Annotated in this window: 35 protein-coding genes; 16 read left to right on the top strand and 19 right to left on the bottom strand. The window is 37.0% G+C overall.

The annotated features are described in order from the left end of the window. Positions 1–607: 607 nt before the first annotated feature. From AC13DP_RS02325 to AC13DP_RS02280, 10 genes are all read right to left on the bottom strand, one after another. Positions 608–2,035: a TolC family protein gene (locus AC13DP_RS02325; RefSeq protein WP_228249075.1), complete on the bottom strand. Its 1,428-nt coding sequence runs from the start codon at positions 2,033–2,035 to the stop codon at positions 608–610. Between the two features lie 3 nt (positions 2,036–2,038). Further along, the gene (locus AC13DP_RS02320; protein WP_347407753.1) at positions 2,039–2,710 is read right to left on the bottom strand and encodes an ABC transporter ATP-binding protein; all 672 of its coding nucleotides are present in this window, start codon (positions 2,708–2,710) and stop codon (positions 2,039–2,041) included. Between the two features lie 33 nt (positions 2,711–2,743). Then, positions 2,744–5,158, bottom strand: a complete 2,415-nt coding sequence (locus tag AC13DP_RS02315) for an ABC transporter permease (RefSeq protein WP_483067232.1) — start codon at positions 5,156–5,158, stop codon at positions 2,744–2,746. Between the two features lie 38 nt (positions 5,159–5,196). Then, complete coding sequence (locus tag AC13DP_RS02310; RefSeq protein WP_483067231.1) at positions 5,197–7,611, bottom strand: ABC transporter permease; 2,415 nt, start codon at positions 7,609–7,611, stop codon at positions 5,197–5,199. 39 nt (positions 7,612–7,650) lie between these two features. Beyond that, positions 7,651–10,077, bottom strand: coding sequence for an ABC transporter permease (locus AC13DP_RS02305; protein ID WP_483067230.1), 2,427 nt, complete (start codon positions 10,075–10,077; stop codon positions 7,651–7,653). A gap of 2 nt (positions 10,078–10,079) precedes the next feature. Beyond that, a complete protein-coding gene (locus AC13DP_RS02300) occupies positions 10,080–12,524 on the bottom strand; it encodes an ABC transporter permease (protein WP_347407758.1) in 2,445 nt (814 codons plus the stop codon). Between the two features lie 2 nt (positions 12,525–12,526). Continuing rightward, positions 12,527–14,899: an ABC transporter permease gene (locus tag AC13DP_RS02295; protein ID WP_347407759.1), complete on the bottom strand. Its 2,373-nt coding sequence runs from the start codon at positions 14,897–14,899 to the stop codon at positions 12,527–12,529. Positions 14,900–14,901: 2 nt separating this feature from the next. Beyond that, positions 14,902–17,274 carry an ABC transporter permease gene (locus AC13DP_RS02290; RefSeq protein WP_483067229.1) on the bottom strand — a complete coding sequence of 791 codons (2,373 nt, stop codon included), beginning with the start codon at positions 17,272–17,274 and terminating at the stop codon, positions 14,902–14,904. Between the two features lie 148 nt (positions 17,275–17,422). Beyond that, positions 17,423–18,112 carry an ABC transporter ATP-binding protein gene (locus AC13DP_RS02285; RefSeq protein ID WP_483067228.1) on the bottom strand — a complete coding sequence of 230 codons (690 nt, stop codon included), beginning with the start codon at positions 18,110–18,112 and terminating at the stop codon, positions 17,423–17,425. Between the two features lie 46 nt (positions 18,113–18,158). Then, complete coding sequence (locus tag AC13DP_RS02280; RefSeq protein WP_013073990.1) at positions 18,159–19,412, bottom strand: efflux RND transporter periplasmic adaptor subunit; 1,254 nt, start codon at positions 19,410–19,412, stop codon at positions 18,159–18,161. Positions 19,413–19,671: 259 nt separating this feature from the next. Here AC13DP_RS02280 and AC13DP_RS02275 point away from each other — a divergent pair, with 259 nt between their 5' ends. Then, positions 19,672–21,018, top strand: a complete 1,347-nt coding sequence (locus AC13DP_RS02275) for a sigma-54-dependent transcriptional regulator (protein ID WP_347407762.1) — start codon at positions 19,672–19,674, stop codon at positions 21,016–21,018. Next, complete coding sequence (locus AC13DP_RS02270) at positions 21,008–22,351, top strand: sensor histidine kinase (RefSeq protein WP_347407763.1); 1,344 nt, start codon at positions 21,008–21,010, stop codon at positions 22,349–22,351. Before AC13DP_RS02275 ends, AC13DP_RS02270 begins: the two co-directional genes overlap by 11 nt. 474 nt (positions 22,352–22,825) lie before the next feature. On the opposite strand, the gene AC13DP_RS02265 is transcribed toward AC13DP_RS02270, so the two are convergent. Beyond that, positions 22,826–23,413: a riboflavin synthase gene (locus AC13DP_RS02265; RefSeq protein ID WP_347407765.1), complete on the bottom strand. Its 588-nt coding sequence runs from the start codon at positions 23,411–23,413 to the stop codon at positions 22,826–22,828. A 59-nt stretch (positions 23,414–23,472) separates the two neighbouring features. Here AC13DP_RS02265 and pdxA point away from each other — a divergent pair, with 59 nt between their 5' ends. From pdxA to AC13DP_RS02215, 10 genes are all read left to right on the top strand, one after another. Further along, positions 23,473–24,519, top strand: a complete 1,047-nt coding sequence (pdxA, locus tag AC13DP_RS02260; protein WP_347407766.1) for a 4-hydroxythreonine-4-phosphate dehydrogenase PdxA — start codon at positions 23,473–23,475, stop codon at positions 24,517–24,519. A 95-nt stretch (positions 24,520–24,614) separates the two neighbouring features. Beyond that, positions 24,615–25,148, top strand: coding sequence for a YceD family protein (locus tag AC13DP_RS02255; RefSeq protein WP_347407767.1), 534 nt, complete (start codon positions 24,615–24,617; stop codon positions 25,146–25,148). 13 nt (positions 25,149–25,161) lie between these two features. After that, complete coding sequence (rpmF, locus tag AC13DP_RS02250) at positions 25,162–25,359, top strand: 50S ribosomal protein L32 (RefSeq protein ID WP_013073983.1); 198 nt, start codon at positions 25,162–25,164, stop codon at positions 25,357–25,359. 179 nt (positions 25,360–25,538) lie between these two features. Continuing rightward, positions 25,539–26,534 carry a beta-ketoacyl-ACP synthase III gene (locus AC13DP_RS02245; RefSeq protein ID WP_013073982.1) on the top strand — a complete coding sequence of 332 codons (996 nt, stop codon included), beginning with the start codon at positions 25,539–25,541 and terminating at the stop codon, positions 26,532–26,534. 17 nt (positions 26,535–26,551) lie between these two features. Further along, the gene (accB, locus tag AC13DP_RS02240) at positions 26,552–27,046 is read left to right on the top strand and encodes an acetyl-CoA carboxylase biotin carboxyl carrier protein (RefSeq protein WP_347407768.1); all 495 of its coding nucleotides are present in this window, start codon (positions 26,552–26,554) and stop codon (positions 27,044–27,046) included. Between the two features lie 53 nt (positions 27,047–27,099). Next, a complete protein-coding gene (accC, locus tag AC13DP_RS02235) occupies positions 27,100–28,449 on the top strand; it encodes an acetyl-CoA carboxylase biotin carboxylase subunit (protein WP_013073980.1) in 1,350 nt (449 codons plus the stop codon). 159 nt (positions 28,450–28,608) lie between these two features. Continuing rightward, complete coding sequence (locus AC13DP_RS02230) at positions 28,609–29,724, top strand: NAD(P)/FAD-dependent oxidoreductase (RefSeq protein WP_347407769.1); 1,116 nt, start codon at positions 28,609–28,611, stop codon at positions 29,722–29,724. Beyond that, positions 29,721–30,413 (top strand): monofunctional biosynthetic peptidoglycan transglycosylase, encoded by a 693-nt coding sequence (gene mtgA, locus AC13DP_RS02225; RefSeq protein ID WP_347407770.1) that lies wholly within the window; start codon positions 29,721–29,723, stop codon positions 30,411–30,413. Before AC13DP_RS02230 ends, mtgA begins: the two co-directional genes overlap by 4 nt. Before the next feature lie 10 nt (positions 30,414–30,423). Then, a complete protein-coding gene (locus AC13DP_RS02220) occupies positions 30,424–30,873 on the top strand; it encodes a transcription elongation factor (RefSeq protein WP_228249093.1) in 450 nt (149 codons plus the stop codon). 53 nt (positions 30,874–30,926) lie between these two features. Then, on the top strand, positions 30,927–31,475 hold the full coding sequence (locus tag AC13DP_RS02215; RefSeq protein WP_347407771.1) for an outer membrane beta-barrel protein: 549 nt from the start codon (positions 30,927–30,929) through the stop codon (positions 31,473–31,475). On the opposite strand, the gene AC13DP_RS02210 is transcribed toward AC13DP_RS02215, so the two are convergent. The 6 genes from AC13DP_RS02210 to AC13DP_RS02185 form a co-directional block, all read right to left on the bottom strand. Next, the gene (locus tag AC13DP_RS02210) at positions 31,476–32,447 is read right to left on the bottom strand and encodes an ABC transporter ATP-binding protein (protein WP_347407772.1); all 972 of its coding nucleotides are present in this window, start codon (positions 32,445–32,447) and stop codon (positions 31,476–31,478) included. It abuts the gene before it with no gap. Positions 32,448–32,667: 220 nt separating this feature from the next. Further along, complete coding sequence (locus tag AC13DP_RS02205; protein WP_347407773.1) at positions 32,668–34,836, bottom strand: prolyl oligopeptidase family serine peptidase; 2,169 nt, start codon at positions 34,834–34,836, stop codon at positions 32,668–32,670. Between the two features lie 96 nt (positions 34,837–34,932). Beyond that, the gene (locus AC13DP_RS02200; RefSeq protein WP_013073973.1) at positions 34,933–35,922 is read right to left on the bottom strand and encodes an aspartate-semialdehyde dehydrogenase; all 990 of its coding nucleotides are present in this window, start codon (positions 35,920–35,922) and stop codon (positions 34,933–34,935) included. A 247-nt stretch (positions 35,923–36,169) separates the two neighbouring features. After that, entirely contained in the window at positions 36,170–36,610 is a 441-nt protein-coding gene (mscL, locus tag AC13DP_RS02195) for a large conductance mechanosensitive channel protein MscL (protein WP_041579369.1), read from the bottom strand. Between the two features lie 55 nt (positions 36,611–36,665). Continuing rightward, complete coding sequence (gene alr / locus AC13DP_RS02190; protein ID WP_347407774.1) at positions 36,666–37,772, bottom strand: alanine racemase; 1,107 nt, start codon at positions 37,770–37,772, stop codon at positions 36,666–36,668. Further along, the gene (locus AC13DP_RS02185) at positions 37,765–38,412 is read right to left on the bottom strand and encodes a thymidine kinase (RefSeq protein ID WP_013073970.1); all 648 of its coding nucleotides are present in this window, start codon (positions 38,410–38,412) and stop codon (positions 37,765–37,767) included. The genes alr and AC13DP_RS02185 overlap by 8 nt, the downstream gene beginning before the upstream one ends. A 101-nt stretch (positions 38,413–38,513) precedes the next feature. Between AC13DP_RS02185 and AC13DP_RS02180 the strand changes: the two genes are divergently transcribed. From AC13DP_RS02180 to AC13DP_RS02170, 3 genes are read left to right on the top strand one after another with little or no spacing between them, the layout of a single operon-like run. Further along, positions 38,514–39,545, top strand: coding sequence for a hypothetical protein (locus tag AC13DP_RS02180; protein WP_483067227.1), 1,032 nt, complete (start codon positions 38,514–38,516; stop codon positions 39,543–39,545). A gap of 4 nt (positions 39,546–39,549) precedes the next feature. Further along, a complete protein-coding gene (rsmI, locus tag AC13DP_RS02175; protein WP_228249099.1) occupies positions 39,550–40,221 on the top strand; it encodes a 16S rRNA (cytidine(1402)-2'-O)-methyltransferase in 672 nt (223 codons plus the stop codon). Beyond that, entirely contained in the window at positions 40,221–40,793 is a 573-nt protein-coding gene (locus AC13DP_RS02170) for a uracil-DNA glycosylase family protein (protein ID WP_483067233.1), read from the top strand. The genes rsmI and AC13DP_RS02170 overlap by 1 nt, the downstream gene beginning before the upstream one ends. Positions 40,794–40,842: 49 nt before the next feature. Here AC13DP_RS02170 and AC13DP_RS02165 read toward each other — a convergent pair whose 3' ends face one another. Together AC13DP_RS02165 and ade are read right to left on the bottom strand one after the other, a co-directional pair. Then, the gene (locus AC13DP_RS02165) at positions 40,843–41,247 is read right to left on the bottom strand and encodes an ankyrin repeat domain-containing protein (RefSeq protein ID WP_272959661.1); all 405 of its coding nucleotides are present in this window, start codon (positions 41,245–41,247) and stop codon (positions 40,843–40,845) included. Positions 41,248–41,550: 303 nt separating this feature from the next. After that, on the bottom strand, positions 41,551–43,173 hold the full coding sequence (gene ade, locus AC13DP_RS02160) for an adenine deaminase (RefSeq protein WP_483067226.1): 1,623 nt from the start codon (positions 43,171–43,173) through the stop codon (positions 41,551–41,553). Positions 43,174–43,290: 117 nt separating this feature from the next. On the opposite strand from ade, the gene AC13DP_RS02155 reads away from it, so the two are divergent. Then, a complete protein-coding gene (locus AC13DP_RS02155; RefSeq protein WP_483067225.1) occupies positions 43,291–44,082 on the top strand; it encodes a tryptophan-rich sensory protein in 792 nt (263 codons plus the stop codon). Positions 44,083–44,658: the final 576 nt, after the last annotated feature.

Below are 44,658 nucleotides of genomic sequence, written 5' to 3'. Positions count from 1 at the left end.
GTTACGCTCGAAATGACAGAGAGTTTTGTCATCTCGACCGAAGCGGAGGGATCTCTTTTGGAATTTTTATTTAGTTTGAGAATTCTCGACTTCATTTCGTTACGCTCGAAATGACAGAGAGTTTTGTCATCTCGACCGAAGTGGAGGGATCTCTTTTTGAATGTTTAGTTTGAGAATTCTCGACTTCATTTCGTTACGCTCGAAATGACAGAGAGTTTTTGTCATCTCGACCGAAGTGGAGAGATCTTTTTTGGAATTTTTATTTAGTTTGGGATTTCTCGGCTTCACTTCGTTACGCTCGAAATGACAGAGAGTTTTGTCATCTCAACCGTAGTGGAGAGATCTCTTTTGGAATGTTGAGTTTGAGAATTCTCGAGTTCATTTCGTTACGCTCGAAATGACAGAGAGTTTTGTCATCTCGACCGAAGCGGAGAGATCTTTTTTGAATTGTTTAGTTTGAGAATTCTCGACTTCACTACGATACGCTCGAAATGATAGAGAGTTTTGTCATCTCGACCGAAGCGGAGAGATCTCTTTTTGAATGTTGAGTTTGAGAATTCTGCTTCAGTCGTAATGACATTACCTTATAAATATTGCTCACTAAAAGCTACGATCCAGTTTCCATATTTCCGCGGTAATATTCCATTACTTTTACTCGGAGTAAATATTGAAATTTAGCATTAGCCAGGTTAATTCTGGATTGGTCTAAACTGTTTTTACTTACGATATACTCTACAATGGTAGAAGCACCAGCGTTATATCGAATCTCATTAACCCTAAAACTTTCCTGATAGGCATCCACCTGTTCTTCTAAATTTTGCCATTTTTGGTAAGCTGTTTCCATATCAGCGTGAACCTGGATGATACGTTGTCTAAACTGATTTTTGGTACTTTCGAGTTCAATTTCGGATTGTTTTAGATTGATTTTTTGCAATTCGACATTGTTTTTAGCTCGGAATCCATTGAAGATAGGAATGCTTATAGAAACCCCTACACCTGAATTGAGGTTATTAGAAAACTGATCTAAAAATGAAATATCGGCCGTTGCATACTGAATCTGGCTCGCCAGTACTGGTAACGATTGCCCATTATACTGAATATAACCTCCGGTTTCAACGATTTCACTTCCATTTTCTGTAAAGGTACGTGCTGTGCTGGAATAATTCGTGTTTAATTGCGCAAATAATCCAACTTGTGGATAGTAATTGGAACGGGCAATTTTCACCTGTTTTTCTGCAGCTTTAATTCGGAGTTCCCGGGCTTTAAAGGTAGCCAGGTTTTTCACCGCTTCTTTAAAAACATGATCAGCACTTAAATTGTACTTTTCATAAACTTCAAGCGAATGATAAGCTTCCGGGAAAACTTTGTAATCAATATTTAGTAAAAGTGCTAGCTGAGAAACCGATTGTTTCAGATTGTTTTCAGCATCAATAACACTGTTTTCGTCAGCCGAATATTGACCTTTGATATTGTTGAATTCTGCCGGATTTGCATTTCCTTCTTCATTTAATTTCTGTAATCTATCCAGCTGTCTTTGGGTATTTAAGCGCCTGATTTCTGCAAGTTCTAATAAATCTTCAGCGTTTAAAATACCCAGATAAGCCATGGTGACATCTAAAATAAGATTTTGACGTGCTTCCTGCACTTCAGCTTCAGCAGCTTTAATATTCAGCTTATCCCTTTTTAACTGGTTTAGCAATCTAAATCCGTCAAAAACGATAGCGTTAAGATTTAGTCCGGCGTTCGAGTAATTCAGTTGTTGTTCGATCACATCATTAGAATAGGGGTCGATACTTCGCCCGTTCGTAATTCCGCCAGATATGCTTCCGTTTAAACTGGGTAAAAATTCATTGCGACTTTGTTTAAAATTCACAGTGGCCGATTCTGAATTTAATTTTCGGGATTTTAGATCAGGATTATTTTTTAAAGCTAAAGTGATACAGTGCTCCAGATTGAGTACGACCGAATCTTGTTGCGATCTACATAAAAATGGGCAAATAATGATGAGTATGATGATTGATGATTTTAAGTCCATATATTAAGATTTCGCGATACTACCGTCTAAAAGATTGATGATTTTAGAGGCATAAGCTGCATTACTTTCTGAGTGTGTGGCCTGGATGATGGTCACCCCATCTTCTTCGTTTAATTGTTTGAAAAGCTGCATAATTTCGTCGCTTTGTTTGGAGTTGAGGTTTCCGGTAGGCTCATCGGCAAGGATTAATTTGGGTTTAGAAATTAATGCTCTCGCAATTCCTACCAATTGTTGTTGGCCACCGCTAAGTTGATTTGGGAAAAGGTCTTTTTTTCCTACAATATTAAAGCGATCCAGCATATCACCAACCAGTGCTTTACGTTCATTCGATTTTACACTTTTGTATAAAAGCGGCGTCTCGATGTTTTCGTAGACGGTAAGCTCGTCGATAAGATGATATTGCTGGAATACAAAGCCAATGTATTCTTTGTATAATTTAGAGCGATGTTTTTCCTTCATATTATGAATGGTTTCTTCCAGAAATTTATATTCACCTTCCTGAAAACCATCTAACATACCGATAACATTTAGTAAGGTAGATTTACCGGAACCTGACGGCCCCATAATTGAAATGAATTCCCCTTCTTCAACTTTAAGACTTAAATCGTTTAGCAGAAATGTTCTTCTTCCGCCGGTAGTTACCCATTTGTAAATGTGGTCTAATTCTAATAACATGTTTTTATTTTTTATCTAAAAGTTTAACTTCACTTACTCTGTTCGTAATGATTTTACCGGATTTTGTAACGCGGCTTTTACAGTTCTAAAACTTATGGTGGCAACAGCAATTAAAAGTGATAATACACCTGCCGCGATAAAAAACCATAGGCTTAATTCAATTCTAAATACATAATTTTGTAGCCATTCGTTGGTAAAATACCAGGCAATTGGTGTGGCGATCACAAAAGCAATTCCCACCAGGATTAAAAAATCTTTGGTTAATAACAAGGTGATATTGGTGACTCCTGCGCCAACAATTTTTCGAACACCAATTTCTTTCGTACGTTGGGTTACTACTAAGATGGACATGGCAAAAAGCCCAATACAACTTAAAATAATAGCGATTATCGATCCGCTTGTAATCATGCGAGTTAATCGTTTTTCATTTCTAAAGGTGCGATCGATATTTTCATCAAGAAAAGAAGCAGCAAATTCGGCATTAGGTTCAATATTAGCCCAGGCATCTTTTATCACATCATAAGTTTGTGAAGCGGTATTTGGAGCTACTTTTATATAAGCATAATAAAGATCCCAGTTTGGATCTACAGAGATGGTAAGTGGAGCGATTTCTCTATTTAAATCCTGAAAGTTATAATCTCTAAGTACCCCGATAATTTTATAATTCCTGTGGTCATCAATTGGGATCATTTTATTTAAAGGCTCTTCTTCCTGAAGCAGTTTTGCCATTGATTCGTTAATAATCAGGCTAAGACTATCTGTGGCAAAATTTCGGTTAAAATCACGTCCTTCTTTCAGTTTCAGGTCTAAGGTTTTTATATAATCATAATCTACAGCTAGTACATTAGTATTAATATTTCTACCCTGATATTCAAATCCCATCTGACTTTCAAAACGGGAACCCGTAGCATCGATTCCCAAAATATTATCGGCACCACTAATGTTTAGGATATTTGGATTGTCCTGAAGTTCATTCCGTAGTAATTTTAAAGATTCTCTGGCCGATTTTTTACCGTTAAGCGGAAATGCGATCACTTGTTCTTTATTGAAACCTAAATTTTTATTCTGCATATAATGTAATTGCTGCCACAACACCAAAGTTCCTGTAACCAAAAGAATGGCAATACTAAACTGAAAGACCATCAGCACGTTTCGCAATCTATTTTTACCACTCATATCCAGTTTTCCTTTTAGTGACTGAATAGTTTTTAATTTTGAAAGTAATAATGCAGGATACCCACCGGCGATTAAAGTGATTATCGCCAGAATAAGTAAAAAGCCCAGAATCATCGATGGATTTATGATACTACTGAACTCAGCTGGAACTCTAAATAAAGACTGAAAAGGATCGGCGACCAAAAGACTTATCAGTAAACCAATAATTGCTGAAGTAAGAAAAATAAACACGCTTTCTGCCCAAAATTGAATAAATAGCTGAGCTTTTGCAGCGCCTAGTGTTTTACGCATGCCAATTTCTTTTAGTCGTTTTGTGCTTCGGGCAATGCTCATATTAATGAAATTTACGCTGGCAATTAGAATAATAAGCATTCCTATTCCAAAGATCAGGTAAGGGTAATTTCTGGAAACTTCAAAAAGATGATTTTTAATTTTTACAAAATGCCAATCGGTAATCGGCATTAACTTTAGTTTTTTAAAATTTCCTTCCGCATTAGGTTGTGCACCATCACGTTGTGCATCTTCGATATCTCCTTTAAAGTGAAGGTTAGTGAATTTTTGAGCATTTTTTTCAAAATTGGTTACGGCAACACCATTTTCTAATTGTACGTATACATGATGATTTCTATTTCCCCATTCGCTTAAATTTTCCTGATAATCCGGCATGTTTTCGATAGAAACAGCAATATTAAACTTATCATTAGTGTTTTTAGGCAGGTCTTTTAGTACAGCACTAACTACAAATGGTTTTAATTGACCGCCCATCTGAATATCTAATGTCTTGCCGATAACACTTATTTCTCCAAAGATTTTCTTAGCACTTTCAGCAGTGACTACCACCGAGTTTTGATGTTCGAGCAGATTATTTTTTGTTCCGTAGCGAATGGGAAAAGAAAACATCTTAAAATAATCGTTGTCCAAAAAAGCCACATCTAATAGCAATTCTTTCTCTCCCTTTTTTACCAGATTATAAGCTTCACGGTATCGGCTAGTATATTTAATCCCAGGAACTTCTTCTTTAAGTGTAGGTGCCATGGCGAGCGGCTGCGTTATATTAGCTTTTGCGCCCTCTGGGTTTTGTGAAATAAAATAAGAGATAAATAAACGATCCTTATTCTCATGAAAATTATCAAAAGAAAGTTCGTAAACTGAAGCGATACTAAGTAGTATGGCAGCAGCAAAGGCGATGGATAAGCCAAAAATGTTTAGGCCCGTAAAGGTTTTATCTTTGATGAGGTTTCGCCAGGCGATTTTGATATAGTTTTTAAACATGATTAATTATTTTGTCCCGATAGTTATCGGGAGATGATTTATTCAGTTCTTAGGGATTTTACCGGGTTTTGTAATGCAGCTTTGATACTTTTAAAGCTGATGGTAATTAGAGCAATAGCTAGTGTGATGATAGCAGCCAGTATAAACTGCCAAACACTTAAATTAATACGATAGGCAAAATCCTGCAACCATTTTTGCATAGCATAATAACCCAAAGGAAAAGCAATTAAAAAAGCAACAAAGATCAATTTGATAAAATCTGCGGCAAGCATTCCCACTATTTCACCGACATTGGCTCCTAGCACTTTACGAATCCCGATTTCTTTAAAGCGTTGTTCTGTTGCGAATGTGATTAGCCCGAATAAACCTAAACACGCGACAAAAATGGTGAGCATCGTAAAAGCGCTTAAGATGATGCCCATCCTTTTTTCATTGCGATACGTCTCTTCAAAAGACTCGTCTAAAAAAGAATAGGTAAAGGCTTGTTGCGGGTTGAATTTTGACCATTTTTCTTCAGCAAAATCGAGAATCTTACTTACCTCAGCATTTTTGGTTTTTATAATTAATCCGCCATAGGGATTGTATGCCAGTACCAAAGGATCGATCTCGTTATGTAAGGATTTAAAATGGAAATTTTTTATAACACCAATCACCGTAAATTCTTCATTTTCCGGATCTGCGGCTCTTTTAAATGTTTTTCCGACAGGGTTATCTCCTAAGTCTAAAATTTTAGCGGCTTCTTCATTAATAATCGCTTTATTAGATTCATTTTTTAATTCCGCAGAAAAGTTCCGCCCCTTAATGAGCTCTAATCCCAACGTAGGTAAGTATTGCTCATCTACATCGTAAAAAAAGAATTTCCTCAGATACTCATTATTCTTAAAAATACCTTGCACGTGATTGTCTGTTTCTCCCGCAGGAACAAAAGCAGACCTGCTTACACTGGCTATACCCGGATTTCTAAGCAGTTCATCCTTATAGGAATTCACCTTTTCTGAACCCATTTTATAAGCATCTCTCAACACGATTACCTGATCTTTATTATAGCCTAATTTTTTATGCTGAATGAACTGCATTTGCTTGTAGACAACAAGGGTTGCCAGAATTAGCCCGGCCGAAATCACAAACTGAAAAACCACCATTCCACTTCTTAAGCTGTTTTTTCTTCCGCTACTTGCAAACTTACTTTTAAGGGCCATTAAGGGTTTAAAGGAAGAAAGTACAAATGCGGGATAGGCTCCTGCCAGCAAACTAATAGCAATCACAAAAGCCAACAATAAAAGAACAGTTGGAACATTTAAAAAGCTAAAAAACTGTAGTTCTTTACCCGCCAGGTCATTAAATGTTGGTAAAAGAAGCGCTATAATACCTGCTGCCAGAAAGGTTGCAAAAGAAGTTGTGAGTAAAGATTCGGTTAAAAACTGTGTTACCAATTGTTTTTTATCAGATCCCAGTACTTTTCTAATTCCTACTTCCCGACTGCGTTTTGTAGCGGTTGCAGTAGCCAGATTCATAAAATTTATGCAGGCGATAAGCAACATAAATAGTGCTATAGCACTAAAAATATACATGTATTTGATATCTCCGGAAGGGGAAAGCTCGGTATTCGGTGCAAAATCTGAGTACAGATGAATATCCGTAAGCGGTTGTAAAAACAACCCCAACTTATTGTTCTTTTGAAACTCCTCGTATGATATACCTATGGCTTGCTGTACCTGGTCGCTTATATACTTCTTCATCCAAGAAGGGACCTGGGCTTCTAACTGCGCAAGGTCCGTACCGGGCTTTAGGGCTAAGTAGGTCGCAAAACCGGAATTCACCCAGGAGTTTGAAGTACTACTTTTTTTATTCTGCATCGGGATGAACACATCAAACTGCAAGTGGGTATTATGCGGGGTATTTGTGAGCACTGCTGTTACTTCAAGATCTTGTTCTATATCCTGAAATTTTATACGTTTTCCTATTGGGTTTTCAGTACCAAAATACTTTTTAGCTTCAGAAGAAGTGAGCATTACGCTATTGGGGTTTTTAAGTGCTGTTTTGGCGTTACCTTTTATAAACTTGAAGCTGAAGACTTCAAAGAAGTTAGGATCTACATAAGCCGCCCGTAGATTTTCAAAAGTCGTATTGTTATACAGAATTTGCGGATTGTACACCGTACTCAAGCGCGTAGCATTCTTCACTTGTGGAAAGTCTTCCTTAAAGGTTTTGGCTACAGGAGCTGCCACCATAGCTTCGTTAAGCTCTTCCCCGTTTACATTACCCCGCAACACAACCCTGGCGATATTCTCGGCATTATCATAATAACGATCATAGCTAAGTTCGTCCCAAACGTAAAGAGTTATCAATAAACAACTGGCAATACCTATTGCCAGTCCAAATATATTTAGTGCGCTATACCCCTTATTTTTCCAAAGGTTTCTAATGGCGATTTTTAAATAGTTTCTAAACATAACTGATGAGGTTTGTCCCGATGATTATGGGGTGATGAATTATTCCGTTTTTAAGCTTTTTGCGGGATTGATGAATGCTTTTTTTGCAGATTGGATTCCCACAGTTAACATAGCGATACCTATTACTACTAAAGCTGCAAGGCCAAAAACCCACCATTTTATTTCTATGCGATGTGCATAATCCTGAAGCCATTCCTGCATTGCATACCATCCAATTGGAATTGCTATAATAATGGCTACAGCAATGGTTTTTAAAAAGTCTTTAGAGAATAGCATCACGATAGATTGTACCGATGCGCCAAGTACTTTACGAATCCCTATTTCTTTTACGCGCTGCTCTGTCACCTGAACGATCAAACCAAAAACACCCAGGGCCGCCAGAAATAAACTAAGCGCACTAAAGAAGCTGAAAAACTGTAAAAGTTTGGTTTCGGCTTCGTATTGTTTTTGCAATAGGTCTGAAACATTATCGATTTCCAGAAGCTTGTAAGGATAAAATTCTTGCCATAATTGGTTGATTTTAGCTATAACTTTTTCCTCAGATCCAGGTTTTATACGCATGAGTAGGCTTCCGCGATCTGGATTTTTATCAGCCTGAATCACGATTGGTTTTGCGCTGGTTCTAAGATTTTCATTATTAAAATTGCTCACAATACCAACAGGCGTTGCTTCCAAAGCTTTATTAGCGACATTTAATTGATTAATTTTTAAAAGTTTTGCAGCCTGAGCGGTAATAAGAGATGGTCTTTTTTTAAGCTCAGCTTTTTTGACCGAATCCATTTCATTATAAAAACTTTGTGGCAGGGCATCACCGCCAAAATCATTGCTCAAAAATCTTCCTTTTTCAATTTCCAGGCCTAAAGTTTCAGCTAGATCGGTATCTGCAAACATATACCAGATCTCCACTTCATCACGAGAATTATCCGGACTTTCAACTCTTCGATTCATACTTCCGCCTGCATAAGAGGGTAGCCAGGAAGAAATGCTCGCTTTTTCTACAAATGGGCTTTTAAGTAATTCGTTTTTAAAACTCTCACCTTTATTCTGCCAGGTATTATACTTAATGCTTAAAAGATTGGAAGCATCGAACCCAATATCTTTAGATTTTAAAAGTGTTACTTGTTGGTTTACCACGATCATGGCGATGAGTACAACCAGTGAAATTGAAAATTGAAAGATCACAAGTCCTTTTCTTACAAACTGAGTTTGGCCCGTGCCGCTAGATCTAAATTTCTTGCGCAATGAAGCCAAAGGATTTATTCTTGAGATCAATAGCGCAGGATATAAGCCCGTAAGGATGCTTAAGGCGAAAATCGATGAAATGGAACATAAAAATAATAATGCAGAATTGCTGAAAGTGAGCGCCAAAGGATGATCGATATAATTTACGATACCGGGTAAACTTAGCTGATAGATCACAAAAGCAAGAATACCAGAAATAAGAAAAAACAATCCAGATTCTGCTAAATATTGTGAGATAAGTTGAAAACGATCTGCTCCTAAAATCTTCCTAACACCAGTTTCCTGCATTTTGTGAGAAGCTCTGGCTGTAGTTAGATTGATATAATTGATGCAGGCGATAACCAACAATAAAATCGCTATCGCACCCAAAATATAAAGTTTCTGGGCACTTCCTTTATAGGTCTGGTGAAGACCAAAATCAGATTTTAAATAAATATCCTGTAAAGGCTGTAACTCAAATTTATCTGGATGTTCAGCTTCGGTATAATTTGAATACCAATTATTATATTTTGTCTCAAACTTTGTTTTATCCATATCCTTTTTTAGGCTTAGATAATAGCTTTGAAAAAATCCAAACTGCTGCTTACTAAGCACCTCTGTTCTGGGTTTATACAGATAAATCACTTGCCCTTTAAGATGTGTATTTTCAGGAATATCCTTGAAAATCCCCGTGATAAGATACTCGTTAGGCTCATTGCTGTAAGAAGGAAGATCTTTGATCGTTTCTCCAACCGGATTTCTACCATTAAAATATCTTTTTACTAATGATTCTGAAATTACAATAGTTGGAGTTCTTTCAACTAAATTCTTTGGACTTCCTGAAATGATTTCAACATCAAACATCTCCAGAAATGAAGGAGTGGTTTGGATCACTTTGGTTTTTGTGCCTTCACCCTGAATATTTCTAAAATTAAAATAGATATCAAATTGCTGGACGGTGGTAATAGCTTCCACTTCCGGGAAATCTTTTAGCGCCATATTAGTTCCCGATAGTGCATAATCTCCTTTTTCTAAAAGTTCTCCGTCTCGGGTATTAATAGTATTTACTCTAAAAATCTGGTCCTTTTTTGTCCAAAATCGGTCATAAGAAGATTCATCGATCACTACGGTGGTCACGGCAAGACAGGCAGCTAAACCAATGGTTAAGCCAATAATATTGATTAGAGAATAGGTGCTGTTTTTAAGCAGGTTCCTCCAGGCGATTTTGATATGATTTCTGATCATGACTATTCGTTTCTTAAAGAGTTTACAGGGTTTTGAATTGCAGTCCTAATCGTTTTAAAACTAATAATCACAAGGGCTAAAGCGATCATTCCCAGTCCGCTTAAGGCAAAAACCCACCAACTTAAAGTGGTTTTATAGGCAAAGTCTTCTAACCAAACGGAGGTCCTCCAATAAGCAATAGGTGTAGCAATAACAAAAGCCAGGGCTACAAGCTTTAAGAAGTCCCTACACAACAAGACCTGTAGTTGAAGTAACGAGGCACCCAGTATTTTACGAATCCCTATCTCTTTTATGCGCCGCTCTGTATTATAAATCACAAGGGCAAGCAGACCTAACACGCTAATCAAAATAGCCAGGCCTGTAGCCCAGTTTAGGAGTTTCTGGGTGCGCTGTTGCGACTTATAAAAATTAGCTATGGTCTCGTCCATAAACTGAATTTCAAAATCAGAATCAGGATAAACCGATTTATACATGTCTTGTACTTTGGCAATGGTAGCAGACAGATCTGATGTTTTAGGTTGAATTTTAAAATGAATCATCCTAAATTGGGAAAACCAGTTTCGACTGATGTCCCCTACAAAGACTACCGGCTGTATCTGGGAGGTTAAAGGTTTGTGGTTAAAATCACGCATGACGCCCACAATAGGATAGCCATTCTCTCCCTGCATCAAGCGTTGCCCTATTGCTTCTGCAGGTTCTTTAAAGCCCAACTTGTGTAGCATGGTCTCGTTGATCACATATTCTTTAATGGTATCATTAAGGGGTTTTCGACCCGCCAGCAGTTCTAACCCATACAGATCAAAATAGGACGCATCCCCAAAACGCTGTTCCTGTATGACTTCAATAGTTTCGCCATCCTTAATAAAATCCACAACTGTTGAATTGATATAAAAAGATGCAGGTGGAGGTCCTGCCAAACTAATCGTGGAAAGTTCGGCAATAGTGGCCAGCCGGTTTTTTAAAAGCTCCTTTTTGCTTAAAGCGGGATCGTTCCAGGGAAGCGGAATGCAGGCAATATCGTTTACGGCGATCCCGATATCCTTATGCATCAGGTAATTGATCTGCTTGCCCACGAGAAGTGTCCCTATGATGAAAACCTGAGCAACTACAAACTGAAAAACGGTAAGGCCTTTTCTAAAACCCCCATTAGATGTCTGGGAAGCAAACTGATTTTTCAACACGGAAACCGGTTTAAAACCAGAGAGCACAAAAGCCGGGTACATACCAGACAACAGCGTAACCACGAGTATCAACACAAACATGGCAGCAATGATCCACGGGTTTGCAAAAAGCTCAAAATTTAATCCAGGTGGAATAAATGCTGAAAAAACACGCAACAACCAAAAAGCTAAAATCACAGATACCAATGCCGCTAATAGCGTAAGGAGGAAGGTCTCGCCTAGAAATTGAAAAACCAGTTGTTTTTTTGAACTTCCTAAAGTCTTACGAATACCTATTTCACGGGCTCGTTGTGTAGCCCGTGCCGTCATTAAATTAATGAAGTTAATACATCCCAAAAGCAAGAGAAACAGCGCTACCATCGCTAAATTGGACAAGACCTTTTTACTCGCCTGGGGAACGCCATAGTCAAACGTGCTGTAGCGGGTATCAAAATGAAGCTCATCTAAAGGTTGTGGGTAAAAACGCGTCCATTTCCCGGCATCAAGATCTTCTTGATCAGTATGCGACTTACTCATTTCGTCCAACTGCTTTTGAATCGTTGCAATTGCAACTCCCGGAAGGCTCTTAAACACAACTTGTGCACTGGAATTGTAACTGCCCCAGTTGGTATTGGTCACCGTTGATTTGATATCTGACTGTAATGCCGTAGGAAGGGAGATAAATTCCTGAAAAACAAAATCACTGCGTTGCTCAAAATTGGCAACAACACCAGTTATTTTAGCAGGTATAGAGTCGTTATAGATGAGTGTTTTGCCAATGAGGCTTTCTACGGGTGTGTTTGGGAAATAGTTTTTGGCCCGTTCCTGGGTAAGTACCACTGCGTTAGGTTCATGCAGACTCCCTGATTTATCGCCAGCAAGCCAGTTGTAATTAATCACGTTAAAATAACCACTATCGGCAAAAATCACATGCCTAGGCTTTTTGAACAGCCTTTCTCCACTTTGTGCCTCCACTTTTAAAGGCTCATAGGTGTAAAAAAAGCTCACGTCTTCCAGACCACTCACATTTTGTTTTAAAGCATCGGCCAGCATGGCATTTACACCACTAAAATGATCGGTGCCGTCAGGACTTATAAATTGTGTGGTGATGCGATACGTACGCTCCCCATCCTTATGGAATTTATCAAAGGTAAAATCATAATAAACCATCAAGCCTATCACAAACGAGGCGCTGAACCCTATCGCAAGACTAATGATATTAATTACTGAAAAAAGCTTGTTTTTCCAGATATTCCGCCAGGCGATTTTGATATAGTTTTTTAGCATGACTATTCAGTTTTGATGTTTTTTACAGGGTTTGCCAGTGCCGCTTTAATGGCTTGGGAGCTTACGGTTAGTAAAGTGATAAAGATGATTACTATTCCTACAAGAGCAAAAACCCACCACTCTACCCCTATATTATAGGTGTAGTTGTTTAGCCATCTGTTCATTGCGTACCATGCGATTGGAGAGGCAATAAAAAATGAAATAAGTACCAATTGTAAAAAATTAGAAGATAAAAGAGTTACAAGCTGGGCGACATTGGCACCTAATACTTTTCGTATTCCAATTTCCTGGATTCTACTATGTACCATATAGGTTGCTAAACCAAATAACCCAAGACAGGATATAAATATGGTTAGGCCTGCAAAAAGAGCTGATAAAGAGGCGGTACGTTTTTCGGATTCAAATTTATTAGCATATTTTTCATCGACAAAATGATATTCAAAAGGATAATCTTGATTAAATTTTTTAAATATTTTTTCAGCGATCGCAAGGTTTTCACTTATACTGTTTTTAGGATTCAATTTCATATGCATCACCCCAAACCAACGAGAAGGCCCACAGATCATCATGGGTTGGATAGGCTCGTAAGGAGATTGAATTATAAAATCCTGTATAACCCCAACAACTTTCCATTTTGTGTTGCTATCACTAACAATAGCTCCTATTGGGTTTTTCAATCTCATTTTTTCAACAGCCGTTTCATTTAATAAAATAGCCGTACTGTCTGAAGGATAAGTATTAATATCGATATCTCTGCCAGCAATAATTTTGGTTCCTGTCGATTTTGTAAAATCGGTATCGGCGCTCATAATAGTAAAGCCTGTATCATGATCGGCTTCGGTGCTTCCGTTCCAACTAAACCCCCAACTATCACTATATTGCTCTGTAATTGGACTAAGGGTTTTGGTTACTGCGACTACAGCATTACTTTGTAGTAACTCATTTTTAATCGATAGGTAATTGCTCCTAATATTATCATCTAAAATGGTATAAATTAAATTTTCCTTTACATAACCTGTATCTCGTTGTTGCGCATAGTTAATTTGGCGGTTGATAATGATAGTACATGTTATAAGCAGAATAGCAAAAGTAAATTGAGAAACAACAAGTATTTTACGTGGCGTGATGATATCTTTTATGCTACTAATTTTTCCTTTTAAAACTTTAGCAGGCTGAAAGGAAGACAGGTAAAATGCAGGATAACAGCCTGCTAAGAGTCCTGTAAATAAAATGAACCCGATAATTAGTAGCCAAAATTTGAAATTGGTATAATCAATATGTAGTGACTTATTTACTAATTGATTAAAGGGATTAAGAAAACTAAATACAAGAAGTAAAGCTAAAATACCTGCAAAAAAAGTAATTAAAATACTTTCTCCCGTAAACTGCAAAATAAGATTTCTTTTTTGTGCTCCTACAACTTTACGGATCCCTACTTCTTTGGCTCTTTTTTCACTACGAGCGGTACTTAAATTCATAAAATTGATGCAGGCAATAAGTAGGATAAAAATGGCAATAACACTAAACAATCTAACGGTAATTATTTTACCTGCCACTAATTTTCCATTTTCACTTTTTGAATAAAGCCATAACTTTTCTAGCGGCCAGCTAAACACTTGGGTACTGGATGGATGGGCACTCTCTTTGGTATGATTTATAGTGATTTCTTTTATATGCTTGTCAAAATCAACTTGTGAGACGTGCGGTTTTAATTGCACAAAAGTTTGTACAGAATTATTTCCCCAGTAACTATCGTCCCAACCGTTAACTTTCATATAATTCCACGGTAAGATAAAATCGAAGTTAAAACGAGTGTTGTTTGGTAAATCTTCCAAAATACCAGTTACTTTATATATATGAGATTGCTCTACCTGAATGGTTTCTCCCATGGCATCATTATCATCAAATAATTTCTTTGCTAATTTCTGAGTAATAACAATTCCTGAAGGATCTTTTAATATGGAAGATTCATCACCGTCATATAACGGAAATGAAAACATTTGTAAAAAATCTACATCGGTTATAATTCCTGTAGTTTTAAACTTTTTATTACCTACTTTTAGCCAAAGATCCTCATTAGTATCAACTCTGGCTACATGGGATACTTCAGGATAATCTTCCTTTATTGTTTTTCCCAGAATTTTAGGTGTGTTACCCCAAGCCCAGTTTTCACCATCAAAGGTATCTCGATTATAAAGTTTATAAATATTTTTACCATTTTCATGAAAGCGATCATAACTTAATTCATTTTCAATCCAAATCAATATGAGAATTGCACTTGCCATACCTACAGCGAGTCCACCAATATTAATTGCTGAAAAAATCTTATTTTTCCAGATATTCCGCCAGGCGATTTTGATATAGTTTTTTAGCATAACTATTCAGTTTTGATGTTTTTTACAGGGTTTGCCAGTGCCGCTTTAATGGCTTGGGAGCTAATTGTTAGTAGTGCAATGAATAAGGTTAGCATCCCGGCACCGGCAAAAATCCACCAATCTAGCGATGTTTTATAAGCAAAGTTTTGTAGCCAGAATTGCATTAAATACCAGCCAATTGGAATAGCGATAATGCATGAAAGGCTTATAAGTTTTAAAAAGTCTTTGGAGAGTAACGAGGTAATTTGCTCCACCGATGCTCCTAAAACTTTTCGAATGCCTATTTCACGTTTTTTTAATTGAGCGGTATACGTGCTTAGTCCAAAAAGCCCTAAACAAGAAACAAAAATGGCTAAAATTGAAAATATTTTAAAAAGCTTACCTGTTCTAATATCATTGCGATACATGGTTTCGTATTGCTTATCTAAAAAGGAGTAATTAAAAGGAAAATCAGGGTTATAGGTATTCCAGATTTCTTCAATAGCCGCCATGCTTCCAGAAATATCACCATCTTTGGTTTTTATGTACATACGATAAGGGTCAGGGTCATAATACATCACCGCAGGTTCAATTTCATTTTTCATCGAAGTAAAATTGAAATCTTTTACCACTCCAGCAATGATGCCTTTGGTTTCCCAAAGTTCAAAGCTTTTACCGACAGGATCTTTTATCCCGGCTTGCTTAACGGCAGTTTCATTCAGTATAAAATGTAAAGAATCTTCTGTGCGACCTTTAAAATTTTCACCTTCTAAAAGCTGCATTTTCATCATAGGGATAAAATCTTCATCAATACCAATGGGATTAACAATAAAATCGCTTTGTGGATCTTTGCCATCCCAATTGGTATCTCCGGTAGTCATTCCATTATTTACGATGTTACTGTTGCTAAAGGAAACCGAAGCAATATTGGGTAAATTCTTAACCTGATTTATAATAGCTTCTTTATGGGAGCGCATTTCCTGAGGCATGGCAAAATGAAACACTTGTGAGCGATCGTAACCAGGGTTTTTACTGGTGATAAAATCCAATTGCTTCCCGATAATAATGGTGCTGATGATTAGAATTACGGAGAATGAAAACTGAAGGCAAACCAATACCTTTCTAAATGTTCCTGCGCCAACACCAGTGATCACATTTCCTTTAATAGCTTCCAGCGGTTTAAATGAAGATAATAAGACTGCCGGGTAAATGGAAGAGGCGACTAAGGTGGAAACAAACACCATCCCGATCATTCCCCATAATTCGGGCTCAAGAAAATTGAAATCAATATCTTTTCCTGCAATCGAGTTAAAATAAGGGGCTAATAAATAGATTAACCCCATTGCTAACACAATCGCTAATAAAAAGAAAATACACGATTCAATAATAAATTGTGTAAAAAGTTGCTTCCTCTCGGCTCCAATGAGTTTTCGTAGACTCACTTCTTTGGCTCTTTGGATCGATCTGGCCGTATTTAGATTGACATAATTAATACAGGCAATACACAGTATAAGTATCAGAACGATCCCAAAGATACGTACTGTCTTAATCTGGGTTGGTTCTCCGCCGTAACTATAAAGGTTCATTTGCTGGATAGGTTGCAAATAGTAGGCATCTTTGGTTTCAGACTGGATTGCATTCCTGTCTTTTGCTTTCTGAATTTTGGTTAGTTTCTGAACTACTTTTTCTGGAGAAGCATTTTCTTTGAGTTTAAGAAACGTGAGAAAGTTGAAATTTCCCCAATCACTATCCATCGACTCCCAATACCTGTTGCCATCGTACTGTTCAGAAAAAATCGATAAAGGAAAAAACAGCTCGTAATCTAAACTTGAATTTTTTGGGATATTTTCAATGATTCCGGTTACGGTAAAATTATCTTTATAATCGGCAGCGATGATTTTGCCCATAGCTTCTGTAGTTCCAAAATATTTTAGGGCGGCTTTTTTTGTAATGATAACCGAATTATTTCCTGAAAAAGGAGCGGATGAATTTCCTTCAATAAATTTTAGATCAAAAAAAGAAAAGAATTCGGGATCTGTAAGAGCACCAGCTTTGGCTTCAAACTTATTAGAAGAACTACTAAAAATGCGATAGCCATAAAAATCCCGAATTCTAACGGCATCTTCGACTTCTGGCACTTCTTTTTTGGCATAGTAGGCTATAGGTCCTACAGATATGCCCCATGTTTGCGAATTTTCGCCACTGCTTAAGATACTGGAAACTCTATAAATATGTGATGAATCACCAATTTTGTTATAACTTAATTCGGCTTTAATCCATACGGCGATAAAGATGGCCACACAAAGCCCCAATGATAAGCCCAGCAAACTTAGTCCATTATAAAACTTGGATTTCCAAAGGTTTCTCCAGGCCGATTTTAGATGAATTTTAAACATAATTTTTGTTTTGAATAACGATTGATGTATACCCTTAGAATATTTCAAAAATGTTGATCCCAGCTTAAAATATTCTCTTTTGATGATAAGAGATTAGATGATTTTGATCCCGATTAGTATCGGATTGATGAATGACCCCGTAAAACGTCTAATTTTGATATTCAGCCAGGATGTTTTCAGTTACTTTTTGGCCGTCTAACATTCTGATGATTCGATGACTGTACTTTGCGTCGTGTTCGCTGTGGGTAACCATGATGATGGTGGTTCCGGCAGCGTTAAGCTCGGTAAGTAAATCCATAACCTCGTTACCGTTAGTGCTATCCAGATTTCCGGTAGGCTCATCGGCAAGAATCAGCTTGGGGTTATTTACAACGGCACGGGCAACGGCAACACGTTGTTGCTGTCCACCCGATAGTTGTTGTGGGAAATGCTTACGGCGGTGCATAATTTGCATTTTCTCTAAAACTTCGTGCACCCGTTCTTTACGCTCCGCAGGTTTTACGCCCGTATAAATTAATGGAAGTTCTACATTTTCGAAAACGCTAAGCTCATCAATCAGGTTAAAGCTTTGGAAAACAAAACCTATATTGTGTTTTCTAAGATTAGCTCTTTTGCGCTCGTTAAATCCGGCGACTTCGATCCCATTAAAAATATAGCTACCACCATCAGGATCGTCTAAAAGCCCTAAAATATTAAGCAATGTTGATTTTCCGCAACCGGATGGCCCCATAACCGAGACGAATTCTCCTTGTTTTACCTCAAAAGAAAGCTTATTAATAGCAATGGTCTGTACTTCGTCTGTACGGTAAAACTTTTCGAGATCTGTTATTTTTATCATGATGAATGTATTAGTCCTGAATAATTATGTTTTAAAATTAGAGAATTTAGTCTTTTAGCACCAGTTCCTGAATATCTTCATAATTGCTGTAGCTTGAAGTTATTACCTGATCACCTGGTTCTAAACCTGAAAGTACTTCGTAATATTCTGTGTTTTGACTACCCAATTGGATATCGGTTTTATAAGCAATACTACCATCTTCACTTACCTTAAAGATCCAGTTCCCCCCGGTTTCCTGAAAAAATCCTCCTTTAGGAATAAGAACAGCTTCTTTTTCCTGGCTTAAGGCTACTCTAATTTGCAAGGTTTGTCCTCTTCTTATTTTCTCTGGAGCCTCTTCTAAAAAGGTCATATCTACCTGGAATCTTCCGTTGGCTACCTGCGTATAGACTTTTTTGATTTCCAGCGTATAGTTTTTTCCGTCGAAATTAAAGCTTCCCTGTTGCCCGGCGTAAATTCGGGAAATATAATGTTCATCTACATCTACACGAACTTTGTATCCGCTAATCACATCGATTTGTCCCAGGCGTTCGCCCTTCGATTTAGACTGACCTATTTCAGCGTCTAAAGAAGTCAGCTGGCCATCTACCGGAGCTCTTACGATAAGGTCTTCTACTTTTTTGCGCATTAATTCTAAGGCTTTTCTTGTCTTTTCATATGATTCTCTTGCCTGTACATTTTCTTGTTTAGAAGAAATTGAATCTTGCTGTAACACCCTTTCAGTTAATGCTAAACGGTCTTTTTGATAGTTGTAATTATTACGAGTTTCTAAATATTCCTGTTCAGCAACCGCTCCTTTTTCAAAAAGTTTTTTATTCAGTTTATATCTTCTCTCGGCTTCTCTTAGGCTGCTTTTTACTTCGGTAAGTTGGTTAAGCTTGCCAATCGTATTCTCCCGAGATGCATTTTGTGTGCGTTGCATTTGAGTAAGGAGATTGTAAACCTGTGTTTCCTGATTTACCAGACTTAATTCTAAGTCGGTGTTTGATAATCGAAGAATAGGTTCTCCTTTTTTCATCATTGCACCGTCCTCCACAAATTTTTCCTCTACGCGACCACCTTCTAAGGCATCCAAATAAATAGTGGTAATAGGCATCACTACGCCGTTAACCGGAATATTTTCCTGAAAGATGCCTTTTTTAACAGTGTTAATACTAATGCGTTCTTTTTCAACATTAAGTCGGGTGCTACCACTTGATGAGAGTAATACAAAAACGATAAGTCCTACTAAAAGTGTCACGCCTGTTATCATGGCTATTTTTTGAGGGGTAAATCGTTTCTTTTTTATAGGTATATCCATTTTGATTGATGTTGTCTATTGATATTAGTTATTATTTGTGTGGTTTTTATTATTGGGAAATTTCACATTCTCTTAAGAATAGGGTAAAATGATGCCAAAAATATATATTGTTGATTTACAGTGTTTTAATTATTTTTTAAAAAAAGAGAGTGTTCGGTTTTAATACACTATCTGTACGATAACAAAACAGATTCGAATCCTATTAAATTTCTGAAGTCATTTTTATTTATAGGAAAGAGAAAGTCGTAATATTGTAGGTATGCAATTGAAGAATGCGAACATACTGGTTATAGACGATGATCCTGATGTGTTAACGGCGTTGCGGATTATGCTGAAATCTTTGGTGAGCAATGTTGTTACCGAAAAGAACCCGAACAACATCACCGCGCTTTTAGAGCAGGAAAAATTTGATGTAATCATCCTGGATATGAATTTTAACGGAGTGGTAAATACTGGTAATGAAGGAATTTTTTGGCTAAATAAGATTAAGCAGATCGATAAAAGAGTAGATGTGATTTTAATTACCGCTTATGCCGATATCGATCTGGCTATACGTTCGTTAAAAAAAGGAGCTTCAGATTTTTTGGTAAAGCCATGGAAAAACCAAAAAATGATCGAAGCCTTAAAATCATTGGTAGAAAAAAAGTCGGTAAAACCTCAATTATCGAGACCTACTGCTGCCGGAAATAAAATTATTGGTGAAAGCGAAGAAATGCAGTCAGTGTTCGAAAAGCTTAGAAAAGTAGCTCCTACAGATGCCAATATATTGATTTTAGGAGAAAATGGTACGGGTAAAGACTTAGTTGCGAGAGCAATCCACGATCAATCCCTTCGGAAAAATAAGCCGTTTGTAAAAGTAGATGTTGGTGCGCTGACGGAGAGTTTGTTTGAAAGTGAACTTTTTGGATATAAAAAAGGCGCCTTTACCGATGCGCGGGAGGATCGTAAAGGACGTTTTGAAGCCGCTAATGGTGGGACACTTTTTTTGGATGAAATAGGAAATATTAGTTTGCGCCAACAGGCAAGATTGCTTACCGTGTTACAAAACCGAATGATAACTCCGCTTGGATCCAATGAGACTATTCCTATTGATATACGGTTAATCTGCGCTACAAATTTAGAGCTGAGTGATCTTGCTGATGAAAATACGTTTCGGAAAGATTTAATTTACCGTATTAATACAGTAGATCTTATGGTGCCACCACTTCGAAATCGAGGTACCGATATCACATTACTTAGCAGATATTTTACCGATATGTATGCCGAGAAATATTTTAAAGGTCCATTTTCTTTTGATAAGGACTTTTTTAGTAAGTTAAAATCGCATTCTTTTCCCGGAAATGTTCGGGAGCTTCAGTATGTTTTAGAAAGAGCCGTGATAATGGCTGATAGTGATACCCTGGCTGCGAAAGATTTAGTGTTTTCAGGATTAGAAAAATCGATAACAACTTCAAACGGAATTCAGGAGACCAACCTCGAATCTGTTGAAAAACAAACTATTTTGAAGGTGATCGACAAGAATAAAGGGAACATTTCCAAATCGGCTAAAGAGTTAGGAATTACCAGGGCCGCTTTGTATCGCAGACTTAATAAATATGACTTATAAAAAATACACTTTAGGTCTTTTATTGCGATTGGTGCTTTTAACGCTGGGTTTAGCAGCTATCGCTTTTGGGGTTAGCAGGCATCAAATGGTATTGCTTATTGGAGGGGTAATACTTTCGTTAGTGATTTTTTATAAGCTGTATAAATTTATAACCCGTCGTTTTGTGGCGATGGACGATTTTTTTGAATCGGTTAAATACAACGATTTTTCAAGACGATTTGTAAGCAAAGGTGCCCCCGAAGATTTAGCTCGACTTCATGAAGGCTTTAACCTGATTAATGATAAGATTCGGGAGATCAACTCCAATAAGGAGGCGCAATATCTCTACCTACAAAAAATATTAGAGATGGTTGATGTCGGGATTATTTCTTATCATCAAAAAACCGGCGAAGTACTTTGGGCGAATGAAGCGATAAAGCGCACGCTGAGTATTCCTTCTTTCAAAAATATTAAGTTTTTAAAAAGCAGAAAACCGCAATTATTTGAGACCATTTTTGAAATGAGTCATCTTACCGGTAGTTCCATAAGTATTAAAGTAAATGGCGAAAAGCTAAAAGTTTTGGTTTCTGAAACGGTTTTTTATGAAAACGAACATTCCTTTAAGATCATTTTACTACAGAATATCGATGAAACCCTTAATCAAAATGAATCTGAAGCCTGGAAAAAGTTATTGAGTGTCATGACGCATGAGATTATGAATTCTATCGCCCCCATTTCTTCATTGGCCGATACGTTGCAGTATCAGGTAAGGGAGAACCTAAAAAATCCAGAAGAAAATGCTTTGGATATTTCAGATTTAAACGAAGCGATAGGGAGTATTAAAAAACGAAGCGAGGGTTTAATGAAATTCGCCAAAACTTATCGTAGTCTTAATAAGGTTACCCATATTAATCGTAGTAATGTATATGTAGAAAATCTTTTTGCGTCTATAGAACGATTAATGAAGCCCTCTTTAGCTTCTAAGCATATTGCATTGAATTTTGATCTTTCTAATCCACAATTGCAGGTGAAAATTGATAGTTATCTTATCGAACAGGTGTTGATTAATTTGATTGTGAATGCACGGGATGCTATACAGGATATTGAAAATCCGGAAATCTATGTCACTGCAAAATCTACTACAGATGGGTATACGGTGATAAAAGTAATAGACAATGGGAATGGTATTCCGCTAGAAATTCAGGAAACCATATTTGTACCTTTCTTCACTACCAAAAAGAATGGTAGTGGTATTGGCTTAAGTTTATGTAAGCAAATTATGATGTTACATAAAGGCAAAATCCAAATTCATAGTGAAGAGCACAAAGGGACGGCGATAAGTTTGTTGTTTTAAATGAAAAGCATTCCTTTAGATAGATTCATCTTGTAGTAACACAAGTTTCTTTTTTCAAATACCTGTAATAATTTCTTGTTTTCATCATTACATAGGCTTGCGAAACTGAAATAGTTTGTTTTAAGCGATAATTATTGATCTTCAACGAAAAAATCTGGTTGAATCATTGATTATAGATAATTTAGCAAAGAAATTAAAACCTTTACTTTGCGTTTTACGTTAATTTATTGAAAAGAAGTTTTAGATTTTTTTAAAAAAAAATTAAATTGTGCTGTAGGAAAAGTTATATGAAAAAGAGATTTTTAATATTTACCATACTTCTTTTTAGCATTAAAGCCAATCCCGTTTTTGCTCAGGATACCCCTCCAGAACCGTGTACTCTTTGTCCGCCAGTTGGACTTCCTTTGGATGATCATTTGTATATTTTGGTTATTGCAGGAGTGTTAGTAGGGGGCTATTTAAAATTCAAAAGAACTAAGATAGTTCAGTAATTCTTTTTACATATTTTCCTATAACATCAAACTCAAGGTTTACAATACTTCCTTTTTCAATTTGCTTAAACGTCGTATTTTCAAAAGTATAAGGGATGATTGCAACCGAGAATGAATTTCTGCCGGAATTAACAACAGTTAGACTTACTCCGTTTATGGTGATAGAACCTTTTTCTATTGTAATATTATTTAAGGAAGGATCGTAGTCAAAAGTAAATTGCCAGCTACCGTCAATATCTTGAACATCGGTACACTTTGCAGTTTGATCTACATGTCCCTGCACTATGTGTCCGTCAAGTCGGTCTCCAAGTTTCATTCCTCGTTCAAGATTCACAGAATCACCTTCTACTAGACCATTCAGGTTGGTTTTGTTTAAAGTTTCCTGAATTGCAGTAACGGTATACTGATGATCTTTAATAGAAACTACTGTGAGGCACACCCCATTATGAGAAACACTCTGGTCAATTTTTAACTCAGGTGTCATTTTGGCTTCTACCTCTATATGAAGATTAGTACTTTCTTTAACTAATTTCCTGATTTTTCCTACTTCTTCTACAATACCGGTAAACATGGATTCTATAATATTGGTTACATTTGTATGTAAAAGTAAAATATATATTCGAAGGAAGTATGAAACATCCTAAAAAGATAAAAGTAGGAATTAGTATAGGTGATTTGAACGGAATTGGAAGTGAAATTGTACTGAAGACTTTTGATGATTCCAGAATGCTGGACTTTTGTACTCCTGTAATTTTTGCTTCAACCAAAATTATCACTTTTTTAAAGAAAAAATATAAACTGGCAATTAATTTTCAGGGAATTGACAGTGCAGAACATGCCATAGACGGCAAGGTAAATATTGTAAATGTTTGGAAAGAAAGTGTAACCATTAATTTCGGAGAAGAGGATCCAAAAGTTGGTGAGTATGCTTTTAAATCATTAGAAGCCGCTACTGAAGCTTTAAAGAAAGATGAAATTGATGCTTTGGTCACAGCACCTATTAATAAACATACCATCCAGTCTGATAAATTTAATTTCCCAGGACATACCGATTATCTGGCAAAAGAACTACAGGGGGAAAGCCTTATGTTTATGATTACCGATACCCTTAAAGTGGGATTATTAACGGATCATGTGGCCTTAAAAGATATCGCCAATGTGATTACTCCAGAATTAATAAAAAAGAAGATTGCTATTATCCAGCATACGCTTAGGCAGGATTTTAGGATCCAAAAACCTAAAATCGCTGTGTTAGGTATTAATCCTCATAGTGGTGATAATGGTGTAATAGGGAAAGAGGATGAGGAGATATTAAAACCGACTTTAAATGAAATTCGTGAAAATGGGGAATTGGTTTTTGGGCCATTTTCTGCGGATAGTTTTTTCGGGTCAAAGAATTATAAGAATTTTGATGCCGTGATTGCCTCGTATCACGATCAGGGTTTAATCCCATTTAAAACATTGTCCTTTGGCCAGGGAGTTAATTTTACAGCGGGATTAAGCAAGGTGAGAACTTCTCCCGATCATGGTACTGCATTTGAGATTGCAGGTACCAATTCTGCTAATATTCATTCCTTTAAAGAAGCTGTTTTTAAGGCAATTGATATTTATAAATGCAGAAAAGAATATAAAAAACTCACGAAAAACCCACTAAAAAAGCAGAGTAAAAAGATATAAACAAAAATTTGTTTATAAAAAGCTTTTAGTTGATTTTATTTTTTATCTTTGCAGCCGCCTTTGTAAAAGGGCGAAAACTCAAAACTGAGGACGAAATGAGGAAAATGAAAGCCTATACGATCCCTTTTGTGGGGTTAAAGCTTGGGAAACACCAGTTTGAGTACGAGATTGACAATGAGTTCTTTGAGCATTTTGAGTACGATGAGTTTAACAGCGCCGATGTAAAAATTGAGCTGTTATTCGATAAAAAGACGACCATGATGGAGCTTACTTTTAAAGCTTCCGGAACGGTAAATGTAAATTGTGATATCACAAATGAGCCTTATGATCAGCCAATAGAAAGCAGGTTGTTTTTGGTGATCAAATTTGGGGAGGAGTTTAATGATGATAACGAAGATTTACTTATAATTCCGCATGGAGAGTTTGAGATCAACGTACAACAATATATTTACGAACTTATTGTTCTTGCGGTACCAGCAAAAAAGATTCATCCCGGGGTTGAAGATGGGACTTTAAAATCTGATGTGCTGGATAAACTGGAGGAATTAAGCTTAGGTAATAAAGAAAAAAAAGATGGGGACGATATAGATCCCCGATGGGATAAATTAAAAAATTTACTAAACGATTAAATAATAGTAAGCCATGGCACATCCAAAGAGAAAGATATCTAAAACCAGAAGGGATAAAAGGAGAACTCATTATAAAGCAACTGCACCACAAATAGGTATAGATCCTACTACTGGTGAGGCGCACTTATATCACAGAGCTCACTGGCATGAAGGTAAATTATATTACCGTGGTCAGGTGTTAATTGATAACACTGAGGAAGTAGAAGCTTAATTTTGATTAGGGCTTCAAAGAAATATACAGAAACTCTCACAACGTGGGAGTTTTTTGTTTTTAGTTGATTAAGTCCCAAAAAGACCTTAATTTGCACCACTGTTTACAGAAATTTTAGTACATTTCTCAAATTGTTTGTACACTAACGAGCTGCAAACAAGGTGTATAAATTCAATTCTATGAATAAAATCACAGCAGCCATAACAGCTGTAGGTGGCTATGTGCCAGAAGATGTGTTAACCAACAAGATGTTGGAAGAAATGGTAGAAACCAATGACGAATGGATTACTACCCGAACTGGAATTAAGGAAAGAAGAATTTTAAAAGACCCTAATAAAGGAACTTCATATTTAGGGATTCAGGCAGCTAAAGATCTTATCAATAAAACAGGTTTAGATCCTAAGGAAATCGACATGGTCATTCTTGCTACAGCAACTCCGGATATGCCGGTGGCAGCAACAGGAGTTCATGTAGCTTCAGAAATAGGAGCAATAAATGCCTTTTCTTATGATCTGCAGGCGGCCTGTTCAGGCTTTTTGTATGCTATGTCTACCGGTGCTGCTTATATAGAGTCGGGTAGATATAAAAAAGTATTAGTCATAGGGGCAGATAAAATGTCTTCGATCATAGATTATACAGATCGTACGACCTGTATAATTTTTGGTGATGGTGCCGGCGCAGTATTAATGGAACCAAACGAAGAAGGTTATGGCCTACAGGATGAAATTTTGCGTAGTGACTCTATTGGCAGGGATTCTTTAAGAATCGAAGCTGGAGGATCACTTTTGCCTCCTTCTGAAGAAACCATAGCTAAAAAATTACATTACGTAAAGCAAGATGGTAAAACAGTATTTAAATATGCTGTATCTAATATGTCTGGAGTTAGCGCTCAGATTATGGAACGTAATCATCTAACAAATCAAGATGTAGACTGGTTAATTGCGCACCAGGCGAATAAAAGAATTATTGGGGCCACTGCCAACAGAATGGGCGTAGAAGACGAAAAAGTATTAATGAATATAGAAAGGTACGGTAATACAACTTCCGCAACCTTACCTTTATTACTTAGCGATTATGAGAAAAAATTTAAAAAAGGAGATAATCTAATATTTGCTTCATTTGGAGGTGGTTTCACTTGGGGAGCTACGTATCTTAAATGGGCTTATAATTCTTAAATAACACCCTTATTATTATGGATTTAAAAGAAATTCAGAATTTAATAAAGTTTGTTGCCAAGTCTGGTGCCAGTGAGGTAAAACTGGAAACCGGTGATGTGAAAATCACTATTAGAACGGGCTCAGACGAAAAAGAAACCACAGTTGTGCAACAAGTGCCAATGGGTGGACAGGTACAACCGCAAATGCCTGTACAACAGGCACCTGCTCCTGCACCGCAGGAAACAGCTGCACCTAAAGAAGAAGCTAAACCAACCGAAGATACTTCTAAATATGTTACTGTAAAATCTCCGATTATCGGAACTTTTTACCGTAAACCTTCACCAGATAAACCTGTTTTTGCAGAAGTTGGAGATACTATCAAGGAAGGAGATGTGCTTTGTGTGATAGAGGCTATGAAACTTTTCAACGAGATTGAAAGTGAAGTTTCTGGTAAGATCGTAAAAGTACTGGTAGACGATTCGTCTCCCGTAGAGTTCGATCAGCCCTTATTTTTAGTAGATCCTTCTTAATTCTTGCCAATTTTTGCACAGGAATATTTTTCCTGTAAATAAAAACCACAGGTATGTTTAAAAAAATATTAATTGCCAATAGGGGAGAGATCGCAATGCGTATTATCCGTACTTGTAAAGAGATGGGGATAAAAACGGTAGCGGTTTATTCTACTGCAGATGCAGAAAGTCTTCACGTAAGATTCGCAGATGAGGCAGTATGTATAGGTCCTCCTCAAAGTAATTTATCGTATTTAAAGATTGCGAATATTATTTCAGCAGCAGAAATAACTAATGCTGATGCCATCCATCCAGGATATGGTTTCCTTTCAGAAAATGCGAAGTTTTCTAAAATTTGTGAAGAGCATGATATTAAATTTATCGGTGCTTCAGCAGAGATGATTAGCAAAATGGGGGACAAAGCTACTGCTAAAGCTACGATGAAAGCTGCAGGAGTACCTTGTGTACCCGGTTCAGAGGGTATTTTAAAAGATTATGACGAATGCCTTAAACTGGCGAAAGAAATAGGATTTCCTGTAATGCTTAAAGCTACTGCCGGTGGCGGTGGTAAAGGAATGCGGGCTGTTTGGAAAGAAGAAAACTTGCAGTCTGCCTGGGATTCTGCGAGACAGGAGGCCGGAGCTGCTTTTGGTAATGATGGCATGTATATGGAGAAACTTATCGAAGAGCCTCGCCATATCGAAATTCAGATTATTGGGGATCAAACAGGTAAAGCCTGTCACCTTTCTGAGAGAGATTGTTCGGTACAACGTCGTCATCAAAAATTAACCGAAGAAACTCCTTCTCCATTTATGACGCCTAAGCTGCGTAAACAAATGGGAGAAGCAGCTGTAAAAGCTGCAGAGTATATTAAATATGAAGGAGCGGGAACTGTAGAATTCCTGGTGGATAAACATCGTAAATTCTACTTTATGGAGATGAATACCCGTATTCAGGTAGAGCATCCAATTACCGAGCAGGTGATTGATTACGATTTAATTCGTGAGCAAATTTTAGTAGCGGCAGGTGTTCCAATTTCAGGAAAGAATTACGAGCCGCAATTACATTCTATAGAGTGTAGAATAAATGCTGAAGATCCTTATAATGGTTTTAGACCATCACCGGGAAAAATTGAAACTCTGCATACCCCGGGAGGGCATGGGATTCGTGTGGATACCCATGTATATAGCGGGTACATTATTCCGCCATATTACGATTCTATGATCGCTAAATTAATCACTACGGCACAAACCCGTGAAGAAGCGATTAATAAAATGAAACGTGCATTAGATGAATTTGTGATTGAGGGCATCAAAACCACCATTCCTTTTCACCGACAGTTAATGGACGACCCAAGATATGTGGCAGGGAATTATACCACCGCATTTATGGAAGGGTTTAAAATGAACCCTATAGAAGAATAATTTGTATTGATATTATATAAAAAAGCCTCGTTTTGCGAGGCTTTTTTTATTGCCTAATTTTATCTTTTTATCGGTATTATTAGAAATTAATGAATGGTTTTCTTTAATTCTTACTTAAATTATAAAAGTTTATGTAATTTCAGATTATAAATGTTTAGTATGAATTTTTCGTATTGGGAGCAAAAAAGCTGGCTGTCTGATGTAGATTTTGTAATTGTAGGTAGCGGCATTACCGGGTTAAACTGTGCGCTTCAATTGCATAAAGACTACCCTGGGGCTAGTATTTTAATTCTTGAAAAAGGACTTTTACCTGAAGGCGCCAGTACTAAAAATGCCGGTTTTGCCTGTTTTGGTAGCCTTTCTGAAATTTTAGAGGATCTTAAAAGATTACCGGAAGAAGAAGTTGTTTCGCTAATTCAAAAACGGGTAAATGGTTTAAAATTGCTGAGGAAGAATTTAGGTGATGATGAAATCGGTTTTAAAAATCACGGCGGGTATGAGGTTTTTCTGGAAAAAGACAAAAGCCTCTTTGAAGAATGCGTGGCTGAAATAGCTAATATTAATCGATTACTCCATGAAGTTTTTGAGAGCAATTGTTTTTCGCTTTCTGATAATAAATTCGGATTTAAAAATACAGCTGAAAAGCTCATTTTTAGTCCGTTTGAGTCGCAGATCGATACCGGAAAAATGATGAGCGAATTATTACGAAAAGTTTATAAAAAAGGTATTCGAATTTTGAATAATATTGCCGTCCGAAATTTCGAAGATCTAGGGAATAAAGTGGTGGTGAAAACGGATGCTTTCGAGGTGGAGTGTAGAAAGTTTTTTATCGCTACAAACGGTTTTGCTTCTAAATTTGGGATTACAGATGTAAAACCTGCAAGAGCTCAGGTTTTAGTAACAAAACCTATCGCGAACCTCCAGATTAGAGGTACATTTCATTTAGATAAAGGGTTTTATTATTTTAGGAATATTAATAACAGGTTGCTTTTTGGTGGTGGTAGGAATTTGGATATAAAAGAAGAGGAAACTATACAATTTGGGCAGACACAAATTGTTCAGCAGCAGTTAGAAGCACTGTTAAAGACGACTATTTTGCCGAATCAGGAATTTGAGGTCGACCAGCGATGGAGCGGAATTATGGGAATGGGGGCCGATAAAAAACCTGAAATAGGACAATTATCGACTAATGTTTTTTACGGGGTAAAATTAGGAGGAATGGGAATAGCCATAGGAAGTTTAGTAGGAAAAGAACTGGCAAAAAGTAGCGAATGATAAAAAAAATATTTCGGTTTATAGCAAAAGTTATAGGATGGTTTTTTCTAATCACTTTTTTGCTCGTTCTCCTATTTAAATGGATTCCGTTGCCTTTTACACCCCTGATGGCTATTCGCTATTTTGAACATTCAGATGAAGAAATTAAACATGAATGGGTGCCTATTGAAGCGATTTCAAAAAACCTGCAACTGGCAGTGATCTGTAGCGAAGATCAAAATTTCGAAAATCATAGTGGTTTTGATTTTGAAGCGATTCAAAAAGCTATCGAAAACAATAAAAAAGGAAAGCGCGTTCGCGGTGCGAGTACTATATCGCAGCAAACCGCTAAAAATGCTTTTCTATGGCCTGGTAGGAATTATATCCGTAAAGGGCTAGAGGCTTATTTTACCTTTTTGATAGAGTTTTTATGGAGTAAAGAACGTATTCTGGAAGTCTATTTAAATAGTATTGAAATGGGAAAAGGGGTTTATGGTGCACAAGCAGCTGCACAAAGCTGGTTTGGTAAGGATGCATTAAATTTAAGTCCGTCTGAAGCTGCCGCAATTGCAGCAATCTTACCAAATCCCAGGACATACCGCGCAAATCCGCCCAGTAATTATATTAGCCAAAGAAAAAGTTGGATCACCCAGCAAATGAAGTTTTATGGCGAATTTGATTTAAATAAACCAAAAAAAGTAAAAAAATAACATCTATATTTTGACGACAAAAGACCATTTGTACACCATGTGTGAAGAATATGTAGAATCTCGCATTCAGCGTATTTTAAGATCACTTAAAGATCTTGAAGAAGATATGGAGAGCGAAGGAAAAAACAGTGCCGGGGATAAATATGAGACCGGCCGGGAAATGATGAGTGAAGAATGGAATAAATTATCCAGTCAGCTTAAAGAATTCAAACAACAAAAGGATACGCTAAAGTTGGCCAAAGGCAGGGAGGCTTCTAAACGTATTCAGTTAGGATGTTTAGTAAAAACTTCGGCTTCTAATTATTTTATAAGTATTCCGGCGGGAAAAATGGAACTGAAGAACGAAACTTTTTATGCGGTAGGAGGGAATTCTCCGGTGGCCAGATTATTAATGGGGAAAACTGAGGGAGAAGAGTTTGAATTTAACGGAATTAAGAATAATATTTTAAGTGTGGATTGAAAAAAGATTACATTAGTACGTTAGTTATCAATCAATTATCATGAAAAATCAATGTGTCTAATCCTTTTTTTGATGTGCTGTCTTTCTGGTTTTCACAAGTTTCCTTTGGTGTAAAAGCTGGTGTCAATTTTACTAAAATCACTTTGGAAGATCATCCAAATGACTTTCGGTTTAGTGACGACGACGGGACGGCTTTTCATTTTGGAGCTTTTGTTGGTCTTGATTTGAATTCGTCTTTTGGATTGCAAACCGAAGCTTTGTACTCCAGGGAAGGAATAAAAGATCAATACGCAGATTATATAAATATTCCTGTGTTTTTTAAATGGTATCCTGTAGCTCCGGTTCATCTTGGTGTTGGTCCTCAAATAGGTTTTCTTGCAAATACTGAATTAATTAAAGGTCAATATGAAAATGTTGCCTTTGGGGCCTTAATTAATTTAGGTGCAGATATTGCTGATTTTACAGTGAGCGCAAGATATGTTATAGGCCTTTCTAATGTTTTGGATCGAGAATATCAGTTGGGTACTCCGCCCAATATAAATCCGTTTACAATTGAAGGTAAAGAAAATAATTTTCAGCTAAGCTTAGGGTATACGTTTTAATTATATTTTTCGCTTTTCGATTAGCGGTTTAGAAATTACAAAATACACGTGAGCACCGCTGGGAATAGCCGAGCGGTGTTCAGCAAAAATAGTTTTTCCGTTAAGATCGGCTTCAATTAAATACGTACTTCCCTTAAAATAAGAGGCAATAACAGTAGCTTTAATTGGTGATTTTCGGCTCACTTTTAGTTCTTCAGGATAAAGAATGATCTTTTTAGTTGAAGTCTCATTTTGAACAATATCTTTTAACATCACTTCATTCACATCGCCAAACAAGGAGGCAACATATTTGTTTGGCGGATTGTTATATAAATCTTCCGGAGTCGCTTTTGCATAAATATTATGATCTTTCAAAACCATCGTAGTGTCGGCAAAAGCCAGGGCATCGGTAATATCGTGAGTGGCAATAATACAGGTAATATTTTGGTCTTTTAGATATTTAAAAACTTTACGCCGAAGATTATTTTTTCTAAAATGATCGATATGGCTAAAAGGTTCATCCAGTAAAACCATTTCGGGTTCTTTGGCAAGGGCCCTTGCAAGAGCAACTCGTTGTTGCTGGCCACCACTTAAGAGTTTCGTTTTCTTATTGGCCATATCTTCCATTTCTACGACTTCCAATAGTTCCTGAATACGCTTTTTCTTTTTTACAGGATACATATTGCTTAAATATTTCCCCACATTATCGGCAACACTTAGTGGTAGCATTAAATCAAAATCCTGCGCCAGGTATTTGATAAAATCTTCCCCGGGGACAAGATTAAAATTAGGACCCAATAATTCTTGTTCTCCCCAAAATACCTTACCGTCTGTATGCAGAAGTCCGTAAATAATCTGAAGTAGTGTACTTTTACCGCAGCCACTTTCTCCGATGATCGAGATGTTCTCTCCTCGCTTAGCCGTAAAACTAATGTTTTCTAAAACCTGTTCTCCATTCTCATAAGCAAAGGATACGTCTTCTAACTTCAGCATAATAAGGTGTTATTTTAGGAAGTTTGAAGATACCCAAATTTGTAATTTCGGGAAACAAAAAAACCACCTGATTTTAAAATTCAATAAAATCAGGTGGGTTCTTTTTTTATATTTGTAATAGTTTGATTATCCGTAATTTGGAATAATCTTTTTTTTTAGATCCCTGTCCTTCAGTATTTAGGTAGGAGCAGGATAATGAGCCTAATCGGGATTCAAAAATTTAATCTTTCAACTCTGTATTTTCACTTGGGAGCTGCTCAAATCCCATGTTGTATAGGGTGAAACCAAAAATATCAGCATATTCATCAATGATCATGCTTGTAGGTTTACCGGCTCCGTGGCCTGCTTTGGTTTCTATGCGAATAAGCACTGGAGCATCTCCTGCTTGTTTTTCCTGTAGTTCTGCTGCAAACTTAAAAGAATGCGCAGGCACCACACGGTCATCATGGTCTCCCGTAGTGATCAAAGTTGCGGGATATTTAGTGCCTTCTTTTACATTGTGAACCGGCGAATAATTATAAAGATAATCGAACATTTCTTTACTGTCTTCAGAAGTTCCGTAGTCATACGCCCAGCCGGCTCCGGCAGTGAACGTATGATAGCGTAACATATCCATTACCCCCACAGCGGGTAAAGCCACCTTCATAAGATCTGGACGCTGCGTCATTGTTGCACCCACCAGTAAACCACCGTTAGATCCACCTCTAATAGCCAGGTAATCCTTAGAAGTGTAATTGTTTTCAATTAAATATTCTGCTGCGGCTATAAAATCGTCAAATACATTTTGCTTTTGCATTTTGGTACCTGCATCGTGCCATTCACGCCCGTATTCTCCACCGCCTCGAAGGTTTGGTACAGCGTAAACACCACCTTGTTCCAACCAAACGGCATTTGCGGTGCTGAAAGACGGAGTTAAGCTGATGTTGAAACCGCCATATCCGTATAGTATTGTAGGATTTTTACCGTTAAGTTCAATACCTTTTTTAGCGGTGATGATCATCGGAATTTTAGTGCCGTCTTTAGATTTGTAAAATACCTGACGACTTTCGTAATTATCAGGATTGAAGTTGATATTGGGTTTATTATACACCTCGGAAGTTCCTTCTTTAATATCGTACTTATAGATGGTACCGGGGGTTACATAATTTGTAAATGAATAGTATAGGGTATCTGCATCTTTTTTAGCGCCAAAACCGCCAGCCGAACCTAATCCCGGTAATTCGATCTCACGTACAAGATTCCCTTCGTAATCGTACTGTTTTACCTGGGAAACAGCATCTACCATATATTCTGTGAAGAAATAACCGCCACCAGTTGAGGGGCTAAGTACATTTTTGGTTTCAGGGATAAAATCTTCCCAGTTTTCTGGAGATGGATTTGCAGCATCTACGGTTACTATTCGTTGATTTGGTGCATCAAGATTGGTAACGATATAAAGTTTGCTACCGTCATTTTCGATCACGTAAGTATCAGTATCTTCATTGTCGATAATAGTATTTAATTCAGGATTCTTTTTCGTAAGATCCATCATAAAAAGCTTCCCACCAGACGTTGAATTTCGAGCTGAAATAAATAAATATTTATTGTCTTCGCTTACGCTACCACCTACATAACGATGTTTTTGCTCTGGAGTACCTCCAAAAATCATTTTGTCTTCAGATTGCGGTGTACCAATTTTGTGATAAAATAAACGGTGCTGGTCTGTTTTGGCTGAAAGTTCACTACCTTCAGGTTTTTCGTAACTTGAATAAAAGAAACCTTCGTTGCCTTTCCATGAAATGCCGCTAAATTTAATGTCTTTTAAGGTATCTTCAGCAACTTCTTTGGTTTCAGTATCCAAAACAATCACTTTTCTCCAGTCGCTTCCTCCTTCAGAAATACTATAGGCCGCCATTTTTCCATTATCCGAAAAACTTAACCCACTTAAAGAAGTTGTACCATCTTCACTAAATTTATTAGGATCAAGAAAAACTTCTGGTTTATCATTTTCATTTTTACGACGGTAAATCACATATTGGTTTTGTAAACCGTCATTTTTAGAAAAATAGGTATAATCCCCTTCTTTAAAAGGGGCACCGATTTTTTCATAATTCCATATTTCAGAGAGGCGTTTTTTTAAGTCATCTTTAAACGGAATCTTATCTAAATATCCAAAGGTAACTTTGTTTTCAGCTTTAACCCATTCTTCGGTTTCTTCGCTGCGATCATCTTCTAACCAGCGGTAAGGATCGTTTACTTTGGTGCCAAAGTAATCGGTTATAGTATCTACTTTTTTGGTTTTGGGATAGTTTAAATTCAAAGCCGTATCTTTTTCTGAGTTTTTTTCTTCAGAATCTTTACAGGATGCCAGTGCAGCCAATGTGAAAACTCCAATGATTATTTTTTTCATAATGTGAGATTTTTGTGGAGATGCTAAATTTATAAATAAAAAACGAGGTTGCTGAAAACAACAACCTCGTAAATTATAGTACCGGTAAAAATTAACTTAAACCAGTTTATTTTCAATAAGATATTCTGCGATTTGAACGGCGTTAGTTGCAGCTCCTTTTCTTAAATTATCTGCAACAACCCATAGGTTAAGTGAATTTGGTTGCGAATAATCACGACGAATTCTACCAACAAAAACATCATTTTTACCTTCAGCATAAATTGGCATTGGATAAGTGTTGGTATCTGGATTATCCTGAACGGTAACACCTGGGAAATCATTTAAAATTTTACGAACCTCACTTTCTTCAAAATCATTTTCAAACTCAAGGTTTACAGATTCACTATGCCCCCCAACAACAGGAATGCGGATTGCAGTAGCCGTTACCGAAACAGAATCATCTCCTAAGATTTTTTTAGTTTCATTGGTAAGTTTCATCTCTTCTTTAGTGTATCCATTATCCTGGAAAACGTCACAATGTGGTAAAGCATTACGATGAATTGGATAAGGATAAGCCATTTCACCTTCTTTATCTTCGTATTCGTTTTCCAATTGCTGAACCGCTTTTACTCCGGTCCCGGTGATCGATTGGTAAGTAGAAACTACGGCGCGTTTAATAGTGTATTTATCGTGAAGAGGTTTTAAAGCCATTAATAACTGAATTGTAGAACAGTTAGGGTTGGCGATAATCTTATCTTCTTTTGTTAATTCAGAAGCGTTAATTTCAGGAATAACGAGTTTTTTGGTAGGATCCATTCTCCATGCTGAAGAGTTATCTACTACGGTAGTTCCATTTTCGGCAAATTTTGGTGCCCATTCTAATGATGTTCCTCCACCGGCAGAAAAAATAGCGATTTCTGGTTTAGCAGCAACAGCATCAGCAAGGCTAATAATAGTGTACTCTTTATCCTTATAGGTTACTTTCTTTCCAACAGATTTTTCTGATGCAACCGGTAATAATTCGGTTATAGGAAAATCTCTTTCGGCTAGTACTTTTAACATAACCTGCCCTACCATTCCGGTAGCGCCAACAACTGCTACTTTCATTTTTAATTAATTTTATCTGCTTTGGCAGATGGTTTTAGAATTTTGAATTGAATTATGATACAAATGTATTATACCTGTTAGGATCTATCGATCTAATAATCCTTTTTTTTGAGATAAAATGATCTTTTTAAACGTATTTATGATATTTGTTAAAAAGAAGACCCCTCTTTTTTAAGAGGGGTTTAATGAACATATTGCTAACATAAAATGTGCAGTATAGCGGTGCACGTGTTTTTAGAGCCTGCGATTATTCTGTAGCAGTGCCGTTTTGTTTTTTAAGCTCATCCCTAATTTGTGCTAAAAGCTCTTCCTGAGTAGGACCTTTTGGAGCTGCAACAGGCTTTGGATCTTCTTTTTTCTTTGTTTTTTCGTATGCTCTTAAGAACAAAAATATAAATAATGCAACGATTAGAAAATTGATAATCGCCTGTATTAGATTACCATAGGTGATCACTGCGGCTTTAGCTTCCTGTGCTTCTGCAAGGCTGGCATAAGCCTGGCCATCTAAAGCGATAAATTTTCGGGTAAAATCGGTCCCGCCCGTAAGTACACCAATAATTGGGGTAATCACATCTTTTACAACAGAGTCTACAATGGTTTTAAAAGCAGCCCCCATCACTACAGCTGTAGCAAGGGCAACGATGTCTCCTTTCATTATAAACTTCTTGAAGTCTGAATAAAAGCTCATAGAATAGATTTGAAGGTTAATTTAAGTATAATAATACAGAAAAATCGACTAAATACTAATCAATTATAAGTCTTTTAACTCTTTGTGAGATAGAAGTAATGAGCTCATAAGAGATGGTTCCTGCATTATTAGCTAATTTTTCGGCACTCCTTTCTTTACCAAAAATGATGACCTGGTCTCCTTCTTTACATTCAATACCTGTTACATCAACCATAATCATGTCCATACATACATTTCCAATTATTGGAGCTTCTTTATCATTGATCAGTACCGCGGTTTTTTGTTTTCCGTAGATCCTGCTTATTCCATCTGCATGGCCAATTGGGAGAGTTGCCGTAGTGGTATCTCTTTTGGCTATAAAAGCGCGGTTATAACCAACACTTTCTTCGGCTTTGATATTATGAATCTGGGATATTATTGTTTTTAAAGTTCCTACGGGTTTTAACTTCTTATCTTCTTGAGCAGAATTTCCGTAGCCGTATAAACCAATGCCTGTACGTACCATATCGAAAGTAGCTTCAGGATAATTTAAAATCCCTGAAGTATTGCATAAATGGCGCATGATTTTATGATCAAAAGCTTTTAAGATTTTTTCTGAAGCTTTTTTAAAAGTCTCAATCTGGCCCTGAGTGAATTCTTTTTCGGCAAGATCTTCGCTAGCTGCTAAATGGGAATATATTCCTACCAGCCTCACCGCCAGGGTGTTTTTAAAAAGGGTGATGACCTGATCAATTTCTTCTAAACCAAAACCCAATCGATTTAATCCTGTATTGATGTTAATGTGTACGGGATACTCCTTAAGTTTTAATGCTTCGGCAGTTTTAATAAATTCGGTTAAAATGTGCTTACTGTATAAACTTGGCGTAAGGCAGTTATCGATAAGGAGCGTTAAGTTATGCGGTTGTGGATGTAAAACCAGAACCGGCTTTTCTATTCCGCCAGCTCTAAGTGTTTCACCTTCTTTAGTATAAGCAACTGCAAAATGATCGATCCCTGCTTTTTCAAGCTTAGCAGCAATGGTAACCGAATCGCTTCCGTAGGCAAATGCTTTTACAACGGCCATCATTTTTACCGTTGGTTCAACTTTAGAACGTAAATACTGGTAATTGTGTTCTAAAGATTTAAGGTCTATTTCTAGAACCGTTTCCTGGGCTTTAGGCATTTTTTTCTTTTAAGTTAGGCTTTATCACTTCGGCATCTTTCACATTCATTCTTCTAACTTTTTCCTGGTTCATCGCTTTGTAATAAGCTGCTCTGCTTAAAGGCTCGTATTCTTCAGTTTCGCCAAGAAAAACCAAATCGTCGTTTATGGCTTTTCGGTAGCTATATTGGGCAAGGTTTCCGGTACGGGTACAAACCGCATGTACTTTGGTTACATATTCTGCCGTAGCCATAAGATTGGGCATGGGACCAAAAGGATTTCCTTTAAAATCCATATCCAGGCCCGCAACCACAACTCGGATTCCCCTATTAGCAAGATCGTTACAAACGCTTACAATTTCATCATCAAAAAACTGAGCTTCGTCTATTCCAACTACATCACAACCATCGGCCAATAGCCTAATATTGGATGCAGAAGGTACAGGGGTAGACCTAATTTCGTTAGCATCATGAGAAACCACCATTTCCTCGTCGTATCGGGTATCGACAGCCGGTTTAAAGATTTCAACGTTTTGTTTAGCAAATTGGGCTCGTTTAAGTCGGCGGATAAGTTCCTCGGTCTTTCCAGAGAACATACTACCGCAAATAACCTCTATCCAGCCAAATTGCTCTTCGTGATTTACTGTATTTTCGAGAAACATTTTGTAATTTTCAGATCGAAATGGAAATAACCTCTTTTTTATAAAGGTGGAACAAATTTATTAAAAATCCAACCCTGTACGTAGGGCTAATTATTAAAGTTATGAAGAAGACTATAGAGGCTGAATTGAAAAAGCTGGCTCAAAAGATTTTAGAAGGAGATGCAGAGAAGCAAATCGATCAGCTTAAGCAAGAAGCTAAAATTCTTTATGAAAAACTTACTATATTACAATTTACATATGCTCATCTGGAAGATAAAAATACAGAAGAGCAACCGGCTTTAGAAACAGTGAGTTATGCTGAGGATACTTACGCTCCGTCTAAACCCCAGCCTTCCAGAACACAATCGCAAACAAGTTATAAAGAAGGCAATTATTACGTGCCAGATGGAACCGAGTTTAATGACAGTGATGCGATAACTGAGCCTAATACAGAAAAAATTAAAGATATTGTGGCACAAATGCCACCAGAGACAGAAGGTTTAGATCGTTTAATGGATGCACTTAATGAAGACTGGTCACATTTGAAAACAGAGCAGGAAAAGGCAAAAGCACCGGAAAGCACCTTTCAACAACCAGAACCTCCCCAGCAGGATGAACCTGAACTTTTAAAGGATCCAGAAATTCCTGAAGAACATTTTGCGGAACCACCAATATTTGAGCCTAAACAGCCAGAGCCGGAACCTGAAAAAAAACAGCTGGAGCAAAAAACGGAAATAACTCCACAACAAGAACAAACAAAAGAGGAATCAAAACCTATTGAGCATCCGGAAGCTCCTAAACCAGCTTCAAATTCTAACGATGATTTTAGGAAAATCGGGGTAGACTACGATAACCTTCCAGATTTTGAACCCTTAAATAATCGCCAAAGTGAACAAAGGCCCAGATCGGTTAATGACCGATTAAAAAGTGGAATAAGTATAGGACTAAACGATCGCCTGGCTTATATAAAACATTTATTTGCAGGGAATGCGGCCGATTATAATCGTGTGCTTTCCCAATTAAATACCTTTAGCGATTTTGATGAAGCCTATAAATTCATTCAGTTAGTGGTGAAACCAGATTATAATAACTGGGAAGGAAAAGAGCAGTACGAAGATCGATTTGTAGAAATAATCGCTAATAAATTTCAATAATTTTATGGGAAAACTTTTTTTGGTTCCCACTCCAATAGGCAATCTTGAAGATATTACTTTTAGAGCTATCAAAGTTTTAAAAGAGGTGGATTTAATTCTTGCCGAAGATACTCGTAATAGCGGTAAATTATTAAAGCATTTTGATATTGCTACACCAATGCTTAGCCATCATATGCACAATGAGCATAAAACGGTAGATCAACTGGTAGGTAGGTTACAGGCTGGTGAAACTTTTGCTTTGATAAGTGATGCGGGCACTCCGGCAATCTCGGATCCCGGATTTTTATTAACGCGGGCTTGTGTAGAAGTTGGGATTCAGGTGGATTGTTTACCGGGAGCTACAGCTTTTGTGCCTGCATTGGTAAATAGTGGACTGCCTAATGATAAATTTGTTTTTGAAGGTTTTCTACCGGTAAAAAAAGGGCGGCAAACGCGATTAAAATTACTTGCCGAAGAAAATCGAACGATGATTTTTTACGAATCGCCCCATAAATTATTAAAAACATTAAGCCATTTTATAGAATATTTTGGTGCTGATAGACAGGTTTCAGTATCACGTGAAATCACCAAACTTCATGAAGAAACCATAAGAGGTACTGCAGAAGAAGTTTTAAGACATTACACGCAAAAACCACCAAAAGGGGAAATTGTAATTATTGTAGCCGGAAATAAATGATGCAGGATTTGCTAAAGGAAATACGCGCTTGCGATGTTTGCCGGGAGCATTTGCCATTGGGGCCACGACCGATTATAGAAGCAGTAAAAAATTCGAAGATTATTTTGATTAGTCAGGCGCCTGGCCGCGTGGTACATCAATCGGGGGTTGCCTGGAAAGACCAAAGCGGTAAAAAGTTACGAGAATGGCTTGATGTAGGTGAAGAAACTTTCTACAATCCTGCTAATTTTGCCATTCTTCCTATGGGTTTTTGCTATCCCGGCAAGGGCAAAACCGGAGATTTACCGCCACGAAAAGAATGTGCTCCACTTTGGCATCATCAGGTTTTTGAACACTTAGAAAGTGTACAGCTTAAAATATTAATTGGCTCGTATGCTTCTAACTATTATTTGCCAAAATCCAGGTATAAAAATTTAACCGAAAAAGTGTCGAATTTTGATGAATTTTTACCTGAGTTTTTGCCATTGCCGCATCCTTCACCGGTAAACCGGTTTTGGCAGATTAAAAATCCCTGGTTTGAAAAAGAAATGATTCCCAAAATACAACATCTTATTGCTGGAATATTACAATAAAAAAAGTGCTATGATACATAGCACTTTGACTTCTTTTAACTAAAAAGACTTATTTTCTACCTGCTTTTTTTAAGACTTCGATGGTTTCTTTTGCATTCGAGTTCACAGCAAATTCTTCAGCAGTTTGCTTTTCCTGATCAGACTTTACAGAAAGATCAGCTCCTTTCTCAATCAAGAGCGATAAAATGTCGGCTTTATTGTAGCGAGCGGCATACATTGCCGGTGTTTTTCCTAAAGATTTTTGGTTGATGTCTTCTCCCATTTGAATTAACTGGGTTACCATATCATAATTGCCTGCAATTATGGCTTTGCAAAGGGAGTTTAAATTAAGCGCAGCTAGTTTTTCAACAGGATATTCAGATGAATTTGATAAAGAAGGATGAGCTTCAGATGCAGTTGTAATTCCAGAAGTAAGAACAAGTGCTAAGGCGAATGTAAAAATTGATTTTTTCATGATGAATGATTTAATGATTGATAAATGATGGTTTTACCTAAAAGACGCCTCAAAATCTAAAATGTTACAGATCTAAAATAAAAATCTATTTTTTTAAGAATATTTTAATATTTGAAGCAGTGATTTGAGAATCGATAATTCCAGATGAATTTCGAGAGCGCTCGAAACGGAACGACCTTAACACCAATTTATTACGATTTGCCGATACCCCAAACTAGAAGTAGAAAAGAAACGAGATTAAATAATTTGAATGTTACATTTTCAATACTTAGAAATAAGAGCTAATAGCTGAAGGCTAAGCGTTTAAAAAATAACCTTTACAAACTCAAATTTTTTACCACTAAATAAACCTTTATCCGATAATTTAAGATCTGGTATTACTAATAAGGCCATAAAGGACAAAGTCATAAACGGAGCTTTTAATGTACTTCCTAAATCTTTGGCCATTTTGTCTATTTCCTGGTATAATTTTCCCGTTTCCCATGCATCCTTGTTGCTCATAATCCCAGCAACTGGTAATGGCAGTGATTTTTCGTTATCATCGTTAACAGCACAAATCCCTCCTTTGTTTTTAATGATGAGGTTTACGGCATTACAAATTTCTTTATCAGTAGTTCCAACTGCGATTATATTATGAGAATCATGCCCAACCGAGCTTGCGATGGCTCCTTTTTTAAGTCCGAAATTTTTAATAAATGCTACAGAAGGAGACTTTTCTTGATAGCGGTTTACCACTGAAATTTTTAAAATATCATGCTTGATATTCGAGGAAAGTGATCCCTCTTCTAAAATGGCGCTGCCTTCAATTTCATTAGAAATTAACTCACCATCTAATGCTTCGATCACTCTTACCAAATCGGTTTGGGCTTTTAATTGGAAGTCTTTAGGTGATTTTTCAGTAATATTAAAATTATTGGGTGTTTTAAAAGCTACAGATGGGATATGAGATTGGCCGTTTTCGGCAACAATTTCTCCGTCGATATAAGTTTTTAATACTTTAAAATTAGTGAGATCATTCACTACGATAAAGTCGGCTGCGTCACCTTCTCTCAGCAAACCAACATTTAGGTTATAATGTTTTACGGGATTAATACAGGCTACTTGTAAAACCTTAAAAATATCAATTCCTTTAGCCACCGCCCGCCTACAAAGCTGATTAATATGTCCTAAAACCAAATCGTCTGGATGCTTATCGTCAGAGCAAAACATCATACTATGGTAATAGTGGGGTAAGAGATCGATAAGAGCTTCAAAGTTTTTTGCGGCGCTACCTTCCCTGATAATCACGTTCATTCCTAATTCTAATTTTTCTTTTGCCTCCTCGTAGGTAAAACATTCGTGATCGGTACTAATTCCTGCTTTTACATATTTCTCGGCATCTTTTCCGCGAAGTCCGGGGGCATGCCCATCAACAGGTTTTTTAAAATGCTGCGCCCATTTTATTTTTTCCAACACCTCGGGATCGTCATGTAAAACTCCGGGATAATTCATCATTTCTGCCAGATAAAAAATATCAGGAGACTGCATTAACACTTTAATCGCTTGTGCATCGATTACCGCTCCGGCCGTTTCAAAAGTAGTCGCCGGGACACAACTTGGTGCTCCAAAATGGAATTTTAGAGGCCCTTTTTTAGCATTTTCGATCATAAAGTTAACCCCATCAATACCAAGCACATTAGCGATTTCGTGCGGATCTGAAACCGTCGCTACCGTACCATGAATACTGGCCATACGAGCAAATTCAGAAGGGACAAGCATCGAGCTTTCAATATGAATATGTGCATCGATAAATCCAGGCATAATAAATTGCTTTTCATTATGTTCACATTCTCTAATTGCGACGATCTTTTTATTTTTAAGGTGAACTTCTGCAGGAAAAATCCTTTGATTCTCGATATCAACCAACTGTCCTTTAATGATCTTCATTTTGTGAATTTATTAAATGCTGAAAGTAATAAATTAAATTGGGAACGTATATTTTAGTAGCTTTATAAAAGGATATACACGCTTAAAACCTTAGAGCTAAAACGATAATAAAAAATTATGAAACCAAAACTGCTCGCTGTTCTCAATTTTATTTCTGTAATGATCACGCTTTTTGTGAGTTATTATACCCAGGCTGTGAAGCTCAACGGAAATACAATGGGAAGCCTAAGTCACGAATATTTCAACCTTTTTACGCCGGCCGATTATGCTTTTGCGATTTGGGGAATTATTTACTTAGGATTACTTGCATTTTCAGGATACCAGCTTTATCAGGCTTTCGGCCCAAAAACCGATTTGCAGTTTCTTCAGCAAACAAAGTTTTGGTTTATTGTAGCCAATCTTGCCAATGCTGTATGGGTGATTGTTTGGTTGTATGAATACACAGGCTTATCCATCTTTTTGATGTTGTTGATTCTGTTTTCGCTCATCAAAATTATCCTAAATACCAATATGGAACGTTGGGATGCGCCTTTAAAGATCATCGCTTTTAGCTGGTGGCCTATTTGTTTGTATTCAGGATGGATTGCTGTGGCGACTATTGCGAATATAGCCGCGTATTTAGCTAAAATTGGATGGAAGGGGGGTATTTTCTCTGAAGTAGAATGGACGATTATAATGATTGTTGTCGCTGCTATTTTGAATATTGTAATGATTTATACCCGATGCATGCGGGAGTTCGCAGCCGTTGGGATATGGGCGTTGTTTGCCATTTATATGCGACATTCTGAAGACCAAACTTTAATCGCTTACGTTGCCTTGGGTAGCGCTATTTTAATCGGTCTCAACGCTGCTTATCATGGTTTTATTAACCGAAAGCAAAACCCAATGTACCGAATGATTAGCAAGTAGTTAGTAATTAGAATTTAGACCGCTTTGCTGTTAGAAAATAGAATTACGATTAAAAATGATGAGTTTTAAATTAGAAAACGCGTTCATCTCGACCGCAGCGGAGAGATCTTTTTAACCTGGAAGTTATGATTTGATTTGTAGTTAGAGATTAGCTAATTTGAAAACGAATGAATGTAGTGGTTGGAATGTCAGGCCGAGTGATTTTGTGTAGTGAAACGAAGCAAAATTGTATCGAGACCTCAATCTGATACACTTCGCTGTTAGAGTATAGAAAATAGAATCGAGATTAAAAAATGATGAGTTTTAAATTAGGAAAACGAGGTCATCTCGATCGAAGCGGAGAAGAGATCTTTTTAACCTGGAAGTTATGATTTGATTTGTAGTTGGAGATTAGCTAATTTGAAAACGAATGAATGTAGTGGTTGTAATGTCAGGTCGATTTCTATGACAATTCCAAGCGGTTTTTATAATTTGTTTGGTTTTTAATTAGTGCCATAGCAATGTGTAACAATTTGTTCCTGACCGCATTTAGAACACTCATTTTATTTTTGCCCTCTTCGACTTTTCTTAGGTAAT

Source organism: Zunongwangia sp. L-65 (assembly GCF_056859415.1).
The sequence above is the reverse complement of the archived record's forward strand: the minus strand, read 5'-3'. Positions and strand labels throughout refer to the sequence as shown.

Coding starts and splice junctions, on each gene's coding strand:
- AC13DP_RS02180 (WP_483067227.1), top strand. CDS start 38,514: ATGAAGAAGACTATAGAGGCTGAATTGAAAAAGCTGGCTCAAAAGATT.
- AC13DP_RS02170 (WP_483067233.1), top strand. CDS start 40,221: ATGCAGGATTTGCTAAAGGAAATACGCGCTTGCGATGTTTGCCGGGAG.
- accC (WP_013073980.1), top strand. CDS start 27,100: ATGTTTAAAAAAATATTAATTGCCAATAGGGGAGAGATCGCAATGCGT.
- mscL (WP_041579369.1), bottom strand. CDS start 36,610: ATGAGCTTTTATTCAGACTTCAAGAAGTTTATAATGAAAGGAGACATC.
- AC13DP_RS02315 (WP_483067232.1), bottom strand. CDS start 5,158: ATGTTTAAAAACTATATCAAAATCGCCTGGCGAAACCTCATCAAAGAT.
- rsmI (WP_228249099.1), top strand. CDS start 39,550: ATGGGAAAACTTTTTTTGGTTCCCACTCCAATAGGCAATCTTGAAGAT.
- AC13DP_RS02320 (WP_347407753.1), bottom strand. CDS start 2,710: ATGTTATTAGAATTAGACCACATTTACAAATGGGTAACTACCGGCGGA.
- rpmF (WP_013073983.1), top strand. CDS start 25,162: ATGGCACATCCAAAGAGAAAGATATCTAAAACCAGAAGGGATAAAAGG.
- AC13DP_RS02265 (WP_347407765.1), bottom strand. CDS start 23,413: ATGTTTACCGGTATTGTAGAAGAAGTAGGAAAAATCAGGAAATTAGTT.
- AC13DP_RS02280 (WP_013073990.1), bottom strand. CDS start 19,412: ATGGATATACCTATAAAAAAGAAACGATTTACCCCTCAAAAAATAGCC.
- AC13DP_RS02165 (WP_272959661.1), bottom strand. CDS start 41,247: ATGAAAAAATCAATTTTTACATTCGCCTTAGCACTTGTTCTTACTTCT.
- AC13DP_RS02275 (WP_347407762.1), top strand. CDS start 19,672: ATGCAATTGAAGAATGCGAACATACTGGTTATAGACGATGATCCTGAT.
- AC13DP_RS02200 (WP_013073973.1), bottom strand. CDS start 35,922: ATGAAAGTAGCAGTTGTTGGCGCTACCGGAATGGTAGGGCAGGTTATG.
- accB (WP_347407768.1), top strand. CDS start 26,552: ATGGATTTAAAAGAAATTCAGAATTTAATAAAGTTTGTTGCCAAGTCT.
- AC13DP_RS02310 (WP_483067231.1), bottom strand. CDS start 7,611: ATGTTTAGAAACTATTTAAAAATCGCCATTAGAAACCTTTGGAAAAAT.
- AC13DP_RS02285 (WP_483067228.1), bottom strand. CDS start 18,112: ATGATAAAAATAACAGATCTCGAAAAGTTTTACCGTACAGACGAAGTA.
- AC13DP_RS02155 (WP_483067225.1), top strand. CDS start 43,291: ATGAAACCAAAACTGCTCGCTGTTCTCAATTTTATTTCTGTAATGATC.
- AC13DP_RS02295 (WP_347407759.1), bottom strand. CDS start 14,899: ATGCTAAAAAACTATATCAAAATCGCCTGGCGGAATATCTGGAAAAAT.
- AC13DP_RS02230 (WP_347407769.1), top strand. CDS start 28,609: ATGAATTTTTCGTATTGGGAGCAAAAAAGCTGGCTGTCTGATGTAGAT.
- AC13DP_RS02210 (WP_347407772.1), bottom strand. CDS start 32,447: ATGCTGAAGTTAGAAGACGTATCCTTTGCTTATGAGAATGGAGAACAG.
- AC13DP_RS02325 (WP_228249075.1), bottom strand. CDS start 2,035: ATGGACTTAAAATCATCAATCATCATACTCATCATTATTTGCCCATTT.
- pdxA (WP_347407766.1), top strand. CDS start 23,473: ATGAAACATCCTAAAAAGATAAAAGTAGGAATTAGTATAGGTGATTTG.
- AC13DP_RS02185 (WP_013073970.1), bottom strand. CDS start 38,412: ATGTTTCTCGAAAATACAGTAAATCACGAAGAGCAATTTGGCTGGATA.
- AC13DP_RS02270 (WP_347407763.1), top strand. CDS start 21,008: ATGACTTATAAAAAATACACTTTAGGTCTTTTATTGCGATTGGTGCTT.
- AC13DP_RS02300 (WP_347407758.1), bottom strand. CDS start 12,524: ATGCTAAAAAACTATATCAAAATCGCCTGGCGGAATATCTGGAAAAAC.
- AC13DP_RS02305 (WP_483067230.1), bottom strand. CDS start 10,077: ATGATCAGAAATCATATCAAAATCGCCTGGAGGAACCTGCTTAAAAAC.
- AC13DP_RS02205 (WP_347407773.1), bottom strand. CDS start 34,836: ATGAAAAAAATAATCATTGGAGTTTTCACATTGGCTGCACTGGCATCC.
- AC13DP_RS02245 (WP_013073982.1), top strand. CDS start 25,539: ATGAATAAAATCACAGCAGCCATAACAGCTGTAGGTGGCTATGTGCCA.
- AC13DP_RS02255 (WP_347407767.1), top strand. CDS start 24,615: ATGAGGAAAATGAAAGCCTATACGATCCCTTTTGTGGGGTTAAAGCTT.
- mtgA (WP_347407770.1), top strand. CDS start 29,721: ATGATAAAAAAAATATTTCGGTTTATAGCAAAAGTTATAGGATGGTTT.
- ade (WP_483067226.1), bottom strand. CDS start 43,173: ATGAAGATCATTAAAGGACAGTTGGTTGATATCGAGAATCAAAGGATT.
- alr (WP_347407774.1), bottom strand. CDS start 37,772: ATGCCTAAAGCCCAGGAAACGGTTCTAGAAATAGACCTTAAATCTTTA.
- AC13DP_RS02290 (WP_483067229.1), bottom strand. CDS start 17,274: ATGTTTAAAATTCATCTAAAATCGGCCTGGAGAAACCTTTGGAAATCC.